The following is a 57,671-nucleotide window of genomic DNA, read 5'->3' as shown; positions in this document are numbered from 1 at the left end:
CGACCTTCCTCGACGCCGCCGGCCTCGGGAACCTCGAGGGCGCCGACGGGTCTTCATTCCTGCCCCTGCTCAAGGGCGGGGAGCAACCCGCCCGCAACAAGGTCTTCACCTTCCACCAGAAACCCTTTTCCGGAAAACGCCTGCCGATGCGCGCGGTCAACGACGGCGACTACCTCTACATCTGGAACGGCTGGTCGGACGGCGAGACGCAGTTCCGCAACGAATCGATGAGCGGGCTCACCTTCAAGGCGATGAACAACGCCGACGACCCGGCGATCCGCGCCCGCGCCGACTTCTACCTCCACCGCACCCGCGAGGAACTCTACGACATCCGCAAGGACCCCGACTGCCTGCACAACCTGCTCGATGAGCCGGGCGGCAAGTATTCCGGCCAAACCAGCGCCATGACCAAGGCCCTTTGGCACTGGATGAAGAAGGTCGACGATCCGGAGCTGGAGACCTTCGAGGATCAGGTCGAGCTGGCGTTGGATTGAGTTTGCGCCGTCCGGCCCGCGGGTCTAAACCACCGCCGCCATGGCCTCCATCAACGCGAACTTCCTCAAGCTCAAAGCCGGATACCTCTTTCCCGAAATCGGTCGCCGGGTCGGTGCCTTCACCGACGAAAACCCCGACCTCGCCGCCAGGATCATCCGCTGCGGCATCGGCGACGTGACCGAGCCGCTGCCCGAGGCCGTGCGCCGGGCGATGCACGAGGGGGTGGACGAGCAGGGAAATCGCGAGACCTTCAAGGGCTACGGCCCCGAGCAGGGCTACGCCTTCCTGCGCGAGGCCATCGTCGAGAACCAGTATGCCGACCTCGGCATCAATGCCGACGAGGTCTTCATCTCCGACGGCTCGAAGTGCGACTCCGGCAACATCCTCGACATCTTCGGCGCCGGCAACCGCATCGCGGTGACCGATCCGGTCTATCCCGTCTATGTCGACACCAACGTGATGGCCGGCAACACCGGTGAGGCCGACGAAAGCGGATCCTACGAAGGGCTGCTCTACCTCCCCTGCACCGCCGAAAACGGCTTCGTCGCCGACCTGCCGCAGGAAAAGGTCGACCTGATCTACCTCTGCTTCCCGAACAACCCGACCGGCACCGTCGCCACGAAGGAGCAGCTGAAGAGCTGGGTCGACTACGCCAAGGCCAACGACGCCATCATCCTCTTCGACGCCGCCTACGAGGCCTTCATCCAGGACCCCGCGATCCCCCACTCCATCTTCGAGATCGAGGGCGCGAGGGACTGCGCGATCGAGTTCCGCTCGTTCTCGAAGAACGGCGGCTTCACCGGCGTGCGCTGCGCCTACACGGTGATCCCGAAGACGGTCACTGGCAGCACCGCCGACGGCACCCGCGTGCCGCTCCATCAACTCTGGAGCCGCCGCCACTCGACCAAGTTCAACGGCGCCTCCTACCCGGTCCAGAAGGGCGCGGCCGCGGTCTTTTCTCCGGAGGGCAAGGCTCAGGTCGCCGCGTTGATCGAGCACTACATGGGGAATGCGGCGCTGTTGCGCGAGGCCTGCCGGAAGGCCGGGCTCAGCGTTTACGGCGGCGAAAACGCTCCCTACGTCTGGGTTGCCTGCCCCGAGGGCGTCGGCTCGTGGGACATGTTCGACAAGATGCTGCAGGAAGCGCAGGTCGTCATCACCCCCGGCGCCGGCTTCGGTGCGGCGGGCGAGGGCTACTTCCGCATCTCGGCCTTCAACTCGCGCGCGAACGTCGAAGAAGTCTGCCAACGCATCGCGACGGTGTTTGGATAGGAGGTCAGACACTCCTGTCTGACCGCGCAGCCAGAGCGCCATCGCCTCCCTCCTTGAACACCGAGACCATGCATGTCAGACAGGAGTGCCTGACCTCCCCTCCGCCGCCCGCACGTCCTGAATGATCATCTGCAGGCTGGTCCGGCCGCGGAAGTGGTTGCGGTCGATCGTGAAGGCGATGTCCCAGGGTGGGTCGGGAAGATCCTGCTCTCCCCCGCCGAAAAAGACGGCGTCGACCTCGTGGTAGCCCTGACGCAACTGCAGTCGCAGATGCTGGTTCTTCAGCCTCATGGGTGACCGGCACAGGTGCACGCCGCTGGCCATGAAGATCGGCTGCGGGTTGCCGTTGCCGAAAGGCTGGAGCAGTTCGTAGTCCTTCAGAAAGTCCAGCGACAGCTGGTCGAGCGGAATCTCGGCATCGAGATACAAGCGCGGAAGCCGGGCCTCCGGGTCGGTTTGCTCGATCACGTAGCGCGAAAAGCTCTCGCGGAAAGCGTCCATCTTCGACTCCTCAACGGAGATTCCGGCCGCCATTTCATGCCCCCCACCGGCCACCAGGTGCTCGCGGGAAACATCGATCGCCTCGACCAGCGACACGCCCTCGACACTGCGGCCACTGCCCTTGCCGACCCCGTCCTTGTCGATCGCCACGATGAAGGTCGGCTTGTGGAACTGCCGCATCAGGCGGGAGGCGACGATCCCGACCACGCCGGGGTGCCAGTCGCGCGATCCAAGCACGATCACCGGCTCGTCCGGGTCACGTTGCGCGAGCATCTCCAGCGCCTCCTTGCGGATCCTCGCCTCGTGCTGCTGGCGGCGCCGGTTGTAGCCCTCCAGGCGTTCGGCGAGCTCGAGCGCCCGCCGCCGGCAGTCCGTGAGCAGGATGCCGAGCGCATCCTCGGGCACGTCCATGCGGCCCGCCGCATTGAGCCGCGGGCCGATCCGGAACCCGATGTCCATCGACGTCGCGCGTCCATTCATGCCGACCATCTTCTGCAGCGCCTGCAGGCCGGGATTGAGGGTGCCCGGCAGCCGCTTGAGACCGTGGCGCACCATCAGCCGGTTTTCCCCGACCATCGGCACGATGTCGGCCACCGTGGCAAGGGTCACGAATTCGAGCAGCGACTTCAGGTCGAAGCCCTCGATCGGACGCGTCTTGAGCAGGGCGTGGCAGAGCTTGAAGCACACTCCGGCGGCGCACAGGTATTCGGGCCCGCCGCCGCACTTCGGGTTCACCAGCGCGACGACATCCGGTCGGCCGCGGGGACCGGGTTCGTGGTGGTCGACCACGATCACATCGATGCCATCGGCACGCAGGCCGGCGATTTCATCGACGGACACGGTTCCGCAGTCGACCGCGATCAGGAGATCCGGTTTCGCCCCCTCGCTCATGCAGCGCTCGAGCGCCGCCTTGCTGAGTCCATAGCCCTCGGAACTGCGGCGCGGGATGAAATGCCTCGGATCGAGCCCGTAGGCCTTGAGCATCCGGCGCATCACCGCCACCGAACTCACCCCGTCGACATCGTAGTCGCCGAAAATGCAGACCTGCTCGCCGGCATCGACGGCCCGCAGCACCCGCTCGACGGCCGGCTGCATGTCGACGATCTCGAAAGGGTCGCCGATGTCCCGGAGGCGCGGCCGCAGGAAGCCCTCCAGTTGGTCCCCTGCGGGCAGGCCGCGCTGCTCGATCAGATGCCCGAGGATCGCCGGGAATCCCGCCACCGAGCCGTTTCCATTCATCTGGAAAGGCTCGCCACGGAGAATCCATTGGCGGACTTCGTTTCTCATCTGTCCCTCCACTGTATGTACGCCCTTCCAGACCTTACAACCCTCAACCCCGCCCGACCGAAAGTCTCTCCTTGTGAGCCCGCCGGGGAAAGGCGAGCGTGCCCGCGATGGCTGCCACCGTTCGCGTCGAACCGATCGCCCTCATGCCCACGCCGGCGGGATGTGCGGTGTTTCTCGGCGATGGGAAGAAAGTGATCGTCTTCTACATCGACATCGCCATCGGATCGGCGATCAACGTCGTCCTGGCCGGACAGACCCCTCCGCGACCGCTCAGCCACGATCTTTTCGTCCACGCCCTCGAGGGCTTCGGGGCCAAGGTCTCGCGGGCCGTCATCGTCGCCGTCGAGGACGAGGTCTACTACGCGCGGCTGATCCTGGAGGCGGAAAACGAGATCATGGAGCGCAAGATTGTCGAGCTCGACGCCCGGCCATCCGATTGCCTGGCCCTCTGCGTACGCACGGGAGCTCCCGTACTTGTGGTCGCGGATCTTTGGGAAAGCCTCGAGGACATGAGCCCGCTGCTCGAAGAAATGCGCAAGAAAGGCCAAGGACCGGGCGGCGAATGATTGTCGGCGGAGGTTGACCGCAGGCCTTTTCCGGCCTAAGCATCCGCCCTCAATGAAGTTTCCGGAAATTCCCAAGCGTGTCGACTGGATCAACACGGTCTTCCTCCTGATGATCAGCCTGCTGGCCCTGGTGGCGGCCCCCATCTACCTCTGGCACCACGGCATGGACGGATTCCAGCTCGGCATGTTCATCTTCTACGTGCTCGCCACCGGCATGAGCATCACCCTCGGCTACCACCGCCTTTTCTCCCACCTGTCCTTCAAGGCCAAGTGGCCGGTCCGGCTGTTCACCCTGGTTTTTGGCGCCTGCGCCTTTGAGAACTCGGTGATCAACTGGGCTTCGGACCACCGCCGCCACCACAAGCACACCGACCACGACGACGACCCCTACGACATCTCGAAGGGCTTCTTCTGGGCCCACATCGGCTGGATTCTCTTCAAGACGCTCCCCGAGCCGCCGCTCGACAACGTCGCCGACCTGCGCCGTGACAAGCTGGTGGTGTGGCAGGCCAAGTGGGACAAGGTCATCGCGCTCACCGTCGGGCTCATGCTGCCGGCGGTGCTCGGCTACCTCCACAGCGGGCCGATCGGCGCGCTCGGCGGTTTCCTCATCGCCGGAGTCCTGCGGGTCTTCGTCGTCCAGCAGTGCACCTTCTTCATCAACTCGCTTTGCCACACCATCGGCAGCCAGCCCTACTCGACGAAATGCAGCGCCCGCGACAGCTTTGTGATGTCGCTCGTGACCTTCGGCGAGGGCTACCACAACTATCACCACGAGTTCCAGCACGACTATCGCAACGGCGTGAAGCCGTGGAACTTCGACCCGACCAAGTGGGCGATCTGGTGCCTGTCGAAGGTCGGGCTGGCGAGCAACCTGCGGCGCGTGCCCCACGAGAAGATCCTTCTTGCCGAACTGCAGGAAGCCCGCCGCCGTGCCGATGCGGAAATGGCCCGTGTCGCCGCCTCCGACGACGCGGCATGGAGGGAGTCGGCCACCAAGGCGCTTGAGGCCCTCAATGAAAGGCTGACCGCCAGCTACCAGGAACTCGAGCGGATCGTCGCCGAGAAGGTCCAGCTCTCCCGGGAGGCGATCGATCGCTGGAGTTCCGAGATCCGCGAGATCCTGAGCCACATCGCCGAGCTCAAGGCCCAGCGGCTTCCGGTGGCGGCCTGACGGCCTGACGGCCTTTCCAATCTGCGATCGGGTTTCCCATTCCCTTGAAGTGACTTCCGGGTCAGCCTTCGGGGGTCCATGAACGAAACCTTCGCCATCCTCGCGGGCATCGGACTCGCCGCCGCCTGCGGCTTCCGGATCTTCCTCCCGCTGTTCATCGCCAGCATGGCGGTCCGTGCCGGGATCGACGGCGTGGCGGGATTCGAACTCGCCTCGTTGCTCGGGGAGGACCTGGCCTGGGTCGGCAGCACGCCGGCCATCATCACCCTGGGCGTGGCCACCGTCCTCGAGATCGGTGGCTACTACGTTCCCTGGCTCGACAACGCCCTCGACACGATCGCCACGCCCGCCGCCCTGGTCGCCGGCACCCTGGTCGCGTTTGCGCTCTTCCCGGGGGGAAACCAGGCCATCGACTGGGCCCTGGCCGCCATCGCCGGAGGCGGTACCGCCGGTCTGATCCAGAGCGGCTCCGTCGCCCTCCGGGGAGCGTCGACCGCCACCACGGGTGGCCTCGGCAACTTCGCCGTCGCGACGCTGGAACTGCTCGGGTCGCTGCTCGGATCGGTGCTCACGATCTTCCTGCCGATGCTGGCGGGAGGCCTCGCCCTGCTGCTGGCCTTCTTCGTCCTGGTGAAGGTCGCCAAGCGCCTCGCCCGGCGCCGCGCGGAGGCCTGAAAATTTTCTCCATCGACCCACCCGTGGACTTGCGCCGGGCACGGCGGAAAATACCTTTCCGGACACCGCCATGCCCTACGCCCAGAGGCCGCGCCGCCCGGCCACGCGACACCTGATCACCTTGGAAAGCCTCGACGCCGCGAACCGTCGGGTGACCGGCGAAATGTTCCGCCTCGGAATGTGGGTCGAGCCGCTCGACCAGGTCGGCCTCTACCTCGGTCATCGCGACCGCAGTTTCTACGGCTGGCATAGTGGCACGCCCGGCAACATCCACATCTCGCGGCTCAGCCTGCGCGACCTCTGCGACCGCCGTGGCCGCCAGACCCTGCTCACCGACATCCTGCGCCACGAGTGGTCGCACGCGGTGGCGGCCTGCTTTCCCGATTTCACCGCATCGCTCCGCTTCCTGCGCGCCTTCGGAGGCGACTACCACGACCCCCGGCCCGCGCGCGCCTACGATCCATCGCACCACGTCACCGAATACGCCGCCGAGATGCCCGCCGAGGATTTCGCCGAAGTCTTCAACTTCTTCCTCCGTCACAAGGGCCGGATCCCCCTGCGCCTGGCCAACAAGCCGGTCATCGTTCGCAAGTGGCGCTTCGTCGCCGCCATGGCCCGGCGCATGGCTTCGGGCAGGACCGCCTTCTGATCCCCCTTGAATGTCCGGAAGTTCAGTTCGTAGTTCCCCCTTTGGGAGGTCTTCACCGAAGGACCCGGAAACCACGGCACCCGGGTTCTGGCGATCACGGTGAAATGCGGAGTCGAACACGCTGCCAGAAGACCCCGTGAACGGGGAACTACGAACGCTTGGAAAGCACCGTGTCCTCGTAGCTCCGGACCTCGTCCAGCCAGGCGGGGCCGACCGGGACGCTACGACGCTTGCAGTATTCGTCCCAGACCGCGCCGATGGGAAAGCTCTTCATCTCCTCCTGCAGGGCGAGGCGGGTCGTGTAGTCGCCCTCCAGCTCCGCGGCTCGCAGGCGGTCGGTCGGCTCGAGCAGTCCGATCAGCAACCCGCGTAGGGTGTTGCGCACGCCGATGGCCCAGGCGGCGACGCGGTTGATCGAGGCATCGAAGAAATCGAGTCCGATGTGCACGCGATCCTCCACCCGGTTGGCGACGATCTCACGGGTGATCGCCTGCAGTTCGTCCGAGAGCGTGACGACGTGATCCGAATCCCAGCGCACGCCGCGCGAGACGTGGAGCAGCAACTCCGGCACGTAGAGCAGGCACGAGCTGATCTTTTCCGAGATCATCTCCGTCGGGTGGAAATGGCCGGCATCGAGACACAGCACGATCTGCTTTTCGGCGGCATAGCCCAGGTAGAACTCGTGCGAGCCGACGACGAAGGCCTCCGAGCCGATGCCGAAGAGCTTGGATTCGACCGCATCGAGATTGTTCGGAGTCGGCGAGGCCAGCACCTCGTCGAGCGAGGCCTTCAGGCGCTGGCGCGGTGCCATCCGGTCGGCCGGGGTGTCCTTGTAGCCGTCCGGGATCCAGATGTTGGTGACCGTCTTGTCGCCGAGTTGGGCGCCCATGTCGTCGGCGATCACGCGGCAGGCCTTGCAGTGATCGATCCAGAACCGGCGGACCCCGTCATCCGGTGAGGCCAGGGTCAGGCCACTGTCGGCCAGCGGATGGGCGAAGCACGAGGGATTGAAGTCGAGGCCGAGATTCTGGCTCTTGCACCAGTCGATCCACCCCTGGAAATGGCGGGTCTCGATCGCGTCGCGCTCGACCTTGGTATCCGTCTCGAGATAGATCGCGTGGAGGTTGAGGCGGTGGTCGCCGGGAATCAGCGAAAGCGCCTTCTCCAGGTCGGAGCGAAGCTCGTCCGGCGTCCGCGCCTTGCCGGGATGGTTGCCGGTGACGGCAAGACCCGAGCCGAGTTGGCCGTCGGGATTTTCAAATCCCCCGACATCGTCGCCCTGCCAGCAATGGATGGAAACGGGGATCTTCGAGAGACGCTCGAGCGCGGCTTCGGTATCGACGCCAAGAGTGGCGTATTGTTCGCGGGCTTGATCGTACATGGACTGAAAATGGCAAAGGACTGATGCGGAGATCAGCGTTTCACTAGATCTGAACCTCTGTGTCGGTCGGCTCGAGCTTGCGGCGACCGAGCCACGGCGTGGCGGCGGCGAACCAGAGAACCATGCCCGCCGTCATCAGATGGAAGGTCGTCTTCACCGGCAGGTCGCCGAAGAGGTGGATGAGGGGCGGGGCGATGGTGAGCACAAGGCCCGCCAAGGCGATGAACGGAAGGAGCTTCTTCATGGGATCAGGCTGTCTTGTGGAAGATTTTGCTGAAGATGACGTGGAGGATGGCGGTGGCGATCCAGCAGGGCAGGATGCAGAACCACGAGTCGATGCGATCGCCCTCGGGCGCGAACTTGATGAAGTAGGTCGCAACCGCCACCGGGATCAGCCAGGCCAATGCCACCGAGATATTGAATCCCGAGCCCTTGTGCTCGGCCGCAAACTGCTGGAAGCCCGCCTTCTTCGAAAAATACCAATCCGCCACGATCACCGCACCCATCGGGGCCAGCACGGTGCCGTAGAAACCCACGAAGCCCAGAAGCTTCCAGGCGAAGGCCGGAAAGACCCCGGCAATCGTCGCCACCGCCCCGGCAACCAGCGTCATCGTCGTCCGGGACGAGTTGGGAATCATCGCCTGGAAGGCAAGACCCGCACGGTAGATCGTCGGGTTGGCGGTGGTCCAACCGGCGACCACGACGCAGACGATTCCGGCAAGCCCCGCGACATTGGCCGCCATCGGACCCGGAACCGGGTTAGCATCGCCCGTCGCCTGGATCTGCGCCGCGAGCATGAAGGCGGCGGCGATCCACGCCATGTAGTGGCCGACATACATGCCCCCCGCCGCGGCCCATCCGGACGAGGCCTTCCGCGCGTAGCGGAACACCGAGAGGTCGGCCATGCCGATGTGCATCGCGGAGTTGCAGAACCAGGCGAACAGTGCGATCGACCAGAAGCCCATCGTGCTCTTGGCCTCGCCTCCCTGGGCCGTGGTGATCGAGGCGTTCCACACCTTGTTCAGCCCTTCCCAGTCAGCCGCACCGATCTGCTTGAGGGCCACCAGGCCACAGCCGAGAAAGACCAGCACCATCCAGGGCGAGGCGACATTGGCAAACCGCGCGACGAGGTCGTAGCCCTTGGCCGCCACCAGCGCGATCACCGCGCCGACGAGCAGGACGATCACGACGAAGGCGGCGTTGTTCGGATAGACCGAGTCGATGGTCGGCATCTCGATGTTGAAGGGAATGCCCACCGCCGTGGCGGAGACCGTGATCATCGCCCCGGCGAGGAAGCAGAAGAGGACTCCGTTCGCCAGGTTGTAGAGCTTCACCAGATTGCCGCCGGCGATCTTCTCCAACTGGTAGTAGAGCGTCATCCGCGCCCGCACGGCGATTGGCGCGCACAGGTAGCGCCAGCTCAGCACCGCCAGCAGGTTGCCGACGAACAGTCCGAGAAACACATCCTTGAGTGCCACCCCGCTCAGCAGGAACAGCGGCCCGATCATGAACTCGGTGCCGGCGGCGTGCTCGCCGGAATACATGCCCCAGAATTTTCCGGGGCCCTTGAGGGCGGAATCCGGCACCGGGCGGCGCTCGAACTCCTCGGTGGCGGCGTGTTGCTCTTCGGCCATGGGTTGAATTGGGTCGTGCGAGCAATGGCCAGACGCCCGTTCCCCGTCAAGCCAATCATGAAACGATTCTTGAAGGCGATTTTTGGGCTTCCGCCCCACCCGCCTTGCGCTCAGGTTGATTCGGAAAGCATTCGATGAGCGGAAAGCCAACAGGTCCCGGCCCCGGCAAGCGCGTGCGTCTCAAGGACGTGGCCGAACGCGCCGGGGTGGCGGTCAACACCGCCTCGACCATCCTCAACCGGCGTCCCAACTCGTGGGCTTCGGAGGCCACCGTCGAGCGCGTCTTCGCGGCGGCCGAAGCCCTCGGCTACCGCCCCAACCGGGCGGCGGTGGCCCTGCAATCGGGCCGGTTCCAGAGCATCGGGCTGCTGGTCGCCGACCTCAACAACCCCTACTTCACCCACGTCGCCTCACTCTTCGGCGAGGCCGTGGAGACGCTCGGCTACGATCTCGTGATCGAGAGCTGGCGCACCGACCTCGAGCGGGAAAAGAAACTCCTTCAAGACTTTGCCGAGCGCAACGTGGACGGCGTGCTGGCCTTCGTCAGCGACGTCGGCGCCCATCACGAGATTTTCCGGAATCAGGCTGCCGCCGGCGTCCCCTTCGTCGCCCTCGGCATGCCCGGCGCCGGCGAGGTCCCGGTGGACCTGGTGATGCCCGACTTCGCGCCCGGCCTCGCCGAAGCCGCCGCGGCCCTGCATGCCGACGGCCATCGCCGCTTCGCCATGCTCGATGCCCGCTCCCGGGGGCAGCGGGCCGGCAGGCGACCCGCGATCTTCGAGGAGAACGTGAGCTCACTGGATGGCGCGACCCTCGAGACCCTCCACTGCGGTCCGGCGATCGACGAGGCCCGCCAGGCCATGGCGCCCGTGCTGGCACGGCCCGATCGCCCGACCGCGGTTGTCGCCCTCAACGACCTCACGGCGATCGGGGTGATGCGGGCCGCGATCGACGCCGGGCTGAAGGTGCCCGGAGACCTCTCGGTGGTGGGCATCGACGGAGTGCCGATGGCGGCGCATCTTCCGGTGTCGCTCTCGACCATCGCCCAGCCCCATGCCGGCATGGTCGCCCGGGCCGTGGAGTTTCTGATGTCGCGGATCGAAGGCATCGATGACGCCCCGCGTCGCGCCGAATTCCCGACCACCTTCATCGCCCGCGAGTCGAGCGGACCGGCTCCCGGAAACTAGCCTCGATTTCTCAATTTTCGTACCAACGGCATGCCTGGCATATCAGCCTTGTCGCTTGAGTACGACCCGGCGGGCCAACAAGTGCTCAACCCCACAGGACAGACAGAATGACCACGAATAGCAGTCTTTGCATCGAGTCCCCGGCAGGGGATCCGGAACACTGGATCCTCGATCGGTCCGTCGACTTCCTGAATCATGGCTCCTTCGGTGCCTGTCCAAGGCCGGTGCTCGAGGCGCAGTCCCGGTATCGCGAGGAAATGGAGCGCGAACCGGTCCGCTTCATGACCGCCCGCCGCGGCCCCTTGCAGGACGAAGCGCGGCAGGCGCTATGCGACTTCCTCGGCTCCCGCTTCGAGGACATCGTGCCGGTGCCGAACTCGACCAGCGCCGTCAGCGCGGTGGTCCGGTCGCTCGACTTCGAACCCGGCGACGAGTTGCTCACCACCAACCACGCCTACAACGCCTGCACCAACGCCCTGCGCTACGTCGCGGAACGCTGCGGTGCCCAACTCAGGGTCGCCGAGGTGCCCTTCCCTCTCAGTGACGCCGAACAGGTGGTCGAGGCGGTGCTGGGGGCACTGACCGACCGCACCCGCCTGGTGATGCTCGACCACGTCACCAGCCCCACGGCGCTGATCTTTCCCATCGACCGTCTGGTCTCCGAAATCCAGGGCCGGGGGATTGACGTGCTGGTCGATGGTTCCCATGCACCGGCGATGGTGCCGCTCGACCTCGATGCCCTCGGCGCGGCCTACTACACCGGCAACTGCCACAAGTGGATGTGCGCACCGAAGGGCGCGGGATTCCTGCACGTGCGCCGCGACCGGCAGGAGCCGATCGTGCCTGCGGTGATCAGCCACGGGATGAACATGCGGCGACCCGGCCGCTCCCGGTTCCACGATCTCTTCGACTGGATCGGCACGATCGATCCGACCCCGTGGATCTGCGTCAAGGACTCGATCGAGTTCCTAGAGTCTGCCTTCCCGGGCGGGGCGGCGGGGCTCGCCGCGCGCAACCGCCGGCTCGCCCTGGCCGCCCGCGACCTGCTGTGCCGGGCCCTGAGTGGCGATCCCCCGGCTCCCAATTCGATGCTCGGGACGATGGCCACCGTGGTGCTGCCCGACGAGTCACAGCCGGACCAGATGGATTTCACCACCAGCCCGTCCCCCAGCCTGCCGCTCTACTGCCACTTGCTTCGCGAACACAACATCGACGTTCCGGTCTCACCGTGGCCGGCACCACCACGCCAGACCCTGAGAATCAGCGCCCAGGCCTACAATCATCTGGCCCAGTTCGAGCGGCTGGCGGAGATCCTGAAACAGCAATTCACCCGGACTTCATGATGACCACTCCCGATCCAGGCACACTCAGCCGAACCCTGAGCGCAGCGGCCCTGTGCGCCCTGTTTACCGCCGCCCATGCCGAGGTCGAGGATATCGACTGGCCGGAGTTCATCGCCCGCCACGACATGCGCTTCGAGCAACTCCCGGCCGGCTGGACCGAGGCGCCGCACTTCGGCAACGCGATGCTCGGATCGATGCTCTATCAAGCCGACGACTCGCTGCGGCTTCAGGTCTTCCGCGCCGACGTTCACGACCACCGCGACAACAGCTGGGGCTGGACGGCCTACAGCCGTCCGCGTCTGCAAATCGGGCACTTCTCTCTCCACCCGGTCGGCAAGCTCACCGGCTGCCATTGGCGCAAGGACCTCTGGAATGCCGAACTCACCGGCACCATCACCACCACCGAGGGAGAAATCCGCATCCGCCACTACGTTCACGCGGAGGACATGGCGATCGTCACCGAGTTGACCCCCGACGACGGCGAGCGTGCCTGCCGCTGGACCTGGCACCCGGAGGAAGCCCGCACCACCCGACCCGGCTACCCGAAGAACGAGGCCGAACTCCAGCGCTTCGTCAAAAAATACGGCGAGCTCTACCAGGACATGCACGTCCCGTGGAAGCCGAACCCGGACGGGCGGCTGGAAACGCGCCGGGGCACCCAAGTCTGGATTCAAGACCTGCTGGCCGGCGGCGGCTACGCCACCGCCTGGGGCGAGCGGACCGAGGGCAACACCCGCACCCTCGTCGCTTCAATTGCCAACAGCTATCCCGAACAAACCGCTCCCGACACCGCGGTGGCCGAGGTCCGGCGGGTCCTCGCACTCGATCGCGATGCCCGGGTGCGCGGCCACCGGGCGTGGTGGCACGACTACTACCCTCGTAGTTTCGTCACCCTGCCGGACAAGGATCTCGAGTCGCTCTACTGGCAGACGATCTGCCGCTTCGGCTGCACCAGCCGGGCCGGGCGCTGCATGGTCGACACGCCGGGGATCTGGTTCCAGGGGAAGTCCTGGCCCTATTTCACCACCGACTGGAACATCCAGAGCGCCCACTGGCCGGTCTACACCGCCAACCGCCTCAAGCAGGGCCGGGCGCTCATCGACCGCCTGCACGAACAGCGGGATGAACTCATCAAAGCGGTACGCCCGGTCGAGTGGCAGCAGGACTCGGCCTACCTGCCGCTGGCCGTCGCCTGGGACATGCGCGGCCAACGCGACGGTGACAAACGCTACTTCCACCTCGTCGGCAACCTGCCCTGGGCAATGCACAACGCCTGGTGGCAATACCGCTACTCGATGGACGAGGACCTGCTGCGCGAGAAGGTCTTTCCGCTGCTCCGCCGGGCGGTCAACCTCTACCTCCACATGGTCGTCGAGGAAGACGACGGGACCCTGCGCCTGCCGCCGACCTACTCGCCGGAAACCGGCGTCTTCGAGGACTGCAACTTCGACCTCGCGCTGCTCAAATGGGGCTGCCTCACCCTGCTCAAGGCCAGCGAGCGCCTCGGCATCGACGACCCGCTGATCCCCCGCTGGAAACAAGTCGCCGAAAACCTGCCGGACTACCCGGCCGACGAGCACGGCTACCGCCTCGGCCGCGACCGGACCTCCTCGGCCAACCACCAGCACTTTTCCAACCTGCTGATGATCTATCCGCTGTTCCTGGTCAACATCGAGCAGGAGGGCACCCGCGACGTCCTCGAACGCTCCTTCGAGCGCGCGCTGGGAACCGCCGGCCCCGGCCAGCGGCAGGCCATGGTCCAGGCCCACGCCGGCCCGATCGGTGCCGCCCTCGGCCTCGGCGACCGGACATTGGTCAGCCTCGAGCGCCTGCAGGGCGACCTCTACCCGAACGGCCTCTGGTATGAGAGCCCCTGCATCGAATCGACACTCGCCGCCGCCAACATCATCCAGGACATGCTGCTGCAGAGCTGGAGCAACCCGGCGCGCGACGAACCGGGCCCGATCCGCATCTTCCCTGCCCTGCCCTCGGCATGGAAAGACGTCGAGTTCCGCGACCTTCGTGCAGAGGGGGCCTTCCTCGTCAGCGCCAAGCGCAGCAAGGGCAAGACCGAGTGGATCCGCATCCGCAGCCTGGCCGGCGAACCGTGCCGGGTGCGGCCCGGGATGGAGGGCGAGATCATGGCCGAAGGCCCCGGCAACCCGCAACCCGTCCAAGTCGCCCCCGGAGTCTATGAACTGCAACTCGAACGCGGCGAGGAAGTGATGCTGAAAAGCGCCCCATCCACTGTCCGTTAGACTGGAATCCATCATCCGACTTGCCACGCGGGACGTGCTGACTTGCCGCCCAAAAAAGCTCCAATCCGTTGAAACACCTCGTCCTGGCCCTCTGCCAAATGCTAGCAATCGCTGCGGGTAGCGCCGCGGAGGATGCGGCGAAGTTCGCCGATGCGCCACCGGCCCTGCCGCGTGAGCCGGTCGATTGGGTGGACTGCCTGATTGGAACCTCCTCGTCGCGGTGGATGTTGTATCCGGGGCCCTCGATGCCCTTCGGGATGGTGAAACTCAGCCCGGACAACCAGGGCGACGACCCGGCCCGGCGGCACTGGAAGGCGGGCTACGAATACACCATCGACAACATCATGGGCTTCAGCCACGTCCACTCGTGGACGATGGGCGGGCTGCTCACCATGCCGGCCACCGGCCCGCTGCAAACACAGCCGGGGCCGGAGGACGATCCCGACGCCGGCTACCGGAGCCGGTTCCGGCACGAGACGGAAACCGCCGAGCCTGGCTACTACGCCGTCACCCTCGACGACCACGGCATCCGCGCCGAGCTGACCTGCACCACCCGCGCGGGTTTCCAGCGCTACACCTTCCCCGAATCCCGGGAGGCACGCATCCTGTTCGATCTGTGGATCCCCACCGAATACGGCACGCAGGTCACCAAGGCCGTGGTGGAAAAAGTCAGCGACACGGAAATCGCCGGCTCCGTCGAGATGTCTGCCGGCCTCCACTACAAGGCCGTTCATTACCAGGATTACACGTTGCATTTCGTGGCGCGCACCAACAGGGCCTTCGACAGCATGGACCGTTGGCAGCGCGATGCGGTGTCACGGGATGTCAAGGCGCTGAACGGCCGGGGAGACAACGGCGTCTGCCTCAACTTCAGGACGGCGCGGGGCGAGCATATCCTGCTGCAAACCGGCATCTCGCTGGTGAGCATCGAGCAGGCCCGGCTGAACCTCGATACGGAGATGAAACCCTACGGATGGGATTTCGACGCCTGCCGCAAGGCCGCCCGCAAGACCTGGAACGACCTGCTCGGACGGGTCACGGTCGAGGGCGGCCGGGAGAGCGACCGCCTGAAATTCTACACCAACCTCTACCGGGCGTATTGCGCCCGGACCATCTGGTCGGACGTGAACGGGAAATACACGGACATGTATGAGCGGGTGCAACAGCTTCCCGATCCCGACTCCCCGGTGTATGGCAGCGATGCCCTCTGGAACACCTTCTGGAACCTCAACCCGCTGTGGAACCTCGTCACGCCGGACGTCTCGGAAAAATGGGTCCGCTCGTTGCTCGAAATCCACGACAAGGGCGGCTGGCTGCCGAAGGGGCCGACCGGCATCGAGTATTCATCCATCATGGAGGCCTCCCACGCGATTCCGCTCATCGTGGCGGCTTACCAGCACGGCATCCGTGGATACGATGTGGAGAAGGCCTTCGAGGCGATGCTGCATAGCCAGACGACACCGGCGCGCAACCACCCGGCCGGCGGACATGTCGGCAACAGGGATTTGCAACCCTACCTCGAGCACGGCTACGTCCCCATCGGCAAGGGCTTCGCGTCCAATACCCTGGAGTATGCCTACGACGATTGGTGCGTCGCGCAGATGGCCCTCGCAGTGGGCCGCGAACGGGAATACGAACAGTTCTCCAAACGTGCGGAAAACTGGCGGAACCTTTTCGACAAGGAAACCGGCTTCATGCGGGCACGTCACCCGGACGGGAGCTGGCAGAAGGACTTTAATCCCTACGGCAGGGAGGGCGGCTGGGTCGAGGGCAACCCCTGGCAATACACCTGGTTCGTGCCGCAGAACCTGCCCGCACTCATCGAACTCATGGGCCGCGAGCGTTTCGTGGAACGACTCAACGAGGGCCTCGAAACATCCTCCCGGCACGACTTCAACGCCCCGAATGACCGCATGTCCACGGTGCCGATCAACCACGGCAACCAGCCGAGCATGCAGGTCGCCTACCTGTTCAACCACGCCGGGGAGCCCTGGCTCACCCAGAAGTGGACGCGCTCGATCATGGACCGCTATTACGGCGACACTCCGCACGACGGCTGGCCCGGCGATGAGGATCAGGGTCAGGGCGGAGCCTGGTTCGCCATGAGTGCGCTGGGCCTGTTCCAAACCGACGGCGGGTGCCGCGTCGATCCCATCTACGAAATCGGCTCACCGCTCTTCGACCGCGCGGTGATCCGGCTGGATCCCGCCTACCATCCAGGCGGGCGGTTCGTCGTCGAGGCCCGCAACAATTCTCCGAAGAACATCTACATCCAATCCGCCACCCTGAACGGCAAACCGCTCGACCAACCATGGTTCTACGCCAGCGAGGCGCTGGCCGGCGGACATCTTGTGTTGACCATGGGTGCCCAACCCAACAAGGCCTGGGGCACCGGCACCGCCGGCGTCCCACCCCCACCCCGTCACGGCACGGAAAAATGATCTCCCGCTCACCCACCTGCTTCCTTCACAAAAGTCAGGAGCCTTGGGCAAGCGGCTTGCTGGTGATGAGGCCGATGCCGCGGCCCTCGTTGCCGACCGCGTTGTAGAACAGGTAGTAGGTCTCGTTGGCCGGGTCCCAGACCAAGGAGATCTTGTGGGCGTACTGCTTGTCGAGCCCGGACGGATTCCCGCCGGCCTTGTAGAGCGGCTCCGGATCGACGGTCCAGTGGAGCAGGTCGCGCGAGAAGGCGGCCATGATGTGCGCACCGCCCCGGCCAACCCCGAAGAAGAAGGCGGTCCAGTGGTCGCCGTCGCGGAACACCTTCGCGTCGGCGGAGAATTGTTGGTTGTAACTGCCCTTGGGACCGTGGGGGATCACCGGGTTTTGCGGGTGGCGCCGCCATTCAAGAAGGTCGTCCGAAAACGCCAGTCCGAGCTGCTCGATCTTGCCGTTGGCGGCGTTGTAGAAGTTGTGGTAGCGCCCGCCATGCTCGACCAGCCACGGCTGATAGATGCAATCCTGCTCCCATTCGCCGCAGTCATCCTGGTGGATCGACAGGATCGGCTCGTCCTTGGCGCGCCGCCAGCTCAGTCCGTCGTCGCTCACAGCGACGCCCTCGTATCCCGGCCGCAGCTCGTAGCCGCCCTGGCGCGGATAGGCGCCGTAGAGCGACCAGAATTTCCCGTCCTTTCTCTTCAGCGTGCGCGGGGCCCTGATATCGTATGACTCGTAGAGGTAGGCACCGAGCACGACTCCGCCGTGGTCGAATTCGCCCTCCGGCCCGTAGCCCATGGCGAGGCGCGGGTTGGTCCAGTTCACGAGATCCTCGCTTTCGGCCACGAACGACTGGTAGCCCCTGCCATCGAAACCGATGAACGACAGATACCATTTCGGATCACCGGGGAGCTGGAACACGGTGGGCACATCGGTCATCCTGACATCCCCGTAGCCCTCGATTCCGGGCTTGGCGGGAATGACATGATCCGGGTGGTAATGCCAGCCGCGGTAGGGTGCCGACCACTTCGCGAGTGTCGCCGCATCGATCTCCGGCAGCTCGGCGGCATGCAGGACGCCGGCGGCCAGGATGAGCACCAGGGATTTCATAATGCTCGATGAGTGGAGTGCTCTCAGGGCCCGGTCACGACGGCTTCGGGCGGCAGTTGATATTCGTATTCCGCCGCGAGGCGGTTGAGTTCGGCCCGCAGCGGCTTGGTGAACGCTGCATCCTTGGCGAGGTTGCGGGTCTCGTAGGGGTCCTTCGCCAGATCGAAGGCCTCGGTGAACTCGGGCTTGCCGTGGTAATGGACGAGCTTGGCGGTGGTGGTGCGCACGCCGACGCAGGTCGGGGTGTCGCCGAGGTCCTTGTAGTAGTAGGCGAGGAAGGACTGGCGCCAGTCGGCCGGCTTGTTGCCCGCGGCGAGCGGCTTCCAGCTGACACCGTGCATTTCCGGCCGGGCCGGCAGTCCGGCGAGGTCGAGCCAGGTCGGCGCGAGGTCGATGTTGAGGACCATTTCATCGACGACGAGCCCCTTCGGGAACTCGCGCGGATAGCGGACGAGGAACGGGATGAGCAAGGATTCCTCGTAGAGCGCGCGCTTGTCGCCGCAGCCGTGTTCGCCGAGGAAATAGCCGTTGTCGCTGGTGTAGACGACCACGGTGTCGTCGGCGATCTTGAGTTCGTCGAGCGTGTCGAGCAGGCGGCCGAGGTTCTCGTCGATGCCCTTGATATGCCGCAGGTAGTCGAGGTGGACGGCGTTGTCGGCGAGGCCGCGCGGGTATTCGCCGGTTTCCGGGTCCGGTTTGTGATAGATCGCCGGGACCTTGAGATTCGGCACGGGACGGCTGGTTTCGCCGGCGTAAAGTTCGCGCAGGCGCTCGGGCAGGTTGGCCCCGCCGCGGCGGTTGTGCGGGCTCTTGAAGCCGAGCACCATCGAGAACGGCTTGGCGGCATCCCGGTTCTGCTTGAGCCATTCGATGGCGAAGTCGGTGCTGACGTCATCGACCCAGCCCTTGGTCTGCACCATCTCGCCGTTGATCTGGAACGGGCAGTCCTGATAGATGCCCTGGTTGATGAAGCTGGCCGAGTGCTGGAACCCGGGGCGACCCTTCTGGTTGCCCATGTGCCACTTGCCGAAGTAGGCGGTGCGGTAGCCGGCGTCGCGCAGCAGCGTGGCATGAGTCACCGAGTCCTCGGGGAAGGGCGTGTGGTTGTTGGTGATGCCGTTGACATGGTTGTAGAGGCCGGTGAGGAAGGCCGCGCGGCCGGGCGAGCAGATCGAGTGCACGACGAAGGCCTGGCGGAAACGCACGCCTTCGGCCGCGAGGCGGTCCATCGCCGGCGACTCGAACCAAGGGAAGCGCGCCTTGTCGCCCTGCTCGCGCTGGACGACCCCCATCGCGTCCCAGCGGTGGTCGTCGGCGATCACGAAGATGAAGTTCGGCCTTGCCACCTCGGCGTGCGCGATGAGCGGGAGCGTCGTCACGGCGGACAGGAGCCGGCCGATGGCCGCAAGACGGCACCAGGCGGTGCGGAGCGAATCCGCGAGCCTGAAGACCATGGTTCCACGCGGACGGGACGTCGAAGGGAACAGGGAGTGACGGTAGTGCTTCATGTCTTTCACTGAAGGTTTTCTCACTTGATGAAGCCCTCCTCCGCGGTCCATGCCGCGTCCAGCGGAAGCCCATGGTAAGCCCGCGCGAGGGTGGCGATGTTGCGGTCGTCGCCCCTCAGTTCACGGACCGGACGGCTGAGGATGGGCTCCAGCGGAACCAGGCCGCTGCCATGCTTGCGAGGCTTGGTGAAGCCGTAGAGCCCGACACCCGCCGCCTGGGCCTCGGGAACCACCTTGGTGGCGTCCATGCGGTTCCAGAGCGCCAGGCAGGTGATGAGCCGGGTGTGTTCGCCGACCATGTTCTTCGCTCCCTGGATGCGTTTCATGTCGCCGGACTCGTTCATCAGCCAGTCGGCCTCCCTGTACATGTCGGAGTTGATGACATGCGGATGGTCCATGTGGTTGCTCGTCACCCAGATGATGCAGTCCGGGTTCGCCTCCTTGGCGGCCTTGCGAATGGCTTTCCAGCAACGGTCGATGGCCTTGCGGCTGTAGGCGAGGTCCTGCTCCTTCGTGAGTTTCCCCTCGCCGGGAAATGGCTCACCCATCAACTGCTGGTAGAGTTTCTTTTCGCAATCGAGCCACTTGCCCCCGGTGGAGAGCCGCTTCGGCTGCCACAGCCAGTCGATCATGAAGCCATCGATCCCGGTCTTGCTGACGGCGTCGGTGATCGACTTGGAAAGGTAGTCGAGATACTCGTCGGTGTAGGGGATGTGATAGTCGGCGGGCGCGCCGTAGCTGAGCTCGGGGTGGTCCGCGGCCCACTTCGGGTTGGCGGAAATGCAGAAGTATCCGAACACGAGCATGCCTTCCTGATGACCGAGACGGACCATCTCGGGCAGGAAGTCGTGCTTCAGTCCCGGTTGTTCCGGCACGAAGCCGTTCTTGTACCAGGCGTATCCGTTGCAGGACACCGCGAAGGTCTGGATGACATTGGCGCCGATGGCCTTGTACCAGGCGACATGCTGCGCGGGATCCGCCTGGCTCCACGATCCGGGAGCAGCGAACTGGCGCCTGCCACCCCAGTTGAAGTCCAGGCAGTAGGACTTGATGCTGTCAGGCACCGCAGGCTTGGCCGCCCGGACGGTGTCGGGGCAGACGTGGCAGGCGATGGCAAGGGCGGCGGCGATGCGGAGGTGGCGGAAGTTCATGGTTCTGGGAGTTGAGTGGGGATTCTTGTCCGTGGTTGCTTTCATGATGGTGCGCCAGGGGGGCGAATCTGCATTCCTGGATAACCTACTTCTCGAGTTCGATCATCGCCCGGCCGAGGGCGTCACCGGTGAGCAGGTAGGTCTCGGCGTTGTGATTGTAGTGGAAGCCCTGGCCCTTCGGTGACACGGACTCATCGCGCCAGTAGCCAGTGGTATCGACCGAGCCCACCGTGCCCGCGAGGTCCGGATGGCGCTCGGGATCGCTCACCGCTAGCTGCGCCTTGAAAATGACGTCGGCGCTGCTGCCCGGGTCCCAGCCACCGCCGCCGAAGCCGACCGTGGCCACCGTGAAGGGCGCATCCTTGACGGTGTTCCCGGGATAACGGTCCTCATAGTAGTTGCGCAGGCTTTCGATCAGGTTGACGAGGTTCTGCTCGTATCGCAACGCCGCGGCACCGGCCTCGCCGGAACCCTGCTCGCCGCCGTCCTTGTGACCCTGCCACCAGACGAAGCCGGCGATCTCGAACCCCTGGTCCGCCCACTGCGGATACTCAGTGGCGAAGTGGTCTAGGATGTCGGTGACGTTGAAGACCGAGTAAACCTCCCAGTTCTTCTTCCAGTCCGCGCCGGACCCGGGTTCGTTGGTCTTGCTGGATCGATGCTCCGCCGTGGCGAGGTAAACCACGCCGCCATGGCGGACCTGCGAGCCTTTCGGGTAGGAAAGGTCGGCCGCCCAAGCGGGCGCACCCATATCGGCCCCGTCGAGAAAGCAGTCGTCGTATTGCTTCCCGGCATACCACACGAAGGGACTCGCCCCCCCGTCCGCCGGCCAGCGGTTGGGCGACTGGCCGTAGCCGGCATAGGTGAAGGTTTCGCCGTCCTCGGTGCGGTCGAAAGACCCGCTGCCGGGGGGCAGGAAATCCCAGCTCAGGCTGCGGTTGCCGATGCAGCTCTTGATAAGGAGGACCGGCGCGTCGTGGTGGTATCCCATCACATGGCCAAACCCGAGTTCGGGCCCGAAGCTGTCGCCCGCCACGTCAGGCTTGAGCGGTCCGGCACCGATGTCGGAGACCACGCCGCGGTAAAAGACATCGTTGCGCACCGTCCAGCCTCCGGACGCTTCGTCGAGCATGTTCGGAAAGCGGTTCTGGACCTTGGTCACGGTTTCCAGCGTCCCCGGGCCCTCGCCGTAAACTCGCCCGAAGCCGACCATGTTCGACTGCCCGGAGAGGATGTAAACCTTCACCGGCTTGCCGGTGGCACCCTGGTCCGCGGGGTCGGGATCGGGCAGCGGCAGCGGGATGCCGGGCTGGTCCTGCGGGTCGGTCGGGTCGGTGAACGAAGCCGCCACCTCATACCAGTCGCCCGCCCGGTCCCCATCACTGTTAGACAGGTTCGGGTCAGTGCCGGTGTTGGTGGCGTCGACGAACTTCCCGGTGTTCGTTTCCACCGTATCGGAAAGGCCGTCGCCATCGCTGTCGACTACGGCGGGGTTGGTCCCGGTGTTGGAGGAATCGATCCACTTGCCGGTGTGCGTTTCCGCCCGGTCGCTCAAGCCATCGGCGTCGGTGTCGGCCAGGGTCGGATCGGTCGCCGGACGCCCCCCGGCACCCGCAACTTCCGCGCCATCTTCGAGTTGGTCGCCGTCGCTGTCCGGGTTGTTGGGATCGGTGCCGTGGAGATACTCGCCGAGGTTGTCGAGACCGTCGTCATCCGGGTCGTCGCCGGGCTTGAGCGCGGTCGCGGAGGCCGGGCGGGTGTGCGCCAGCTCGAAGGGATCGGGAATCCCGTCGCCGTCGGCGTCGGTGGCCCATTCGAGGCGCTTGCCGTTGATCTGCAAGGCGCCGTTCAGGCCGCCGATGGTGCCGAGGCGGTCGTCGGGATCAAGGGTGCCGGTGATGCCCCCGGTGGCGCTGACGAGCACGTAGGCTCCCGCCTCGACGCCACCCAGATCGGTGAAGGTGAAATCGCTGAAACCGAGCGCCCCATCGCCGATGTCGACCGTGCCGGTGACCTCGATCCGGTCGCTCGGCCGGCCCGCGGCGTCGAGCTGGAGTTCGATCGTGCCTTCGCCCGCGGCCAGCGCGGAAAGGTCAAGCGTTCCCACGATGCCGAGCGGACCGGTCGGCGCTCCCGGAGCGAGCTTTCCACCGGCGGGCACCACAAGATCGTTCTTGATCGGACCGGTGCCGGCCAGCGTGCCTCCGGTGAATTGGAAGCCCGAGTAGACGCACTCGACCGGTCCGTGCAGGGCGAGGGTGCCTTCCGCGAGCTTGATGGTGCCGATCCGCGTGCCGCCCTCGACCGTCCAGGTGCCCGGCCCCTCCTTGCGGAAATCGGCGTAGCGGTTGCCGCCCTCGAAATCGACCTCGCCGATGGTGTTGCCGGTGGTGGAGCCCGCGAAGGTGATCCCGCCTTTGTCGCCCTTGCCGCTTTCATAGGGCAGCATCACGCCGCCGAGCGCCATGCTGCCTTCGGTGGGCGCAAAGGTGAGGCCGAGATAGATTCCGCCGGAGTTGTCGGCGATCCGCACGGCCGGCTTGCCGGTGATCGCCGAGGTGATGGTGTGGTCCACGTTCGGAACCGCATTCGTGATCGTGCCGCCGGGCCCGAACTTCAGGGTGTGTCCCTCGATCCGGAATCCGGAGCTGGCCGCGGTGAACTCGAGCGCCTTGAGACTCACGTCGCCGCCCAGCGTCACCGTGCCCGGTGTGCCCTCGAAGACAGCCTTGCCGCCGTCAACCCACGCCGCGTCATACGGGCCACCGGAAACGGGGCTCCAGGATTTCGTTGTCGCGTCCCACTTGCCGCCACCCGAGCGGTAAAGGACGGTTTCGGCCTGCGTCGCCGGGATGACGAGCACAGCGGCGATCAGGAGTTTGAAGGAACAGCTCTTGGTAAATGGTCTCATCGAGAGTTTCGGTTTTGATTCGTTGGAAATGCCCGGTGCCCGGCATCCCGTCCGGGCCCTCCCATTGCTACAGGACCGGGACGCGGGATCTTCATGAAATCCTCCGGACAAGCTCACCCAAAGCGGGCAGGCCGGGGATCCTCCGCCAGCGGCACGCCTTCCTTCACGACATCAACGGCACACCGGCTCTCAGACCGGATCGAGGCGGAGGGTGAAAGAGTGGTCGACTCCACGGCGCCAAGGGTCCCTGCCGGTGGCGAGGAAGTGGGGCGAGAACGTCCTGACATCGAGCGTGTGACCATCGGGTCGCAGGGTGAGAAGGCGCAGCCAGCCGTCGCCGCCGTTTCCCCGCTCGTCGGAGCCGCCGCCGAGGCCCTGGGCATTGAAGAGCATCTGGTGGACGCTCCGTCCGTGGTCGTTGGGATCGCTGCGATAGCCGACGTGGCGTCCCATGACGTGCCCGCAAAAGACGAGATCGATCTGCCTGGCAGGCTTGACGAGGGCTCTCCAAAGATCCTCGCCGTCGTGGGTGTCGCCGGATTTCCCGGTGGGATACCAATGGGCATTTCCGGGGCGCGAGTGGTCGCCACAGCGGCGGTTGTCATCGTTCAGGTAGGAGTGGACAAGCAGGAGGCCGCGGTGCGAGGCGAACTCCGGGCGGGCCATAAGCTGCGAGGCCCATTCCACCGCCGCCTTCCGCGGGCCCCATTCGAGGGCGACCACGACCCACGGCGGGCCGTGCGGCGGAGTGATCACATAGGCCGCGTTCTCAAGCGTCCGCGCGCCGAACGAGTTGGGCGCGGATTCAATCCAGATCCCCCGGCCGCGGCCGTCGGCGACCAGGGGGTTGTCGGTGAGGGAAAAATGGTTGTTGAAGCGGGTGCGGCGGTCTTCGGCGTTGCGTTCGCCGTAGTCATGATTGCCGGTCGCGATGATCACGGGCACCCGGTCGTCGAGGATCGACAGAGCCCGTTTCGCCGATGCCCACTGCTCGGCACCATTCCGGTCGCCCCAGCCCCGGCCGCCGCCCACGGCGATGTCGTTCTGTTCGACGAGGTCGCCGACGTGCAGGGCGAGCCCAATGTTCCAGGGTTTCGCGTGATCCGCGACCCAGCGCGTCATCGACTCGAAGATCGGCTGGTTCTTGGCGAACTTGGCGTAGTTCTGGGTGTCGGGAAACACCACCGTCGTCCATCCCGCGCCCGGACCGGATGCCGCATCGGGAAAGTCCTTGATCGCCAGTGGCCGGGCGGCCCGGGCGGAGCGGAATCCGGCGACCGACGCGCCGGTGCCAGTGGCCATCGCCATGAATTTTCTGCGGGACAGGGACATGAGGGAGTTGCGCTGGGTGGAACTCATTCGCCCAACGGGACGGGTGGACTACGGGAAAAAAAGGCGGATTCCTGCACCGGTTTGGCTTCCACCTCCTCAGGCCTGATGCCCAGTCGCACCCGGCGCGGCTCCTCCGCTCCGGGGTTGCCGTTCGGAGAATCGGGGAACGAAAGGTGTGGATCCGGATTTCATTCCCGGGTTGTTCATTCGGCTTCTTCAAACACGTCCTGGATCGCCTCCAGCATCATAGTTTTATTGCCTTGGGTCGGCGCGACGATGCCTCCCTCTCCGAATTCATTCCATGCATAGATCGTGAAGGCCTTGCGCATGGTGCCGTCCTTGCGCGGCAACCCGAGTGACGGGTGTTCCGCCAGCGCATCCCTCATTGCCCGGAGTTCCCCGGCCCATTCGTCACGGGTCGGAAAGCTGAAAAAGCGTTGGTAGTGCGGTGGTGCCTTGGGATACGTCCACGGGCGCGGGTTCCAGCCGGCGGCGAGGTAGGGCATCCAGGGAAGCGGATCGTCGACGCGGTTCGCAAGCGTCCCGCGGGCCTGGGCGGCAAGCGTTGCGTAGGAGTGCTCGGCGGCTCGTTCCTCGACCTCCGGGACGCACATGTAGGTGCCAGTGAAATCGAAGAGTGCGGCCGGCGGCCACTTGGCACCCAGCGGCGGCGTTTGGCCGGAAATCCCGACCCCGATGATCATCTCGCCCAGGCCGGCATCGCGCACCGCGGCCCGCAGGGTGTCGAGACGCTGCCGGCAGAGGTCGAGGTCGTTGTCATTCGCCCGCAGGAACTCGGTGATGCCGTGGATCTTGAACACCAGACGACCGTCAACCCGCAGGTAGCTCGGGTGCTTCATCGCTTCCACCCAAGGAGTAATGCAGGCGGCCCACTCTTCCTCACCCACCGCCGAAAAATTGGGCGAGTTGCAGTATTCGATGCAGAAACGCATCTTCCCGGCCTCGGGTGAGGTGAGGAAGGTTTCGAGGCCCCGGTTTAGCCGCGGCGCGTGTTGGGTCTCCCGGCCGCCGGGCTTCGGGAAGTACCAGAGGATGGCGAAGAAATCGACGCCGTGGCCGGCGGCCGCCACGATCTCGCGATCCATGGTGGCCTGGTCATTGTATTCGCCGAGCAGCGGCACGCGCTCCGGATAATCGGGACGCCAGTCCGGCTGATCGATACTCCAGCCCTGTCCGTGCCACTTGTTTGGCAGCTCCTTCCACCAGCCGGCGAAGTAGTTGACACCCACCAGCACGCCATTGTCGGGCTCTCCGAAGTCACCCATCTTGCGGACGAACAGGGGCCAATCCGTGGCCGCATGATGAAGCCGCGGCTGTTCGAAGCAGTCGTAGGTCCAGAACAACATGCCACTAACGCCGGCATCCAGCGCGAGGTCGCGCACCCGCACCATGCTGTCGACGGCCTCCCCGAAGGTCTCCTCGACATGGTCGAAGGCTCCGAGTTCGCCCATGATGACGGGTTTTCGCCTGAGGATCCCAGCCATCTCCGGCGTGAAGAACCCCGTCGATGCCAGATTCAGGCGGAAGGCCTCGTCCACCGACTCGTTCCGGTTGTTCCGGTAAAAATGCACATCGAGGAAATCGAGCGGCCCGGCGCCAAGCGACGTCAAAGTGGGTGGGTAGCGTTCGTCCTTGGTCTTGCCGGGCCACACCCCGGCGTGAACCGCCGGGTCCTTGCCGACGGCCCGCGGGACGAAGACCCCCTCGGCCACCAGCATCTCCGGATCGATCGCTTTCACGGCCGCCAACATGCGTTCATGATAGTGAAGGTACCCCTCGTCCATCAGCGCCTGCCGCTGGTCGGTGGAAGCCATGTCATAGGTCCTGCCGTTGGCCGCGGTGAACGCTCCCTCCTTCATGGTGAAGGGCCACTGGTCGGCACGCAGATAGGCTTCGTTCTGGCATTGCAAGCCCAGCAAGGTGGGCAGGAGGCGCGGCTCCTTCTCCTTCACGTAGGTCAGGAACGAAGTGACATGTTCGACGCGGGCATCGATCCCCTCCCTGGTGAGAATCAGGGCGTTTTTGTTGTGACCGTTGCCGTGAATATTCCGGTGTCGATAGTAAGCATTGAGCGGAATGCCACCGTCGCCGAAGGTCGGAAACACGCGGATCCCATGGCGCGTCGCCCGGCGCAGGAAATCCAGCACGTTCTCCATGTAGGGTTCGTAGAGCGCCCCGGTGGTCCCGAAGTCCCCCGCGATGCCGGGATTGACCTTGGTGCGGCCGATGATGAACACCCGCACCGTGTTGTAGCCCGCCTGGCTCAAGGCACCGAACATCGCCTCGGCCTGCTCGGGATCGTAGTGCGCCCTGGTGTTCTCGGTATCGGCATTGAAGGTGGCGTGGTCACCCCGCAGGCGCACGTAGTTGAAGCCCTTCACGAAGAAAGGCGCCTTGGAGCCGGCGTGAACAAACCGCGCCCTGTCGCCGCCCGGTTGAATACCGATGCGTTCAAGCGGCTGGAACGGCTCCTGCCCTGCCGCAAGCAGGGAAGAGGCGAGAAGAACGGGGAAGAGAATGCGTGCGGTCATTTGGCGGGGCTGGATATCTTGTCGGAACGATTCACCCGCTCCATGACCAGCACCCAGTCCTGCGGTGATGGCACGTTCGGTGACTTCCACTCGCCGGAGAGCTTGTGGACGCCCAGATCGTAGCGTCGTCCGGAAACCGGGTCGAAATAGAAGGCCGACCAGGATCCGGGCTGGATTCCCTTCATCGCAATGCCGCCCCACTGGTAAACGCCGCGGATCGGCTGATAGATCACCCGCACCCTGCCTGGGATCCCGGCGGCAAAGGCATCTTTCCCGACCCATTCGGGATGCTCCGCGAACTGCTGCCACGGCAGGCTTTCGAGCAGTGCCTTGCCCCGACCGAGCTGGGCGGAGCCCGGGAAGTGCATGCCCTCGTTCCAGGTCGTCAGGTCGTAGGGTTGATGATCCCAGCCTCCCCAGTTGCCGTGCTCTTCCGGCGTGCCCATGTGCCAGATGCCGGCGGCTCCGTAGGTGTGACCGGCCGCGCCGGCCAGCATCAGGGCCCAGAACTGATACCGCTGCAGGTAGTCGGGGTTTTGCTGCATGTGGAGCTCATAGCACGACTCACCGCTGACAAATGGTTTCAGCGGGCTGTCGTCCGCCGATTTCCTGAGCTTGGCGAGCACCTGACTCACCGTCTTCCACGAGTCATGACCGGTCGCGTCCATGTCGAAGTCGAAGACCGCATGCCCCTCCAGCGCGCCTCGCAGATGGGAACTGTGATTCGTCAGCAAGCGGCCAAAGGGATCGATGGCATCGACATATTCCGCCAGCTCATGCCATGCCCCCTGCTTCTTCTCCGTCTCACCGCCGAGGATCCAGATCACCGGGTAGGCGCCGTAGCGCGCGGTAACGGTATTCCCCTTCCTCCGGAGCGGCGAAACGGACCTTCCACGTCTTGCCGCCATCCCAGAAGGCGGGAACCTTCCACTCCCTTCCGTCCTTGCTGAAAAACACATCGACTTCGACTTCCAGGAAGGGATTGCCGCGGACCTTCGACGACTCGAAGGCGGCCTCGAAAACGGTATTCACTTCCGCCGCCGTCGCCGGAAGCGCCGCCAGCATGACCGTCAATGCGAACTTCCTCATTGGTCTCATGGTTCAGCGATCACGAACGGCTTGCGGATTTCCACATCGCCGCGACGCGATTCGGGATGCACCTTCAGAGCCACGACTTTGCCGTCCTTGACCCGCGCTTGGACAGTCGTCTGCCGGGGCGCATGGAGTTTGAAATGGACGTCCCATTCCTCCGGCCAGGCAGGGAGCAGCAGGATGCGATCGCCCTCGCATTGCATCAGCATCCGCTGAAGCGCGATCTGGAACACGCCGATCTGGTCCTGGTCCGGCGTCCAGTCGTAGTTGGGCCCGTAGAAGCCCGGAAAACGGTATCCTTTGGCCTTGTCCCGCGCCCGTTCGACCACCATCGCCCGCGCCTCATCGGTCAGCCCGAGCATGGCCGCCCAGATGGGGCCCTGCTGCCAGCCCATGTTGACCTTGTGGCGACGGGCGTGGAAACTGCGGATGGCGGTCCGCAACCCGTCCTCCGAGGCGGTGGCCAGGGTGAAGAGATGAAACGGGAAAACAGCATATAACTCGGGATTCTCGAAGTTGCGCATCCTGCTCTTGATCTCCCTGGCCGCGGCGATCCGGGTCTCCCCGCCCTCCCCGGTCATCGGGATCTCCGGTTGGTCGGCCAGTTGTCGTTCCCACTCCGCCCGGACGGCGCCGGGCACCGGCAGGGTCAGCAGGCGGGGGATCAGATACCGCATGGCCGCGACGTCGGGCGTCGGGTCGACCACATCCCAATAGGTTTCGAGCGATTGGGCAGGATCATAGCGGATCCTGCCCTCTTGGTCCCGCTGCCAATGCTGGTCGTAGAAGCGGAAGGTTTCCACCGCCATGGGAATGAGCGTGTCGTCGCGAAATGCGGTGTCCCCGGTTGCCTCGTAGTAATCCAGCATCATGCCGACGATTTCAATGATGCCCACCCAATGGCGGCGGATGAATTGGTTCTGGGTGGTCCCGTGGGGCAGGTCCCCGCGCTCGAACCCGTAATTGCCATCCGCGTAGTTGCCCCAGAAATGCGCGGTCTCCGGAAACTGGGCGCCGCCATGGCCGAAGTAGGTCTTGGTGGCCGCCACCCTCAAGGGAAGCTGGTCCCGGTACATCCGGAACAGGGGCCGCATCAGCTCGTAATCGCCCGAATACAGCATGGACCAGTAGGGCAGCCGGGTGTTCTGCAACCAATACGGGCCGCCCCAGCGCCGGTAGTCGGGATCGAACACCTCATCCACCGTGAACAAGGACCCGTTGAACTTGATCGGCAGCTTGCCGCGTCCGGCGCAGGCATTGATGTAACGTTGCAGGGCGTAGGCCTGGCTGACTACCTGCGGGTCAGAACGCTCAGTCCCGCTTGAGTCGTCGCCGATGCCTATCCAGCTTCGATCCCAGAACGCATGCCACCATTCACGGTGCGCGTCAAAGCGGGCCGCGTGGTCGGCGGGTATCCGCGCGGCCAGGGCGTCCGCCTGCTTCCGCCATTCGGCGGGCGAGTCCGCGAAGTCGGTGAGCACCGTGATCTGGATGCGCTGGTCGGTGGAGGGTTCCGCGCTTGCCAGCACCAGGTCGGATTCCGCCCGCATGCCCTCGCCCCGGATCACCGCACCGAAGGTTCGTTGCAGCAACGGGTCGCGATGCTTGGAGATCTCCTCCTCCAGCCCCGTGTGCCGCATGTTGCGCTCCCAGATCGACTCGGTGTTGTGATGGCACCACGCGATGCCCAAGCCGTCATGTGGCAGGACGGTGTCGGGGTGCACCTTGCACAGGTCGGAAAAATTCTCATAGCTGCTGTGCGATTCCTTCTCGCGCCCCTCGACCCGGTCAAGCATCCGCGTTTCCGTGCGCCAGATTTCAACGGAAGTCTTGGCCGAGACCGGCTGCGGACTATGCAGGTCCACCTGCACCACCGGATGGTGGGCATCGATCCAGACCCGGACGATCACCTCGCCGGCCGCGATCTCGATGTGCCCGTCGCGCAGCTTCAGGCTTTTCTTGAATGGCACGCCGGGAAGAACCAAGGGCGGGTCGGTCTGGATCCGGACGCGCCCGATCTTGAGCAGGCGGGCGAAGTCGTCGTAGGCATCGGTCTTGGAGAGCAGCAGCACGAGGTCGCCGGTGGGCTCGACCCAGACGTTGGCGGCGACATCGCCGTTGCCGAGCGGCATCGAGCCGAGGGAATCGTCGCTCGGCGAATCCCAGATGACATCATCGATCCCGGGTGCCGTTCGATCGACCCGTTCATCCGCCAGGCAAGACGCCGCAAAGGTCGCGCTGATGATTCCTGTGATGATTGGTTTCGCATTCATGGGATTCGGATTTCAGGATTCGGAAACTTGGGACTCCTTGGGAATCTGGTGCTCCGTCATTTGGAAATTTTCGGCCCTGCAAAAGCACGGTTGCTCCGGGTTGGGAGCGCGACTCACTCCGATCGTTTCCAGCCCTTTGGCAGGGGCGGCCGGACGGTGCCGATGGCGTTCTCGGCATGATAGATTTCGATCAACTCGGCGAATGCCTCGTTGCAGAGGTCGTTCGGGCTGCCGCCATTGGTTTTCAGTTCGGAATCGAGCAAGGCGCGCAGGTAGAGCTGCCGCCAGCGCCATGACTTCCTCGCCTGGGGCGTCATGGCGGCGTCCACCTTCCGCATCGTGGCGTAAGCCTCCTCGGCGCCTGGATCGTCCCTCGGTTCTGCGCCCCGTGACGGGAACCAGTTCATGAGCAGCGGTACTCCTTCCAGTTTCCCCGGCCACCAGCGCATCCGGTGGTTCCGCTCGAGCGTCCGGATGACCTCCGCCACCTCGGCCACCACATCCGGCGAGAACTCGAAGGCGATGTATTCCTCCACCGTTTCCGCCGCCGGGCGGTCGCTCCAGTATAACTGGCTGTAGACGAGATAGTTATGGAAATGGGTGGCGAAGTAGATGCCGCGATGGGGTTTTTGCGGGACCGAGGTGCCGCGCCATGTACCGGCGGTGAAGCCGCCCTGGTCGTAGCGCGAGGTGCGGAGGAATTTCCCGGTGCCTGCGACCACGCCGCGCACGTCGTTGCCGACGATGCGCACTCCCCCGCCCCGCCGGTCCTTGATGAGGTATCCCTCCGTGCCGAACCCCGGCGCGACCGCCAACTCCACGGTGAGCGCTGCTTCCCCTTCACGATTCACCCTGGCCTCGCAGCGTTGTCCGAGCTGCCGTTCGAACACCTCGCCGAGCCTTCCCAGCACCTTGTCCGCCTGCGGGCGAAGGATCAGCCGGACCGAGTCCCCCGCCGCGCCCGCGGGCTGGAAACAAAGCACGGCCAAGGCCACTCCGATCAGGCCACGCAGGGCGAAGGGGAAACGGTGGGCGATGGATGGAGGGTGGTTCTTGCCGTTCATTTCTTCTCGAGTCGCCCGGATCCCATCATCGGCTCTTCGTGGCGCAGGCGGTGACGATTTCCTGCCAGCGCCAGTCGTGTTTGACCCATTCGGGGGCGGTGCGTTCGAGAGTGGCGAGCGTGGCTTGGATCTTCTGTTTGCGTTCCGGATCGGCGTTGCCGTCGTCAAGCAGATCGAGCAGCTTCCTGCCGGTCTCCGTGGCGGGGCCGAAGTAGGTCGCGGCGTATTCGTTCAGAATCGCATCCACGGACTGGGAAGGATCCCGGAACCATGACAGGAACATCACGGAGGCGATGTCGGTGTTCCAGCGCTCGGCGTAGGGCCAGCCGCCTTTCATCAGCGCGGCATCGTAGCTGTTGAACTCGTCCTGCAGTTGTTTCCAGTAGTCCTTCTTGACCAACATGCCGCGGTGGTTCCGATACATCAAGATCTCCGGAAACACCATCAAGGGGCGCTTGGCGTCGTTGTAAAGCTGGCGGTCGACCGGATCCTTCCTCCGAGAAGGCTCCTGTCGGGTTTGTCGGCCGTCTCAGGTGCCTGAAACCGGCTTCAAGGTGAAGGAACTGACGGAGATGCCCTGTTGCGGCGGGTTGTCGCGCCAGAAGCGCAGGGTGTTCACGCCCTCCTTCAGCGTGACCGTGACCGGCTCGGAATCCTGCCACTTGCCGAGCGTGAAGGGCAGCGTCAGCGTGGTCGCGGAGCCGCTGTCATTGACGGCGACGTTGAGCCGCTGGTCGTAGTTGGCGGTGACCACCTTGGCCGTCAGCGAATAGGTGCCGGCACGGGGCGCGTTGACCTGGTATTCGAAACGCGAACTGTCGCCCTGGCTCGGCCCGGTCGGATCGACCTTCGGGCCCTTGGCATAGTAGTCCTTGGCATAAGTGTCCGAGATCCGCTCGCAGACGTTGCCGTAGATGTCGTGGAGCCCCCACGGATTCGGTTTCTTCTGGCCGACCGGATGCGACTTGCCGCCCGAGTTTTCCTTGAACCAGGCATAGTCGCCGAGCGCCGAGGGGTCGTCGCCGAAGAACCACTTGGTGTCCGTGCCCGCGCGGGCGGCATACTCCCACTCCGCCTCGGTCGGCAGGCGCACTTCCTGACCGGTTTTCTCGGCGAGTTTCTCGCAGAATTCGCGGGCGTCCTGCTCGCCGACATTGTCAACCGGATGGTCCGGGCCCTTGGTGGAACGGCTGGGATTGGAACCCATGATCGCTTCATACTGGGCCTGGGTCACCTCGTACTTGCCGAGGTAATATCCCTTGGTGAGCTTGACCTCGTGCTTCGGCACCTCGACGCATTCGAAGCGGCCATCGGTCGTGCGCTCGCCGCCCATGGTGAAGGTGCCGGGTTTGATGTACACCAGTTCCATTTTCACCCCGTTGGCGAGGTCGAGGCTCAATTCCTTCGGCGGTGCGCCGTCAGCAGGCGTCACCGCGGCCCGAAATCCCCAATCGTTGTATCGACCGTAGCCACCGCTGAGCAGGCGCGCCCCGGGAGAGCAGCGCTCGATGCCGTCCTTCCAGGTGCCGCCGCGCAGGATCGTCAGACCCTGGCGGGCGAAACGCGGCAGATAAATCTGCTGGCCGCCGGCGAAGCTGCGCATCACCAGCACGTCCCGCGTGCTGCCGGCGGGCTTGCTGAAGGCGGCGCTGGGAATCGAGATGGTGCCGTCCGCGCCGTAGGCGATCTGCTTGTCCTCAGGCTTGATTTCGGTGGCGAGAAGTTCCTCGGCGACCGACAGCGGCGAGTTGGATTCGCCAAGTTCGGTGCCGAGTGCGGCCAGCGTCTTGGTGCCGGCCTTCTCGATGATCGCGCGCTGGGTGCGGAACGAGAGGGTATACCAGGGGCCGGCCGTGCCCTGGTCGTTCTCGCCGTAGAGCCGCGGTTCCCCCGCAACGTCGCCGGCCCATTGCGCCCGCTTGACCTTCAGGAAGGCGTCGCGGTGGGGACGGGCCTGGGTGGTGGCGACGAAATCGTGGTCGTTCTTATAGCGGGTGCCCGTCCAGCCGCCGCCCCAATTCGGGCCGAGGTTGACGACCCAGCCATCGGGCGTCCAGCGCGCCAGCGCGCCGTGGCCGCGACTGGGCTTGGCAATGGTCGGGATGCCGTGGGCGCGGAGGATAAAGCGCCCGATGAACGCGCGGCGGCCGCAGACTCCGCCATTCATGAGGATGTTCTGGTAGCGCTGCAACTCGGGCCGGTCATATTTCACGTCGCCGGAGCCGTAGCGGACGTCGCTGCCGACAAGGCCGGTGTAGCGCCAGCCGTGGTTCGAGGTGTAGATGTGATCGGGCCGGAAATTGCGCAGCATTTCACGTCCCCACGTCAGGGTCTCGTCGGGTTCGTCGCCATCGACGACCATGCGCAGGCTCCAGACATCCAGCGTGTCGAAGGCCGGGTCGAGTTCGCCGGCGAGATAGGCCTTCTCGTAGTGCAGGTAGCGCTTCACCGGATCGACGGTGTCCGGCGCGTCGGTGAGCGCCGGCGGGTTGTCCTGCTTGACCGGCACCGCGTGTTCCAGGGCGATCGCGAGCGCCAGCCGCTCGAGCACGCCACTTGAGGCCTTCCCGCTGGCCTTGCGGATGTCGGTGTAGATCTCCATCGCGCGACCGTAGTTGCCGTCCTTGGCGCCATCGGCGACCAGCATGCGTTTCATGAGCTGCGGGTCCGAGAGCAACTTGTCGATGAGCGCCGCCTGTTCCTTGCCCTGCTGCGCAAATTCCGCCAAGCCCTTGGGCGTGGCCTCGTGCAGGACGACAAACTTCGCCAACTTCGGGTCGAGCTTGTCACTGGACAGGAACGCGTTCACCTGATCGGTCTTCGCGGTATCCGGCAGCTTGGCGGTGAGTTCCGTGCGCAACTGCTCGAGCATGCGCGCATACTCGGCCTCGTCGGCGGCCCAGGCATTTGCGGCTCCGACCGCGAGGGTGAGGAATGTCAGGAAGAGATTCTTGATCATGTTCATGGTTGGTGGGTTGCCCTCACCGATTGACCATCCTGCCGGGGGCAGCGGGGTTCAAGGCTGGCGAAGGTTACCAACTTCATACACCGCTCAAGAACCGACTTTCCCAAAAAATTTCCGAAGTTTCCTACCCCTGTTTGGGCAGGGTGGGCCTCATCTCCCCTACCCCAGGAAGGAAATCGTCGGGGCGGTCGCGGCAGGTGCGCAGTCCGACACTTGAAGCTCAGGGCGTCGCGCCGATACAACCGGCGCCGGCGCCGGTGCCGATGTCGTAGCCGCTGACCGGCCTGCCCTGCCAGCTTTGGATCTCGCTTGCCCGGCCGTTGCTGGCGGGGTGAAGAAACCCGCCAACTCCCCCGAAATCAGGGAGCGGAACCGATCCGCCGGGCCCGGATGCCGCTGCCACCGATCTTCGTGAAGGTGTCCACCGGACCCACGTTGCCGACGACGACCCAGTAGTTGATGTCGCCGGTTCCGAGGCTGGCGGGGTCGTTGACGTCGCTGACCAGCTTTTGCCACGCGTTCCGCTCATTCGTCTGACGCGGCCCCGGTTGTTCGGTGTTCATCTGCTGGATCAGGAATCCGTGCCGGCCCGCGACCGTGACATGGTGGGTGTTGCGGTAGGTGCCAATCCGGCCGAAACGCGAGGCGTGGTTGGCGGTATTGAACTTGATGCCATGAATGTTGCTGGCGACCACGATGTTGTCGGCGTCGGTGTGCTCGTTGACCACGATGCCGGTGTCGTAGCCGGTGACCAGGACGTTGCGCAGGATGGTCAGTGCGGCGTTGTTGTTGGCCGGCGTCACAAGGCCGGCTTTGCCGTGCGTCGGCTGGGAGGCCTGCACGTTGTACACGCCGGTGGAAACCACCACGTTTTCCAGCCGACATTGCGCGGCGTGGTTGAGGTCGATGCCGCTGATACGAGGATTGTCGTAGGTCCGGACATTCAGGTTACGGATCACCACGTAAACCCCGGAGAAGCCCATGTAGAGATTCCCCGGGGGTGCCGAGATTACTGCGGCGCCGGAAGTCTCCAGGCTTTTGACGATGGTGCCGCCGTTCTGAGGGGGAAACGACCCGATGGTACCGAAGACCGGCGTCGGTTCGCTCTCGCCGACGATCTCGATCGTGATCCAGCCCGGTCCGCCCTGCGGCGGGATGATGATCCGGCCGCGGTAGACGCCGTCGGGAAAATACATCCTCCCGCCGCCCGCCGCGATGACCTTTTCGATGCATTTCGCAAACGCGGCGGTGTTGTCGGTGCTGTCATCACCCACCGCGCCGTAGTCGGTGACGTTGAAGGTGGCGGCGTGGACGGGGACGAGTGGCACGAAGAGCCATGCGACAATCAAGGTAAGAACAAATCCGGAATTCATCGGCTTGGATGGCTGGGTGGAGATTCGGGCACTTCGCGGCGCGTGTGGTTCGGCTCCGGGATCATTTGCGGCCAACATCCGTATTCTCCGCACGGGGCACGATGTTGAAGGTCATGATCCGGACCTGGTCCGCCGCGGTCCGGGCCGCGCAAGGGAGGGCCGGCAGGATAAGCGCGGCCAGGAAACCGGTGCCCCGCGCCGGATGCTCCGCGCGTTCTCTCGTGAGAAACTCCCCGCAGCCGCCCTCCCGAGCGGCGCGGGAAGCTTCATATTCCAGTGCCATGAAATCTTGTGGCATTCCCCCGGCGGAACGGCAAGGGGTCACTCGGCCCCGAGCAACCCGACCATCGCCGCGCCCATGGCCTCGCCGACGTTCATGTAGGTTTCGGCGTTGCCGTTGTAGTGGCCGTTCGAGCTGCCGCCCATGCTCAGCGGGTGGCTGTACACGGTGGCGACGTGACCCTTGAACTCGGGATGCTTCTCCGCATCGCTGATCGCGAACATGGCATTGAGGATCTTCCCGTCGTTGCCTTCGGCACCCTTCTCGGTCTGGCCGAGGGTGGCGCAGACGAACTTCGCCTGCGGCGCGTCGAACTCCTTGCGAAGCGCCTTGATCAGCTGGACGAGGTTGGCCTCGTAGCGGTCTGCCCAGACATCGCGGTAGCGGTCCTTGTCGCCCTGCCACCAGAAGAAACCGGCGACCTCGTATCCCTTGGCATCCGGGTAGTATTTGTCGAGCTGCTTGAGCACCCGTTTGGCGGCATCCACATCGGCGTCGTACTGGGTGCCGGCATACCAGCCGCTGGTCGGCGGCTCGGTGCCCTTTTCCCAGATTCCGAATCCCTTGTAGCCGGCGTGGACCATCGTCTTGCCCTTTTCCTCGAACTCGAAGGGCTCGCTGCCGGGCGGCAGCAGGTCGAAGCCGAGGCAGCGGTTGCCGATGCAGCTCTTGAGGATCAGCACCGGGGCGTCGATGGCGTGGCCGAGCTGGTGGCCGATGCCGAACTCGGGGCCGATCTTGCCGTCGCCCTCGATGCTCAGCCACTCGTTGTTGAAGTGGCGGTTGTTCATGACGCGCGCGTAGCGGACGTCCTTGCGCTCGGTCCACTTGCCCTGGTCATCGACGAGATAGGGATACCTGCCCTTCTCCTTCACGGCATGCGCGAGAGTGCCGTCCTTGTCGCCATTGACGTTGCCGGCGCCGACCATGTTCGACTGGCCCATCAGGATGTAAACCTGGACCGGCTTGGTCATGTCGGCCGGCTTGCCGTCCGGATCGGGGAGCTGGTTCTCAGCCGCGGTGGCGGCGGTGATGGCGAGGCTCATCGCGGCAACGATGCCGCAAGTTCTCAGGATGTGATGCTGTTTCATGGTGGACGGTGAATGGATGATGTGGTTCTCGATCGAGCCAAACCACATTACCCGGACCGACCGTCGGATTTTCCAAGAATTCTGACGACCGCCTACCCAAGTGCGGGCAGGCGTCGGCGTCGGCACGTATCCATGGAAAGGGCCCGGCCATGCGCTCGAAATGCGGTGCCTGTTTCCGCGTGGACCAGGTCATTCGAAGCCGGCTTCTTTCGTCAATCATCAACCTTGCGGCGACGGCGCACCGCCGTTTCACGGCCATGCTTCCCTCGGCGGGCAATGGAGACCATCAGAACGCCTTCGGCCACCTCGGCGCCGGCCTCCCCGATGACAGTCGGCTCGGTTATGGGTTGAGCGGCGGATTGGGGGTAGGATCACCCCAGTGCTCAACCCGGCGGCGGAATCCCGACGAGCGCCTCGCGCAGCCGCGGGCGGGTGCCGTGTTGCGAGAACCCGTTTTCGATGTAGGCGGTGTCGAAGGTTTCCGGGCCCCGAACGGAGTGCACGTCGCGGGCGTCATCGAGGTCCTTGTTGCGGCACTCCCGCAATCTTCATTTGCATCGACACTTTCCCATCATTGGGCAGGTTTGGCACATGTCCGAGCTGACGATTCTCTCGCCCTCCGAACAAGTGGCGGCGCATCTGCGCGAGGAGCTGTTGCGGGGGCGCTGGGGAGAAACCATGCCGGGGGGGCCGTCGCTGGCGGCGGCCCTGGGAATCGACAAGAAGACGGTCGAGGCGGCGTTGGGCCTGCTGGAAGAAGAGCGCCTGTTGGTTCGGCAAGGGCCGGGCCGGCGGCGGCGCATCGAACTGCCGGCGAACGTCGCACCGCCGTCCCTGCGGCTGGCGATCCTGAACTATGAACCGCTGGCGCAGGTCGAAGCCAAGGTTTTCCTGCTGAAGCAGAAACTGATCGATGAGGGGCACACCGCGTTCTTCGCCGAGAGATCCCAGATGGAGCTCAGATTCGACGTGCCCAGGATTGCCCGGCTTGTGGCGCAGACTCCGGCCGATGCCTGGATCGTCCACAGCGGATCGCGGGACGTCCTGGCGTGGTTCGCGGAGCGGGAGACTCCGGTCTTCGCGATGTTCGGGCGCCGCAGAACACTGCCCATCGCCGGTGCCGGCCCGGACCATCCTGCCGCATGCCGCGAGGCGGTCCGGCGGTTGATCGAACTGGGACATCGCCGCATCGTCGTTCTCGCCCGCGAAAGCCAGCGGGCGGGAGGGCCGGGGGCCGCCGAACGCGCCATCTTCGAGGAAATGGAGTCCCACGGAGTGCCGACAGGCTCGTACAACCTGCCGGACTGGGAGGATTCTGCGGAAGACTTGCGCCGGGTGCTTGACGAACTGTTCCGGGTCACCCCGCCCACCGCCTTGATCATCGACGAACCCTTTCTCTTCCATGCGGTCAAGGAGCACCTCGAACGCCGTGGAGTCGGCATCCCGGAGCAGGTTTCCGTGATCTGTTCGGAGCCCGATCCGACCTTCGCCTGGCTCACCCCCTCGGTGGCCCACATATCCCACGATGGCGACCTCATCGAGCGTCGCATTCTGCGCTGGGCCAACAGCATAGCCCGTGGAAGGGACGACCGGCGCCAGACGCTGACCAAGGCCGAGTTCGTCGATGGAGGAACGATTGGCCCGGCCAATCCGCGACAGGTTTGATCCGGCATTTCGGACGGATTTCGGACAATCTCACGTCAAACGGTGCGCCACCATGCGTCACCGCCCAAACCACGACCCGCAAGAATCCCCATGAACACGAAAAAAGACGCACAGAGCCCCATTATGGGACCAGATGGCGGAGAGAGTGGGATTCGAACCCACGGTGACATCACTGCCACGCTCGATTTCGAGTCGAGTGCCTTCGACCGGACTCAGCCATCTCTCCGTTTCACTCCGTGCTGCCTTTCGTCCGGTTCCCGGATTGTCTCGCCTTCGGCAAGACCACACCAGACAGCGCTTCGCGAATATGTGGAAAGCCGCTGAACGCGGCAAGCGTGTTCAGCCATCTCTCCGTTGTCCCGTTGGACGGGGCGCGGGTTTTAGCAACCCCTCGCCTCTTGTAAAGCCCCCGATTGGGTCGATGGTTCTCCAAACCGGAAACCCTCATGCCCCGGCAGCCGTCCATTCAGGAAATCGAGCACGGCGGCGACATCCATCTCGCCACGCTGGAGGCCCGTAACCGGATCCTGCGACAGCCGCTCGGATTGCGGCTCACCGAGGAAGACACCCGGGGCGAGCAATCCCAGCGCCACTTTGTGATTCTGGACCATGGCCGTCCCCTGGCCGGGGTCGTGGCCAGGGCCACGGAGCCGGGGGAAGTGCGGTTGCGCCAGATGTGGGTGGAACCCGATCTCGCCGGGATGGGACTCGGCAGGGCCCTGCTTGAGGGGGTCCTGGCCAGACTTGCCTCCGAAGGAATCGGGCAGGTGGTGCTGCACGCCCGGAAACCGGTGCTCGGCTTCTACCAAAAGTGCGGCTTCCGGGAAGAAGGCCCCGAATTCACCGAAGTCGGCATTCCCCACCGCCGGATGCGGCGACAGCTCAATCCGGAAAGACAATCGCCCGGTTGCCATCGATGATCGTGCGGTCGTTCACGTGGTAGCGGATGCCACGCGCCAGGGCCGCACGCTCGCAATCGCGCCCGAGGCGCACCAGGTCCTGCGGCGAGTGGAAGTGCTGCACGTGCTCGACCTGCTGCTCGACGATCGGACCCGCATCGAGATCGCTGGTGACGTAGTGGCAGGTGGCCCCGATGAGCTTCACGCCGCGTTCGTAGGCCTGGCGGTAGGGATTGGCCCCGATGAAGGCCGGCAGGAAGCTGTGGTGGATGTTGAGGATGCGGCCCTCGTAGTCGCGGCAGAAATCCTCCGGGAGGATCTGCATGAAGCGGGCGAGCACGACCAGTTCGACATCTTCGTCGGCAAGAATCGCCCGGATCCTCTCGAAGCCCGCGGCCTTGGCTTCACCCGCCATTTCGATGTGGTGAAAGGGCAGCCCCGATTGCTCGGCGACCGGGCGGCAGTCGTCACGGTTGCCGATCACCGAGGTGATCTCGACCGGCATTTCGCCGAGTTCGGTGCGCCACAGGATCTCGCGCAGGCAGTGGTCGGTCTTGGTCACCAGCACCGCCGTGCGCATCTTGTAGGGCAGGCGGCGGAAATGCCACTGGGCATCCAGCGCCCGGCCCAGGGTGCCGAAACCATCGATGAAGTCGCCGACCTCGACTTCGAGGCCGCTGGTCTCGATCTCCAGGCGCGCAAAGAATCGCGAGCTCAGCTTGTCGGAGAACTGCGCGAACTCGACGAGGTTGCCCGAATAGCTCGCGACGTAGTTCGAGACTTTGGCGACAATGCCGGGCTGATCGGGGCAGCTCAGCTTGAGGATCAGTCCGGGTCGGGCCATGGCGGGCGGCATTCAGACCCACCTACCGGCGATTGCCAAGCCTCAGGGCAGTGTCGAATGCGCCGATACCAGCGCCGGACCGGCTTCTTCGGGCGACGGGGCCTGCAGCGCGGTGGGCACCACGGGAGCCGGCGGATCTTTTGCAATCGGATTCTGCAGCGCGAAAATCACGTTACCCACGAAGAAACCCACCATCAGCATGGCGGCGGAGATCACCCAGGGGCGGGTCGAGGGCGCGGCGTCGAGCGGCTCGCGGCGGCGTGGCCTCGGCGGCGCGGCCCGCCGCGCTGTCCGGGGCTCGCCGGCCGGGGCCCCAAAGGCTTTGGCGGGCTCCTCCTCATGCAACTCGGCGATCGCCAGCGAGACGAAGGGCGATTCCTCCACCGTTCCGGCAAACTCCCCGTCCCGGCCGCGGTAGCAGTTGGTCGCATGGCCCACCGTCAGCGGCCCAACGAGCAGATGGCGCACCGCGGACTCGTTCACGAACCCTTGGGGAGCACGATCCACATGGGAATCCAACTCGTCGGAGGAGACCGGGAGCGGATGAAGATCATTGGGGAGAATCATCGCCTGTCTGATTGCTTCAAAAATACGAACAAACATACGGCAGGGTCAATGATCAATTTATCTTAAACATTGGCTCCGCTCCCGATTTCTTTCGGGAAAAGACCTGACGCGGACCGACGGGCGATGCTTGATGGGGCTGATGAATGCTTGCGTCGTATTGACCGTCCTCGCTCCGGATCGCCCGGGGATCGTGAAGGCCCTGTCCGAAACCGTCGCCGCCCATGACGGCAACTGGCTCGAAAGCCGGATGGCCCGCCTCGCGGGGCACTTCGCCGGCATCCTCCGGGTCGAATGCCCGGACGACCGTGCCGATGCCCTGATCAAGGCGCTCGAGTCCCTCGAAGGGGTCTCGATCCAGGCGACCCGCGAAGAACCCGCATCCACCCCCGAGGTCGAGTTGGTGAAGCTCGAGGTCGTCGGCAACGACCGACCCGGCATTGTCCGCGAGCTTTCGGCGGCGATCGCCGCGACCGGGGCGAATCTCGAGGAACTCCAGACGACCCTCGAGAGCGCACCCATGGCCGGACACCCCATCTTCCAGGCCCGGGGCACCGTCGCCTTGCCCGAGGGGCTGTCATCCAGCGACCTGATCGCCGCCATCGAAAATCTCGGCGCCGATCTCTCGGTGACGGTGGAGTAGGTAGCCTCGTTAGTGTAACTGGTAGTTTTAGAAACCGCAGATTAGGGGGATTGCGCAGATTAACCAGAGACCAGAAAATCTGCGCAATCCGTTTAACCCCCCCAATCCGTGGTAGGTTGCAGGATCCAGCTCTGGTAGATCATAGCTCCTCTGTAAGGTAGCCCACTCTAGAACCTCAGAAAGTTCTCCAGCATCTTCTTCCCCTGCTCGGTGAGGATGGACTCGGGGTGGAACTGGACGCCGTGGACCGGATCCTGCTTGTGGCGCAGGCCCATGATCTCCCCCTCCCCGGTCCAGGCCGTGATCTCGAGGCAATCCGGCAGCGTGTCCCGCTTCACGATCAGCGAGTGGTAGCGCGTCGCCTCGAAGGGGCTCGGCAGCCCGGCGAAGACACTGCCGCCCTGGTGCAGGATGGGCGAGGTTTTGCCGTGCATCAACCGGTCGGCCCGCACCACGTCGCCGCCATACACCTGGCCGATCGACTGGTGGCCGAGGCAAACTCCGAGGATCGGCGTACTTGCACCCAGTTCACGGATCACGTCGCAGGAGATGCCGGCTTCGTTCGGCGTGCACGGGCCGGGCGAAATGCAGATCCGCTCGGGACCCAGCGCCTTGACCCCTTCGACGTCGAGCGCGTCGTTGCGCACCACCTTCATCTCCACCCCCAACTCGCCGAAATACTGGACGAGGTTGTAGGTGAAGGAGTCGTAGTTGTCGATGATCAGCAACATGGTCGCGGGAGTTCGGCGCTCTGAGTTTGGAACTTGGAACTTCTTACTTGGAACTTCAGTCGAGGGTTTCGGCGAGGGCGATGGCGCGGAGCATGCCCTTCGCCTTGTTGACCGTCTCGTTGTACTCGTAGGTCGGGTCGGAGTCGGCCACCACGCCGGCACCGGCCTGGACGTAGGCCTTGCCGTCCTTGAGCAGGCAGGTGCGCAGGGTGATGCAGGAATCGTGGGAACCGTCGAAGCCGAAGTAGCCGACCGCCCCGGCATAGGCGCCCCGCTTGGACTTCTCGAGCTCGTTGATGATCTGCATGGCCCGGATTTTCGGGGCACCCGAGACGGTGCCCGCCGGGAAGGTCGCGCGCAGCACGTCGTAGGCGCTGTGGCCGGGTGCCAGCGTGCCATGCACGTTCGACACGATGTGCATCACGTGGCTGTAGCGCTCGACGATCATGAAATCATCCACGACCACGCTGCCGTGGGCGGCGATGCGGCCGACGTCGTTGCGGGCAAGATCCACCAGCATCAGGTGCTCGGCCCGCTCCTTCGGGTCGGCGAGCAGGTCGGCGGCCAGCGCATCATCCTCCTCCGGGGTTTTCCCGCGCCAGCGCGTGCCGGCGATCGGGCGGATGTCGATGCGGCCCTCGATCGAGCGCACGTGGACCTCGGGCGAGCTGCCGACCAGCGAGAAGCCCTCGAGTTCGAGGATGAACATGTAGGGCGAGGGATTGACGTGGCGCAGCGAGCGGTAGAGGTCGACCGCCGACCGGGTGAACGGCGTCTCAAACCTCTGGCTCGGCACGAACTGGAAGACGTCGCCGGCCGCGATGTATTCCTTTCCGCGGAGCACCATGGCCTCGTATTCGGCCTGGGTCGTGTTGCTGGCGGCCTCGCCCGGCTCGACCGCGGCGAGACCGTTCAGGGCCGGCACGTGGAGCGGACGGTTGAGCATCTCGACCATGGCCGCGATCCGCTCGCGGGCGGCGACGTAGGCGTGCTCGGGGTCCTCGTGCTCATCGAGGATCGCATTGGCGATGACCTGGACGCGGCGCAGCTTCTGGTCGAAGACCACCAGGGTGTCGGCCAGCATGAAGACGGCGTCCGGCACGCCGAGCTGATCCGCCGGCGGCTCGGAAATGGTCGGCTCGAACTGGCGGACCGCATCGTAGGCGAGGTAGCCGACGAGTCCGCCGCAGAAGGGTGGCAGGTTGCCATGGACGACCGGCTTGTAGGGTGCCATGTGGCGCTCGAGGGCGGCCAGCACGTCGTCGCCGACCGTCTCGGTGGTCGCCTCCCCATCCTCACGGACCGTGATTTCCTTGCCGCGGGCCTCGATGATGCGGCGCGGGCCGCTGCCGAGGATGGACCATCGCCCGCTCTTGTCGGTGCTCTCGGCACTTTCCAGCAGGAAGGACGCCCGCCCGTCGCGCACCTTGAGGTACGCGGACAGGGGCGTCTCGAAGTCCGCGGCGAGCTGCGTGTAGAGCGGGACGACATTGCCCTGCTTCGACAGCTCGGCGAACTCCTCGAGCGACGGTTCGATCGGGATCGGCTTCACCTGCGGCGGAGTGTGCCCGGGAAGGCTCCGGGTGCAAGCCTCGGGGAAGAGGAGCGCCGATTATGAAATCGGCATGCGCAGGGAAATCGATGGAGAATGCGGGTGCGGTGCGCCCCTCCCGGACGGCGCGGGGCCGGGTGACCGGGCGGTGCCGATTTCATCATCGCCCCCCTACCTCTCCTCGCCACCGACCAGGGTCTTCCAGACGCCGAAGTCCGGATCAAGCAGCACGATGTCCGCATGGAATCCCGGCTCGAGTTTCCCGAAACCCTCCAGACCCAGCGAGCGGGCCTGGTTCCACGAGGTCGCCTTGACGAGCTGGTGCAGCGGCATGCCGGTGATTTCCGCCACGTGCCGCAGGCCGTGGTTGAAACGCAGCGCCGAGCCGGCGAGCGCCCCGCCCTGCTTGAGGCGGGCGGCCCCGTCCTTCACCACGACTTCCAGGCCACCGAGCATCACCTCGCCGTGATCGATCCACGACGCGGCCATCGAGTCGGTGATGATCATCAAGCGGTCGATGTCCACCCGCTCGAAAAGCATCTTCAGCATGTCCGGGCAGAGGTGGATGGTGTCACAGATCAGCTCGATCATCAGGGAGTCGTCGAGCAGACCGGCACCGACGACGCCGATCTCCCGGTGGTGCAGCGGGGTCATCGCGTTGCCGAAATGGGTCAGGTGCCGCAGTCCGGCGTCCTTGGCCTCCATCACCTGGGCGCAGGTCGCCGCGGTGTGGGCGGCCGAGCAGGTGATCCCGGCACCGGCAGCCTGGCGGATGAAATCCACGGCACCGGGAACGTCGGGCGCGACCGAGACGATCAGGGCCGGCGCGATCGCGTGGAGCGCCGCCAGCTCCTCGAAATCCGGCTCGCGCACGAACTCGGGATTCTGTGCCCCGGCCTTCTCGACGTTGATGAAGGGTCCCTCGACATGCAGCCCCGGACACCGCGTGAAGCTCGGGTCGGCGATGTACTCCGCCACCGTGCCCACGATGCTCTGCAGCTTTTCCTTCGGCTGGGTCAGCGTGGTCGGCAGCCAGGTCGTCACGCCCTCGCGCAGCTTGCGCTCGGCGATGTGGCGGATGCCCTGCAGGTCGTCGTCGCAGACATCGTGGCGATCGGCGCCGTGCGAGTGGATGTCGAAAAAGCCGGGCATCGCCATCCGGCCGGCGGCATCGATCACGCGATCCGCCGGCGGTGCCGAACCATCCTCGATCACCGCCGAAATCCGGCCGTCCTCGATCATCAATGAAGCCTGTTCGATTTCCCGATCAGGAGAAATCAGGTGGGTGTTCTGAATCAACGTCTTCATGGTTTTGGAGAAAAGTTTCAGTCCGTCCGCAGCAGGTTCCGTCCGCTCCAGAGGTAGTTGGCGCCGGAAATCACCGTAAGCGCCAGGGCCAGCCACAAGGAGGTGGGGATCAGCCAGCCCGAAGGGTCGGCGAGCTTCCAGAGGAACTCCGCCACCGGCCCGCGCTCCGTGATTTCCGAAAAGGCCATCCAGACCAGTGCGGTGATGATGAAGATCAGCTGGAAGGTCGTCTTCCATTTCCCGAGATTGTCCGCCGCGAGGACCTGACCCGCCTCGATCGCGATCTGGCGCAGGCCGGTCACCAGAAACTCGCGGCCGATGATCACCGCTGTCACCCACACCGGGGCGAAGCCCTCCACCGACATGAAGACGAAGGCGGCGCAGACCAGAATCTTGTCGGCCAGCGGGTCGAGGAGCTTTCCGAGAGGCGTGACCAGCCCCATTTTCCGCGCCAGGTAGCCGTCGAGCCAGTCGGTGGCGGCGGCCACCGAGAAACTGACCAGGGCCGTCATTTTCCCGCCGAGGCCCTCGAAACCCATCGCCACGACGAACACCGCGGTGAGGACCAACCGGGACAAAGTGATGGCATTCGGCAGGTTCACGGCCCGGACTGTGGGAAATGCACGCCCCGATGGCAACAAGGGGTTGCGCCCGGCCCGCCCGTCCCCTAAACCCCGCGAGCTGTCATACAGCTTTTCGACCTATGAGTAACAGTGACTTCGGCCTCATCGGCCTGGCCGTGATGGGCCAAAACCTCGTCCTCAATGTGGAATCCCGCGGCTTCAAGGTCTCGGTGTACAACCGCACCACCGAGACGATGGAAAAATTCGTCTCCGACCACCCGGACAAGCAGATCGTCGGCCTGAAAACCCTCGAGGAGTTCGTCCAGTCCCTCGCCAAGCCGCGCAAGGTGATGATCATGGTCAAGGCCGGGGGACCGGTCGACAAGGTGATCGAGTCGCTGATCCCGCTGCTCGACGACGACGACATCATCATCGACGGCGGCAACTCGCTCTACACCGACACCGAGCGCCGCGACGCGTGGTGCTCGAAGGAGAACCTCCGCTTCATCGGCGCCGGCGTGTCCGGTGGCGAGGAAGGCGCGCGCAAGGGTCCGTCCATCATGCCCGGAGGCCCGCCCTCCACCTGGGAGGTGATGAAGCCGATCTTCGAGAGCATCGCCGCCAAGGTCGACGGAGTCCCCTGCGTGACCCACATCGGCCCCGGCGGCGCGGGCCACTTCGTCAAGATGGTCCACAACGGCATCGAGTACGGCGACATGCAACTGATCTGCGAGGCCTACAACATCTTCAAGGCCGCCGGCTTCTCGAACGAGGAACTCGCCGACATCTTCGCCGACTGGAATGCCGGCGACCTCGAGTCGTTCCTGATCGAGATCACCGCCAACATCTTCAAGCAAAAGGACCCGGAGACCGGAAAGGACATCGTCGACCTGATCGTCGACAAGGCCGGTCAGAAGGGTACCGGCCGCTGGACGATGATGGCGGCCGTCGAGCAGGCGGTGCCGCTCTCGTGCATCGGCGGCTCGGTCGAGGCCCGCATCCTCTCGTCGATGCGCGACCAGCGGATCGCCGCCTCGAAGATCCTCACCGGCCCCAGCAACGCCCAGTTCGACCTCGACTCGGTGTCGAAGGAAAAGCTGGTCGGCATGGTGCGCGACGCGCTCTACGCCTCGAAGATCGTTTCCTACGCCCAGGGCCTCGACCTGATCACCAAGGTCGGCGCCGACAAGAAGTGGGGCCTCGACCTCGGCGCGATCGCCCGCATCTGGCGCGGCGGCTGCATCATCCGGGCCCGCTTCCTCAACCGCATCACCGAGGCCTACGAGGCCGATCCCGGGCTGACCAACCTGATGCTCGCGCCCTTCTTCACCGACATCCTCACCCAGACGCAGGCGAACTGGCGCGAGGTCGTCGCCCTCGCGGTGCGCAGCGGGATTCCGACGCCGTCGTTTTCCGGCTCGCTGGCCTACTACGACAGTTACCGTAGCGAGCGTCTGCCGGCCAACCTGCTCCAGGCCCAGCGCGACTTCTTCGGCGCCCACACCTACGAGCGCCTCGACAAGCCCGAGGGTGAGTTCTTCCACACCGAAGACTGGCCCGAACTGATCGATTGACCGGCCGCAGGGCTGCTTCAGAAAACCCACGAACGGCCGGGCCTCGCCCCGGCCGTTTGCGTGTCGATCCACCCCGCATTGACAGTGGCGGGCGATGCGGGAAGATGGGTCCATGAGCCGGAAATCCGTCGGGATCACCCTTCTCGCCATCGGCAGCCTCAGCATGATGGGCGGCATCACCTCGATCGGCTGGGGGATCTCGAAGATGGTCTCGTCCTTTCAGACCATCGCCACCTTTGAAGCGCCGGGCTCGACCCTCTTTGAGGTGACCGAGCCGGGCACCGTCACGCTGTGGCATGATTTCGAAACGATCCACAACGGCACGACCGTCAACCACCCCTCCTCGCTTCCGGGAGGCTTCACCTTCGAACTCATCGACCCGGTGCGCGGCCCCCAGTCATTGAGTTACCACTCGAGCGCAACCATGTCCTCGGGTTCGGTCCAGCGCATGGCCGTGGGATCCTTTCAAACCCCGGAGGCCCAAAGCTACGAAATCCGCATTGACGGTCCGGAGCCACGCATCTTCTCGGTGACGGAAGGAGGGACCATGGCGGGCGTGGGTGGATTCCTTGGAGGCATGGGCATCGGCATGGTTTGCGGCTTCGTCGGACTCGGACTAGTCATCGCCGGGGTCGTCATCCTGATCACCAGCAAACGGCCGAGCCCACCGGAACAACCCCAACGGGGCGACGGTTGACAGCCCCGGGCGCGAGCCCGCCCGCTCCTCTCCCGCCTGCGGATCACTTCGCGCTCGTCGGCCCGCCGAGATGGCGCTGGAAGAACTCGACCCGCTTGCGCTTGGCGTATCCCGACTCGCCCACACCGTGCCCGGCGCCGGGAAAGCGCAGGTACTCGAAGTCCTTGTCGGCCTTGATCAGCGCATCGACCACCTGTTCGGTCGACGAGGGATCGACGTTGGTGTCGAGTTCGCCGACGGTCAGCAGCAGCGCGCCCTCGAGCTTTCCGGCGTGAGTCACGTTCGAGTTGTCGGCGTAGTGCGGCCCGACCGGCCAGTCCATCCACTGCTCGTTCCACCAGATCTTGTCCATGCGGTTGTCGTGGCAGCCGCAGTCCGCCGCCGCCGCCCGGTAGAACCCCCCGTGGAAGAGCAGCGCCGCCAACGCGCTTTGGCCACCCGCCGAGCCACCGAAGATCCCGACCCGCGACAGGTCCATCTGCGGGTATTTCTCCGCCGCCGCCTTCATCCACCCGATGCGGTCGGGAAAGCCGGAGTCCTTCAGGTTCTTGTAGCAGAAATGGGAGAACTCCCGGCTGCGGTGGTTGGTTCCCCGGCCATCGATCATCACCACGATGAAGCCGTAGGCCGCGACCTCGTGCATCGGCCGCATCCACGGCCGCCAAGACTTCGGCACGAAGGCATCGTGCGGTCCGGCGTAGATGTGCTCGACCACCGGATAGCGCTTGCCCGGATCGAAGTCCGGCGGCTTCACGATGATGCCGTGAATGTCGAACTTCCCCTCGCGGTCCTTGGCGACGAACGGCTCGGGCATTTCCCAGCCGGCCTCGCGCAGTGCCGCGTCGTCCGCCTCTGCCAGAACCATGACGAGTCCGCCGTCCGACCACCGCCGGAGTTCCGTCACCGGCGGGTGGTCGATCCGCGACCAGCGGCAGGTGAAAAACCGCCCGTCCGGTGAACGCTCGAAGCGGTCGTGGGTGCCGTCGGCCCCGGTCAGCACCGTCAGTTTCCCGTCATCGATCCCGACCCGCGCATAGTGGAGATAGTAGGGATCCTGCCCCTCATGGTAGCCGCCGATGATGATGAGCAATTCACGGGCCTCCTCGTCCACGTCCACGACCTCCCGGACCACCCACTCGCCCTTGGTGAGTTGGCGCTTCACCGAGCCGTCTGCCCCGTCCAGCAGGTAGAGATGCCGCCAGCCGTCGCGTTCGGACATCCAGATCACCTCGGCCCCGTCATCGAGGTCGTGGCGGAAGCTGCCACCGAAGACGAAGACGTAGGTCTCGCTCTCCTCGTCGACCGCGATCCGCTGCCCGCCCGTTTCGCTGTCGACCTCGATCACCCGGAACGTGCCGAAGCCGCGCTCGATGAATTCGAAGCTCAGGCGCTTCCCGTCGGCCCGCCAGGCGAGATGCCGGCAGCTGAATGGATCCGCGATCAGGGAGGGATCCGGCGCGATGGGTTCCCGCCCGTCGGTGAAGCCGATCCACGGCGCCCGGGTGTCGATCTCGTCGCCCGGCTTCGGGTAGCTGCGGGTGAAATGCTTCGGCTGGAGCTGGTCGTCCGGTGCCGAATCGACGTAGTGGACCTGCCGGTCATCGAAGTCGCGGGTGCGCCAGATTGCGAACCGCGACGAATCGGGCGTCCACAGCGGTTCGTCGCGGAACACGAAGCCCTCCTCGGCGGCGATCACCTCCACGCGATCGCCGCCGCTGATCCGGACCAGCGCCCCCTTCTCGACCTTCAGCTCATGTGTGCCGTCCGGCGACTTCCAGCCGGGTCGACCGGTCTTTGCACGCGGCTCTTGGCTGGCCGGCTTCGGCGGTGCCTCGGCCTCAGCCAGTTTCCCCTCGCTCCAGCGCCTCCAGCCATCCTTCGTCTCGAGCAGCAGTGAGCCTCCCGGTTCCAGCCGAAACGACTTCCACGGAATGCCCGGGTCAATGACCTCACCCTGCCTGCCCTGCAGCGGATCGACCGGCACCAGCACCCGTCCTTCCGGCGTTTCCCGCTCGATGACCAGGTCACTCCCGCCCGGAGCCCACGCCACTTCGACCTGCGCGTTGGGAACTTTTGTCTCCGAAATGCGAAACCAGTCCCCGGTTTTGCGATTGAAGGCTTCGGTGCCGCCGTGTTCCGCCAGGACCGGGGCCGCCAGCAACAGTGCAAGAATCCAGTCTGGACGCATTGTTTCAGAAAAGCTAATCATACTCCGCCATGAAGACACCCTTCTACGCCCTGGTCGCCGCCATCTTTGCCTTGGGCAGCATTTCCTGCAAAACCTACACCGAGAATGCCTACGTGGCCTCCGGCTACGACGCCCGCGACGCCTACAAGCTCGGCTTCCGCGATGGCAGCGCCGACCGGGCCGCCGGTCGGGCTCACAATCCGCACATCAACGAGCCTCACGAAACGCCCGCCGCCTTCCGCAAGGACTACCTCTGGGGCTACACCGAGGGCTACAAGCAGGGCTACGCCGGCAGCAAGTAAGCGCGGTCAATCCCGGCGGGTGAGCAGCAGCGCCCCGCGGATGCCGGCCTGCTGGCCGTGCATCGGCGGCACGACGAAGGGACGATTCTCCGCCAGCGCCGGGAAGTAGTCGGCCGTGCGTTCCCGCACGATTTCCTCGACACGCCGGTGGAATCCCTCCGCCTGGGACACCCCACCGCCGATCACCACCCGCGCCGGGTTCACCGTCGCGAGCAGCACCTGCACCGCCTGGGCCAGGTAGTCGCACTCGAAATCCCAGGCCTGATGGTCGGCCGGCAGGTCCTTGGCTTCCTTTCCCCAGCGCTTGGCAATCGCCGGACCGCTCACCAGTCCCTCCAGGCAGTCGCCGTGGAAGGGACACACGCCCTCGAAGTCATCGCCGGGCGATTTTCTCGGCAACCAATGGCCGAACTCCGAGTGCAGCACGCCATGAATCAGGCGCCCGCCGCTCAGGATCCCGGCCCCGAGCCCGGTGCCGATCGTGATGTAAACGACATCCTCCAACCCATCCGCCTCCGCCAGCACGGCGGCATTCACATCCGTCTCGATCGTCACCCGCGCTTCCGGAAAGGCCTTGCCCAGAGCCCCGGTGATCGAAAACCCGGCCCAGCCCGGCTTCGGCGTCGCCAGCATCGAACCGTAGTCCGGCCGGTTTTTCGTCACGCTCACCGGCCCGAAGGCCGCGACCCCGATCGCCCCGGGCACCCCCCGCTCCCGCAGCCAATCGATCGCGGTCGCGAAGGTTTCCGGACCGTCGGTCGTCGGGTAGCGGTTTTCCTCCAAAACGGTCCCGTCGGACTCCCCGACGGCGACCACGGTCTTGGTCCCTCCCATTTCAATGCCTGCGATCATGCCGATGACCGAACCACAGCCCGCCGGAGTCCGCAATCCCCGGCAGCCACCGCGCATTCCTTACTGAACCCTAGACAATCACCGCCCTGGTCGCTAACTCGCCCCCGTCATGCCAGTCGCTACTCCAGAACAATACGCTGCAATGCTCGATGCCGCCCAGAAGGGTGGCTACGCCTACCCGGCCATCAACGTCACTTCGCTGCCCACCATCAATGGTGCCCTCAAGGCCTTCGCCGAGGCGAAATCCGACGGCATCATCCAGGTTTCCACCGGTGGCGGTGAATTCGCCTCCGGCACCGCCGTCAAGGACGCCGCCTTCGGTGCCATCGTGCTCGCCGAGGCCTGCCACATGCTCGCCGAGAAATACGACGTCCTCATCGGCCTCCACACCGACCACTGCCACCCGGCCAAGGTCGACGGTTTCCTCAAGCCGCTGCTTGAGTATTCCCGCAAGCGCATCGCCGAAGGAAAGGGCCCGCTGTTCCAGTCGCACATGTTCGACGGCTCGGTCGTCCCGCTTGAGGAAAACCTCGAGATCTCCAAGGGGCTGCTCAAGGAGTGCGCCGAACTCGGCATCATCCTCGAGGTCGAAGCCGGCTGCGTCGGCGGCGAGGAAGACGGCCACGACACCTCGGGCCTGCCGATCGACAAGCTCTACACGACTCCCGGCGACATGCTCGAGGTCTACGAGGCCTTGCAGCCGATCGGCCGCTTCATGTTTGCCGCGACCTTCGGCAACGTCCACGGTGCCTACAAGCCCGGTGCGGTGAAGCTCAAGCCGACCATTCTCCGCGACGGCCAGAAGGTGGTCATGGACAAGCACGGTGCCGAAGCTGAGATGGACCTCGTCTTCCACGGCGGTTCCGGAACTTCCAGCGAGGACCTCCAGGAGACCCTCGACTACGGCGTGGTGAAGATGAACATCGACACCGACACCCAGTACGCTTTCACCCGCCCGATCGTCACCCACATGTGCGAGAACATCGAGGGTGTCCTCAAGATCGACGGCGAAGTCGGCATCAAGAAGGTCTACGACCCCCGCTCCTACATCAAGAAGGGCGAACAGGGCGTCTGCGACCGCCTCAAGCAGGCCTGCGACGAACTCAAGTCCACCGGCCACACCATCTGCGGGAAGGTCTGAGGAGCGCGGCTTCTTGTCCTCCAGAGCTCGCAGAGCGACGGAGGATGCAAGCCGCTTCCACAGCCTGCGGCAGCGGGTTACCTCCTCCGCCAAGGCTACGGCAGGCCAGGTCAAACCCGCTCTCCCCTCTTTCAAAGGCCCGGCACCCGCCGGGCCTTTCTCCGTACGGACCGCGAACTTCCCTGGCCCCCGTAGCCTTGGCTTGGATGTTCGCCCCGACCTTCGGCACGGTGGCCGGCACGTTGAAGGCGCTTGAGACCCTGGAAAAAAGTGCCCGGCGGGACGAGTTCTGAGAACACCCGAAAACGAAGCTTGATTCACCATCCCGAATACCCGGAATAGGCGGTCGAGCCGTGAAAATCACCACCCTCGGAGAGCCGCGCTTTCCCTCACCCCTCCGCCGCTCGGTCCGCGACGACCTGCGTCTGCCGGCCGACATCGTTCTCGACCCGAAGAATCCTTCGAAGGCGTCGCTTTCCTTCGAAATCGCAGGGCCGCGCGAGAAACTGTTCTTCGATCCCGCGAAGACGCGCGCCGGCATCGTGACCTGCGGGGGCCTGTGTCCCGGACTGAACAACGTCATCCGCTCGCTCTACCTCGAACTCCATCACGCCTATGGCGTGAAGGAAGTGCTCGGATTCCGCGGCGGCTACCAGGGACTGGATCCGGACCTCGGCCTCGAACCCTATGTACTCGACACCGACTTCGTCGACTCGATCCACACCGAGGGCGGCACCGCGCTCGGCACTTCGCGCGGGCCGGTCGACATCGGCAAGGCCGTGGAAAACCTGATCCGCCTCGGCGTCGACATCCTGTTCACGATCGGTGGCGACGGCACCCAGCGCGGCGGCAACGCCCTCTACCAGGAAGCCCGCCGACGCGGCCATCCGCTGGCAGTGGTCGGCATTCCCAAGACCATCGACAACGACGTCGCCTTCGTCGCCCGGACCTTCGGCTACCTCACTGCCGTCGAGGAGGCGGAGAAGGTGCTCAACTGCGCGCACGTCGAAGCCCGCAGCGTGCGCTTCGGGGTCTCGCTGGTGAAGCTGATGGGACGCAACGCCGGCTTCATCACCGCCGGTGCCACCGTGGCTTCGCAGGACGTGAATTTCGCACTGGTGCCGGAGGTCCCCTTCAAACTCGAGGGCGAGCGCGGATTTCTCGCGGCCCTCGAGGACCGGCTGCTGCGTCGCGAACACGCGCTCATCGCGGTGGCCGAGGGCGCCGGCCAGGACCTCCTCGAACAGGAGGCCACCGAGCGGGATGCCTCCGGCAACCTCAAGCTCGGCGACATCGGACCGTTCCTGCGCGACCGCATCAAGGAGCACTTCCGCCAGCGCGGCATCCCGGTGGTGCTGCGCTACATCGATCCCAGCTACATCATCCGCAGCACGCCCGCCGACGCCGAGGACTCGATCCTCTGCGACCGCTTCGCCCGCAACGCGGCCCACGCCGCGATGGCCGGCAAGACCGGACTGGTGGTGGGTTGCCTGCACGACCGCTTCATCCATGTCCCGATCGAAATGCTGGCGACCGAGAAGAAGCAACTCGACCCCGACGGCCTGAGCTGGGCCGCCGTTCTGGCCGCCACTGGACAACCGGCGAAATTCGGCTGACGGCGAGCCGGCCCGCCTCCTTGCCAAGACCGCATCGAGCGGATTGGATCAGGCATGCGCGAATACGCCTACAACCACGAGAAGGGCAAGCTCCCGCCGACGCTGGCCCGGATCGATTTCCTCAACGAGGTCGACCGCAAGGCGCTCGACGCGATTCTCAACAACAGCGCGCTGGTCGAGTTCGAGTTCGGCGAAACCATCGTCCGCGAGGGTGACGACTCCCGGGAATTCTACATCCTCCTCAAGGGCGAGGTGCAGGTGGCCAAGGACGGCAGGCCGGTTGCCCTGGTCAGCCGGCAGGGAGAGCTTCTCGGCGAGCAGGCCGCGCTCAAGGGCGGCAACCGCTCGGCATCGCTCACCGCCGCCACCCATTGCTTCCTGCTGAAGGTGAAGCCGGAGTTCCTCGACGACCTCTCCGGCCGCCAGCGCACCGCCTACGAACTGGTTCTCTACCGTTTCCTGAGCGAACTGCTCGCCCGCCGCCTCGACAAGACCTCCGAACGGGTCGCCGAACTCGAGGCCAAGCTGGGCGACCAGCCGGGCACGGGACGCTGACCGGGGCGCCAAGCACCGCCCTGCCGCCACCCCTTTTCCTTGCCACGGACACCGCCGTCCCCTTGCCTGCCGCCCGAGGCCATGCACGACCCCAAGACCCACCAGGAGCATCCGCTCGCCAACATCCTCATCAACGTCCTGATCCCGGTGCTCGTGCTGAGCTACCTGAGCAAGGACCCGGCGCTGCAGGAGCAGCTTGGCAAGGACGCCAAGCCGTGGCACATCGGCCCGCTCAAGGCGATGCTCGTCGCGATCGCGCTGCCCTTCGGCTACGGCGTCTGGCACTTCATCAAGACCCGCAAGGCGAACTTCTTCTCCGGCCTCGGCTTGTTCTCCGTCCTGCTGACCGGCGGGCTCACGCTTTACCTCTGGAACAAGGACGGCAGCGTGAAGGAACACGCCGGCCTGCTCTTCGGACTCAAGGAGGCGATGATCCCGCTGGTGCTCGGTGTCGCGATCTTCCTCTCACGCCGCAGCGCGACGCCCCTGCTCAACGTCTTCCTCTACAACGACTCGCTTTTCGACATCCCGAAAATCGAGAAACGCGTCGAGGAGCACGACAATCAGCCGGGCTACGAAAAGCTGCTCGACCAGGCCAACGCGATGTTCGCCGGATCGTTCTTCCTGAGCTCCGCGCTGAACCTGGTGATGGCGCTCTGGTTCTTCAAGGGCTTCGACCGCTCCGCAACCGATGCCCTCGAGGTTTACAACGGCATCATCGGCAAGCTCACCGGCTGGGGCTTCGCGATCATCGGCATCCCGCTGCTCGCGATCATGTTCCTCATCCTCAAGCGCCTGATGGGCGGACTGTCCGCACTCACCGGCCTCAAGGACGACGAGATCCTGCTGCCGAGGTGATAGGGAGAAGGGGTTTCCAACCCCTTACTTGATGCGCCCTCGACCGTTGCAAAGGGGCAGGAAGCCCCTTCTCCCTATTTGCGCTTCCGGTCCCACGGATTCGCCGCGCGGGGTTCGTAGCGGGGCCGCGCATCCTTTTCCGGCAGGGAGGCCACCACCTTGCGGAACTTCTCCAGTGCCGCCCGGTGCGCGGCTTGGTCGCTGTCGATCAGGTTGGTCTCTTCAAAGGGATCCTCATTGAGGTCGTGGAGCCGGATGATCTTTCGTTCGCTCGACACCCAGACCTTGTGGCACTTGTCACGGATGACGCGGGTCGCGAAATCCACCTTCCCCCGTACTCCCTCCGCGTCGAGCACCGCCGGACCATGCCCGAGGGCCATGATCCACTCGCGGCCGCTGTCCTTCGCCTTGCCGAGAATCACCGGCGCGATCGAGACGCCGTCGATGTCCAACTCCTCCGGCACCTTGCCTCCTCCGAGTTCGACAAAGGTCGGCAGCAGGTCCGAGAAATCCGTCAACGCATCGGTCTCCACCCCGGCCGGAACCCGGCCCGGTGCATTCACGATGAAGGGCGCACACACGCCGGCCTCGTTCTCCTTTGCCTTCCCGCCCTTGACCTTGCGGCCGTTCCGCGTGCCGGTCACGCCGCTGCCCGAGCCATTGTCGGTGGTGAAGATGACGACCGTCCGGTCCCGGAGCCCGAGTTCGTCCAATGCGGCGACCAGCCGGCCGACGAGCTTGTCGACGTGCCTTACCATCGCCTTGTGCTTGGGGAGATTGCCCTCCGCATCGGGTTCATCGGGCGTCGTGGTGAAGGGCCCGTGAGGCAGGACCATGGGAAAATACAGGCACATCGGCTCGTCCCGATGATCCTTCATGAAGGAAATCAACCGGTCGGCAAAGACGTCCGGACCGAACTCGCCCTCCAGGGTCCGGCTCCCCTCGGGCGTGTGGACGTAGGGATCAAAGTAGCGATCGGCACTCGCCTTCACACCGGTCTCGTAGCCGGTCCACATCGCCCAGTCGTCGAAGCCGTGCTTCTTCATCGCCTGGGGCTCGATCCGGAAGTCGTTGATCTGCCACTTGCCCGCCGCGCAGGTGGCGTAGCCGAGATCCTTCATCAGCCGGGCAAAGGTCATGTTCTCCGGCTGCTTCCAATCGAAGTAGCCGACTCCCCATCGCGGCACGTCCCAGTGGTTCACCCAGCCGTTGCGCCAGGGGTAGGTGCCAGTCAGCAGGCTTGCCCGCGACGGCGTGCACTGCGGCATCGACCAGGCGTTGTGAAATTTCATGCCACCCGCCGCCAGGGTGTCGATGTGGGGCGTCTCGATGTCTTCGGCACCGTAGCAGCTGATCCATTCCTTCCCCAGATCATCGGCCATGATGAAGAGGATGTTGGGTTTTGGAGAGGAAACGTCTGCCTGAACTTGCGATAGCAAGAGCAGCCCCATAGCGGGAAGGACGCGAACCAGGTTGCGGAGAATCATGATCGGTCCCTTACGGAGTGGGCAGATGGCAACTTCCATCGCCGTGGAGGACCGCCGATGATGAAATCGGCC

47 protein-coding genes and 1 tRNA gene (1 of these 48 running past the window's edge) are annotated in these 57,671 nt (G+C 65.0%); 20 read left to right on the top strand and 28 right to left on the bottom strand.

Going from position 1 to position 57,671, the window contains the following annotated elements:
* Together ACG2LG_RS08280 and ACG2LG_RS08275 are read left to right on the top strand one after the other, a co-directional pair.
* Positions 1-494, top strand: the end of a protein-coding gene (locus ACG2LG_RS08280) for a sulfatase (protein ID WP_396258014.1). The gene continues 898 nt to the left of window position 1, outside the view; 494 of the gene's 1,392 nt are visible here — the last part of the coding sequence; the start codon falls outside the window, past its left edge; its stop codon occupies positions 492-494.
* A 40-nt stretch (positions 495-534) separates the two neighbouring features.
* Positions 535-1,767: an LL-diaminopimelate aminotransferase gene (locus tag ACG2LG_RS08275; RefSeq protein WP_396258012.1), complete on the top strand. Its 1,233-nt coding sequence runs from the start codon at positions 535-537 to the stop codon at positions 1,765-1,767.
* A 75-nt stretch (positions 1,768-1,842) separates the two neighbouring features.
* Here ACG2LG_RS08275 and recJ read toward each other — a convergent pair whose 3' ends face one another.
* A complete protein-coding gene (gene recJ, locus ACG2LG_RS08270) occupies positions 1,843-3,555 on the bottom strand; it encodes a single-stranded-DNA-specific exonuclease RecJ (protein WP_396258010.1) in 1,713 nt (570 codons plus the stop codon).
* Positions 3,556-3,662: 107 nt separating this feature from the next.
* On the opposite strand from recJ, the gene ACG2LG_RS08265 reads away from it, so the two are divergent.
* The 4 genes from ACG2LG_RS08265 (at position 3,663) to ACG2LG_RS08250 (ending at position 6,619) form a co-directional block, all read left to right on the top strand.
* Complete coding sequence (locus tag ACG2LG_RS08265; RefSeq protein WP_396258008.1) at positions 3,663-4,121, top strand: bifunctional nuclease family protein; 459 nt, start codon at positions 3,663-3,665, stop codon at positions 4,119-4,121.
* Positions 4,122-4,173: 52 nt separating this feature from the next.
* Entirely contained in the window at positions 4,174-5,295 is a 1,122-nt protein-coding gene (locus ACG2LG_RS08260; protein WP_396258006.1) for a fatty acid desaturase, read from the top strand.
* A gap of 78 nt (positions 5,296-5,373) precedes the next feature.
* On the top strand, positions 5,374-5,970 hold the full coding sequence (locus ACG2LG_RS08255) for a DUF4126 domain-containing protein (protein WP_396258005.1): 597 nt from the start codon (positions 5,374-5,376) through the stop codon (positions 5,968-5,970).
* A 70-nt stretch (positions 5,971-6,040) separates the two neighbouring features.
* A complete protein-coding gene (locus ACG2LG_RS08250; RefSeq protein ID WP_396258003.1) occupies positions 6,041-6,619 on the top strand; it encodes a hypothetical protein in 579 nt (192 codons plus the stop codon).
* A 148-nt stretch (positions 6,620-6,767) separates the two neighbouring features.
* Here ACG2LG_RS08250 and ACG2LG_RS08245 read toward each other — a convergent pair whose 3' ends face one another.
* From ACG2LG_RS08245 to ACG2LG_RS08235, 3 genes are read right to left on the bottom strand one after another with little or no spacing between them, the layout of a single operon-like run.
* On the bottom strand, positions 6,768-8,000 hold the full coding sequence (locus tag ACG2LG_RS08245; RefSeq protein ID WP_396258001.1) for an L-rhamnose isomerase: 1,233 nt from the start codon (positions 7,998-8,000) through the stop codon (positions 6,768-6,770).
* 43 nt (positions 8,001-8,043) lie between these two features.
* Positions 8,044-8,244, bottom strand: coding sequence for a hypothetical protein (locus ACG2LG_RS08240; protein ID WP_396257999.1), 201 nt, complete (start codon positions 8,242-8,244; stop codon positions 8,044-8,046).
* A gap of 4 nt (positions 8,245-8,248) precedes the next feature.
* Positions 8,249-9,634: a purine-cytosine permease family protein gene (locus tag ACG2LG_RS08235; protein ID WP_396257997.1), complete on the bottom strand. Its 1,386-nt coding sequence runs from the start codon at positions 9,632-9,634 to the stop codon at positions 8,249-8,251.
* 134 nt (positions 9,635-9,768) lie between these two features.
* Here ACG2LG_RS08235 and ACG2LG_RS08230 point away from each other — a divergent pair, with 134 nt between their 5' ends.
* The 4 genes from ACG2LG_RS08230 (at position 9,769) to ACG2LG_RS08215 (ending at position 16,863) form a co-directional block, all read left to right on the top strand.
* Positions 9,769-10,821: a LacI family DNA-binding transcriptional regulator gene (locus ACG2LG_RS08230; protein WP_396257995.1), complete on the top strand. Its 1,053-nt coding sequence runs from the start codon at positions 9,769-9,771 to the stop codon at positions 10,819-10,821.
* Between the two features lie 107 nt (positions 10,822-10,928).
* Positions 10,929-12,164: an aminotransferase class V-fold PLP-dependent enzyme gene (locus tag ACG2LG_RS08225; protein WP_396257993.1), complete on the top strand. Its 1,236-nt coding sequence runs from the start codon at positions 10,929-10,931 to the stop codon at positions 12,162-12,164.
* A complete protein-coding gene (locus ACG2LG_RS08220; protein WP_396257991.1) occupies positions 12,161-14,422 on the top strand; it encodes a glycosyl hydrolase family 95 catalytic domain-containing protein in 2,262 nt (753 codons plus the stop codon). Before ACG2LG_RS08225 ends, ACG2LG_RS08220 begins: the two co-directional genes overlap by 4 nt.
* Before the next feature lie 98 nt (positions 14,423-14,520).
* A complete protein-coding gene (locus ACG2LG_RS08215; protein ID WP_396257989.1) occupies positions 14,521-16,863 on the top strand; it encodes a GH92 family glycosyl hydrolase in 2,343 nt (780 codons plus the stop codon).
* A 34-nt stretch (positions 16,864-16,897) separates the two neighbouring features.
* On the opposite strand, the gene ACG2LG_RS08210 is transcribed toward ACG2LG_RS08215, so the two are convergent.
* The 14 genes from ACG2LG_RS08210 to ACG2LG_RS08145 form a co-directional block, all read right to left on the bottom strand.
* Positions 16,898-17,968, bottom strand: coding sequence for a hypothetical protein (locus tag ACG2LG_RS08210; protein WP_396257987.1), 1,071 nt, complete (start codon positions 17,966-17,968; stop codon positions 16,898-16,900).
* A gap of 23 nt (positions 17,969-17,991) precedes the next feature.
* The gene (locus ACG2LG_RS08205) at positions 17,992-19,476 is read right to left on the bottom strand and encodes a sulfatase (RefSeq protein ID WP_396257985.1); all 1,485 of its coding nucleotides are present in this window, start codon (positions 19,474-19,476) and stop codon (positions 17,992-17,994) included.
* 20 nt (positions 19,477-19,496) lie between these two features.
* The gene (locus ACG2LG_RS08200; protein WP_396257983.1) at positions 19,497-20,672 is read right to left on the bottom strand and encodes a hypothetical protein; all 1,176 of its coding nucleotides are present in this window, start codon (positions 20,670-20,672) and stop codon (positions 19,497-19,499) included.
* Positions 20,673-20,712: 40 nt separating this feature from the next.
* The gene (locus tag ACG2LG_RS08195; protein ID WP_396257981.1) at positions 20,713-23,538 is read right to left on the bottom strand and encodes a hypothetical protein; all 2,826 of its coding nucleotides are present in this window, start codon (positions 23,536-23,538) and stop codon (positions 20,713-20,715) included.
* A 189-nt stretch (positions 23,539-23,727) separates the two neighbouring features.
* Positions 23,728-24,846: a metallophosphoesterase gene (locus tag ACG2LG_RS08190; protein ID WP_396257980.1), complete on the bottom strand. Its 1,119-nt coding sequence runs from the start codon at positions 24,844-24,846 to the stop codon at positions 23,728-23,730.
* 227 nt (positions 24,847-25,073) lie between these two features.
* On the bottom strand, positions 25,074-27,422 hold the full coding sequence (locus ACG2LG_RS08185) for a hypothetical protein (RefSeq protein ID WP_396257978.1): 2,349 nt from the start codon (positions 27,420-27,422) through the stop codon (positions 25,074-25,076).
* Positions 27,419-28,249, bottom strand: a complete 831-nt coding sequence (locus ACG2LG_RS08180) for a DUF4038 domain-containing protein (RefSeq protein ID WP_396257977.1) — start codon at positions 28,247-28,249, stop codon at positions 27,419-27,421. Before ACG2LG_RS08180 ends, ACG2LG_RS08185 begins: the two co-directional genes overlap by 4 nt.
* Positions 28,227-28,511, bottom strand: a complete 285-nt coding sequence (locus ACG2LG_RS08175; RefSeq protein WP_396257975.1) for a DUF5060 domain-containing protein — start codon at positions 28,509-28,511, stop codon at positions 28,227-28,229. Before ACG2LG_RS08175 ends, ACG2LG_RS08180 begins: the two co-directional genes overlap by 23 nt.
* 5 nt (positions 28,512-28,516) lie before the next feature.
* On the bottom strand, positions 28,517-30,787 hold the full coding sequence (locus ACG2LG_RS08170; RefSeq protein WP_396257973.1) for a DUF5703 domain-containing protein: 2,271 nt from the start codon (positions 30,785-30,787) through the stop codon (positions 28,517-28,519).
* A 113-nt stretch (positions 30,788-30,900) separates the two neighbouring features.
* Positions 30,901-31,851 (bottom strand): hypothetical protein, encoded by a 951-nt coding sequence (locus ACG2LG_RS08165; protein ID WP_396257971.1) that lies wholly within the window; start codon positions 31,849-31,851, stop codon positions 30,901-30,903.
* A 25-nt stretch (positions 31,852-31,876) separates the two neighbouring features.
* Positions 31,877-32,254 carry a hypothetical protein gene (locus tag ACG2LG_RS08160; RefSeq protein ID WP_396257970.1) on the bottom strand — a complete coding sequence of 126 codons (378 nt, stop codon included), beginning with the start codon at positions 32,252-32,254 and terminating at the stop codon, positions 31,877-31,879.
* A 126-nt stretch (positions 32,255-32,380) separates the two neighbouring features.
* Positions 32,381-34,816, bottom strand: coding sequence for an SUMF1/EgtB/PvdO family nonheme iron enzyme (locus ACG2LG_RS08155; protein WP_396257968.1), 2,436 nt, complete (start codon positions 34,814-34,816; stop codon positions 32,381-32,383).
* A gap of 359 nt (positions 34,817-35,175) precedes the next feature.
* Positions 35,176-36,189 carry a glycosyl hydrolase family 28-related protein gene (locus ACG2LG_RS08150; RefSeq protein WP_396257966.1) on the bottom strand — a complete coding sequence of 338 codons (1,014 nt, stop codon included), beginning with the start codon at positions 36,187-36,189 and terminating at the stop codon, positions 35,176-35,178.
* A 321-nt stretch (positions 36,190-36,510) separates the two neighbouring features.
* Positions 36,511-37,560 carry a sialate O-acetylesterase gene (locus tag ACG2LG_RS08145; protein ID WP_396257964.1) on the bottom strand — a complete coding sequence of 350 codons (1,050 nt, stop codon included), beginning with the start codon at positions 37,558-37,560 and terminating at the stop codon, positions 36,511-36,513.
* Positions 37,561-38,151: 591 nt separating this feature from the next.
* Between ACG2LG_RS08145 and ACG2LG_RS08140 the strand changes: the two genes are divergently transcribed.
* Positions 38,152-39,225, top strand: coding sequence for a substrate-binding domain-containing protein (locus ACG2LG_RS08140; RefSeq protein WP_396257962.1), 1,074 nt, complete (start codon positions 38,152-38,154; stop codon positions 39,223-39,225).
* 134 nt (positions 39,226-39,359) lie between these two features.
* Here ACG2LG_RS08140 and ACG2LG_RS08135 read toward each other — a convergent pair.
* A tRNA-Ser gene (locus tag ACG2LG_RS08135) sits at positions 39,360-39,451 on the bottom strand.
* Between the two features lie 220 nt (positions 39,452-39,671).
* Here ACG2LG_RS08135 and ACG2LG_RS08130 point away from each other — a divergent pair.
* Entirely contained in the window at positions 39,672-40,145 is a 474-nt protein-coding gene (locus ACG2LG_RS08130) for a GNAT family N-acetyltransferase (RefSeq protein ID WP_396257961.1), read from the top strand.
* Here the strand turns inward: ACG2LG_RS08130 and purU are convergent.
* Both purU and ACG2LG_RS08120 read right to left on the bottom strand, forming a co-directional pair.
* Entirely contained in the window at positions 40,108-40,968 is an 861-nt protein-coding gene (gene purU, locus ACG2LG_RS08125; protein ID WP_396257959.1) for a formyltetrahydrofolate deformylase, read from the bottom strand. The genes ACG2LG_RS08130 and purU overlap by 38 nt on opposite strands.
* A gap of 42 nt (positions 40,969-41,010) precedes the next feature.
* Complete coding sequence (locus tag ACG2LG_RS08120) at positions 41,011-41,571, bottom strand: hypothetical protein (protein ID WP_396257957.1); 561 nt, start codon at positions 41,569-41,571, stop codon at positions 41,011-41,013.
* 103 nt (positions 41,572-41,674) lie between these two features.
* Here ACG2LG_RS08120 and ACG2LG_RS08115 point away from each other — a divergent pair, with 103 nt between their 5' ends.
* Positions 41,675-42,175, top strand: a complete 501-nt coding sequence (locus tag ACG2LG_RS08115; protein ID WP_396257956.1) for a glycine cleavage system protein R — start codon at positions 41,675-41,677, stop codon at positions 42,173-42,175.
* 167 nt (positions 42,176-42,342) lie between these two features.
* Here the strand turns inward: ACG2LG_RS08115 and ACG2LG_RS08110 are convergent, their stop codons facing one another.
* The 4 genes from ACG2LG_RS08110 to pgsA form a co-directional block, all read right to left on the bottom strand.
* Positions 42,343-42,906, bottom strand: coding sequence for an anthranilate synthase component II (locus ACG2LG_RS08110; RefSeq protein ID WP_396257954.1), 564 nt, complete (start codon positions 42,904-42,906; stop codon positions 42,343-42,345).
* Positions 42,907-42,961: 55 nt separating this feature from the next.
* Positions 42,962-44,458, bottom strand: a complete 1,497-nt coding sequence (trpE, locus tag ACG2LG_RS08105; RefSeq protein WP_396257952.1) for an anthranilate synthase component I — start codon at positions 44,456-44,458, stop codon at positions 42,962-42,964.
* A gap of 171 nt (positions 44,459-44,629) precedes the next feature.
* Positions 44,630-45,766, bottom strand: coding sequence for an N-acetylglucosamine-6-phosphate deacetylase (nagA, locus tag ACG2LG_RS08100; protein WP_396257950.1), 1,137 nt, complete (start codon positions 45,764-45,766; stop codon positions 44,630-44,632).
* 17 nt (positions 45,767-45,783) lie between these two features.
* On the bottom strand, positions 45,784-46,368 hold the full coding sequence (gene pgsA, locus ACG2LG_RS08095) for a CDP-diacylglycerol--glycerol-3-phosphate 3-phosphatidyltransferase (RefSeq protein WP_396257948.1): 585 nt from the start codon (positions 46,366-46,368) through the stop codon (positions 45,784-45,786).
* 101 nt (positions 46,369-46,469) lie between these two features.
* Between pgsA and gnd the strand changes: the two genes are divergently transcribed.
* Together gnd and ACG2LG_RS08085 are read left to right on the top strand one after the other, a co-directional pair.
* Entirely contained in the window at positions 46,470-47,903 is a 1,434-nt protein-coding gene (gene gnd, locus ACG2LG_RS08090) for a decarboxylating NADP(+)-dependent phosphogluconate dehydrogenase (RefSeq protein WP_396257946.1), read from the top strand.
* A 112-nt stretch (positions 47,904-48,015) separates the two neighbouring features.
* Positions 48,016-48,600, top strand: coding sequence for a hypothetical protein (locus ACG2LG_RS08085; protein WP_396257945.1), 585 nt, complete (start codon positions 48,016-48,018; stop codon positions 48,598-48,600).
* 43 nt (positions 48,601-48,643) lie between these two features.
* On the opposite strand, the gene ACG2LG_RS08080 is transcribed toward ACG2LG_RS08085, so the two are convergent.
* A complete protein-coding gene (locus tag ACG2LG_RS08080; RefSeq protein ID WP_396257944.1) occupies positions 48,644-50,788 on the bottom strand; it encodes a prolyl oligopeptidase family serine peptidase in 2,145 nt (714 codons plus the stop codon).
* Positions 50,789-50,817: 29 nt separating this feature from the next.
* On the opposite strand from ACG2LG_RS08080, the gene ACG2LG_RS08075 reads away from it, so the two are divergent.
* Positions 50,818-51,090, top strand: a complete 273-nt coding sequence (locus ACG2LG_RS08075; protein ID WP_396257942.1) for a hypothetical protein — start codon at positions 50,818-50,820, stop codon at positions 51,088-51,090.
* A 6-nt stretch (positions 51,091-51,096) separates the two neighbouring features.
* Here the strand turns inward: ACG2LG_RS08075 and ACG2LG_RS08070 are convergent, their stop codons facing one another.
* Positions 51,097-51,942, bottom strand: coding sequence for an ROK family protein (locus ACG2LG_RS08070; protein ID WP_396257941.1), 846 nt, complete (start codon positions 51,940-51,942; stop codon positions 51,097-51,099).
* Positions 51,943-52,051: 109 nt separating this feature from the next.
* On the opposite strand from ACG2LG_RS08070, the gene fbaA reads away from it, so the two are divergent.
* The 4 genes from fbaA (at position 52,052) to ACG2LG_RS08050 (ending at position 56,112) form a co-directional block, all read left to right on the top strand.
* On the top strand, positions 52,052-53,083 hold the full coding sequence (gene fbaA / locus ACG2LG_RS08065) for a class II fructose-bisphosphate aldolase (protein WP_396257939.1): 1,032 nt from the start codon (positions 52,052-52,054) through the stop codon (positions 53,081-53,083).
* 353 nt (positions 53,084-53,436) lie between these two features.
* On the top strand, positions 53,437-54,699 hold the full coding sequence (locus tag ACG2LG_RS08060) for an ATP-dependent 6-phosphofructokinase (RefSeq protein ID WP_396257937.1): 1,263 nt from the start codon (positions 53,437-53,439) through the stop codon (positions 54,697-54,699).
* A gap of 54 nt (positions 54,700-54,753) precedes the next feature.
* Positions 54,754-55,254 carry a Crp/Fnr family transcriptional regulator gene (locus ACG2LG_RS08055; RefSeq protein ID WP_396257936.1) on the top strand — a complete coding sequence of 167 codons (501 nt, stop codon included), beginning with the start codon at positions 54,754-54,756 and terminating at the stop codon, positions 55,252-55,254.
* Between the two features lie 81 nt (positions 55,255-55,335).
* A complete protein-coding gene (locus ACG2LG_RS08050; RefSeq protein WP_396257934.1) occupies positions 55,336-56,112 on the top strand; it encodes a VC0807 family protein in 777 nt (258 codons plus the stop codon).
* 74 nt (positions 56,113-56,186) lie between these two features.
* Here the strand turns inward: ACG2LG_RS08050 and ACG2LG_RS08045 are convergent, their stop codons facing one another.
* The gene (locus ACG2LG_RS08045) at positions 56,187-57,563 is read right to left on the bottom strand and encodes a sulfatase-like hydrolase/transferase (RefSeq protein ID WP_396258129.1); all 1,377 of its coding nucleotides are present in this window, start codon (positions 57,561-57,563) and stop codon (positions 56,187-56,189) included.
* Between the last annotated feature and the right edge of the window lie 108 nt (positions 57,564-57,671).

The organism is Haloferula sp. A504 (assembly GCF_044385805.1).
Taxonomy (GTDB): domain Bacteria; phylum Verrucomicrobiota; class Verrucomicrobiia; order Verrucomicrobiales; family Akkermansiaceae; genus Haloferula.
Note: the sequence above shows the minus strand (reverse complement) of the source record. Positions and strands in the feature narration are given on the sequence as shown.

Coding starts and splice junctions, on each gene's coding strand:
- ACG2LG_RS08240 (WP_396257999.1), bottom strand. CDS start 8,244: ATGAAGAAGCTCCTTCCGTTCATCGCCTTGGCGGGCCTTGTGCTCACC.
- ACG2LG_RS08145 (WP_396257964.1), bottom strand. CDS start 37,560: ATGAAACAGCATCACATCCTGAGAACTTGCGGCATCGTTGCCGCGATG.
- fbaA (WP_396257939.1), top strand. CDS start 52,052: ATGCCAGTCGCTACTCCAGAACAATACGCTGCAATGCTCGATGCCGCC.
- ACG2LG_RS08115 (WP_396257956.1), top strand. CDS start 41,675: ATGAATGCTTGCGTCGTATTGACCGTCCTCGCTCCGGATCGCCCGGGG.
- ACG2LG_RS08225 (WP_396257993.1), top strand. CDS start 10,929: ATGACCACGAATAGCAGTCTTTGCATCGAGTCCCCGGCAGGGGATCCG.
- ACG2LG_RS08150 (WP_396257966.1), bottom strand. CDS start 36,189: ATGAATTCCGGATTTGTTCTTACCTTGATTGTCGCATGGCTCTTCGTG.
- ACG2LG_RS08205 (WP_396257985.1), bottom strand. CDS start 19,476: ATGAAGCACTACCGTCACTCCCTGTTCCCTTCGACGTCCCGTCCGCGT.
- ACG2LG_RS08155 (WP_396257968.1), bottom strand. CDS start 34,816: ATGAACATGATCAAGAATCTCTTCCTGACATTCCTCACCCTCGCGGTC.
- ACG2LG_RS08210 (WP_396257987.1), bottom strand. CDS start 17,968: ATGAAATCCCTGGTGCTCATCCTGGCCGCCGGCGTCCTGCATGCCGCC.
- ACG2LG_RS08255 (WP_396258005.1), top strand. CDS start 5,374: ATGAACGAAACCTTCGCCATCCTCGCGGGCATCGGACTCGCCGCCGCC.
- ACG2LG_RS08260 (WP_396258006.1), top strand. CDS start 4,174: ATGAAGTTTCCGGAAATTCCCAAGCGTGTCGACTGGATCAACACGGTC.
- ACG2LG_RS08055 (WP_396257936.1), top strand. CDS start 54,754: ATGCGCGAATACGCCTACAACCACGAGAAGGGCAAGCTCCCGCCGACG.
- ACG2LG_RS08275 (WP_396258012.1), top strand. CDS start 535: ATGGCCTCCATCAACGCGAACTTCCTCAAGCTCAAAGCCGGATACCTC.
- gnd (WP_396257946.1), top strand. CDS start 46,470: ATGAGTAACAGTGACTTCGGCCTCATCGGCCTGGCCGTGATGGGCCAA.
- ACG2LG_RS08085 (WP_396257945.1), top strand. CDS start 48,016: ATGAGCCGGAAATCCGTCGGGATCACCCTTCTCGCCATCGGCAGCCTC.
- ACG2LG_RS08120 (WP_396257957.1), bottom strand. CDS start 41,571: ATGTTTGTTCGTATTTTTGAAGCAATCAGACAGGCGATGATTCTCCCC.
- ACG2LG_RS08075 (WP_396257942.1), top strand. CDS start 50,818: ATGAAGACACCCTTCTACGCCCTGGTCGCCGCCATCTTTGCCTTGGGC.
- ACG2LG_RS08245 (WP_396258001.1), bottom strand. CDS start 8,000: ATGTACGATCAAGCCCGCGAACAATACGCCACTCTTGGCGTCGATACC.
- ACG2LG_RS08170 (WP_396257973.1), bottom strand. CDS start 30,787: ATGAATGCGAAACCAATCATCACAGGAATCATCAGCGCGACCTTTGCG.
- ACG2LG_RS08175 (WP_396257975.1), bottom strand. CDS start 28,511: ATGAGGAAGTTCGCATTGACGGTCATGCTGGCGGCGCTTCCGGCGACG.
- ACG2LG_RS08165 (WP_396257971.1), bottom strand. CDS start 31,851: ATGAACGGCAAGAACCACCCTCCATCCATCGCCCACCGTTTCCCCTTC.
- purU (WP_396257959.1), bottom strand. CDS start 40,968: ATGGCCCGACCCGGACTGATCCTCAAGCTGAGCTGCCCCGATCAGCCC.
- ACG2LG_RS08185 (WP_396257978.1), bottom strand. CDS start 27,422: ATGACCGCACGCATTCTCTTCCCCGTTCTTCTCGCCTCTTCCCTGCTT.
- ACG2LG_RS08070 (WP_396257941.1), bottom strand. CDS start 51,942: ATGATCGCAGGCATTGAAATGGGAGGGACCAAGACCGTGGTCGCCGTC.
- nagA (WP_396257950.1), bottom strand. CDS start 45,766: ATGAAGACGTTGATTCAGAACACCCACCTGATTTCTCCTGATCGGGAA.
- ACG2LG_RS08250 (WP_396258003.1), top strand. CDS start 6,041: ATGCCCTACGCCCAGAGGCCGCGCCGCCCGGCCACGCGACACCTGATC.
- ACG2LG_RS08110 (WP_396257954.1), bottom strand. CDS start 42,906: ATGTTGCTGATCATCGACAACTACGACTCCTTCACCTACAACCTCGTC.
- ACG2LG_RS08235 (WP_396257997.1), bottom strand. CDS start 9,634: ATGGCCGAAGAGCAACACGCCGCCACCGAGGAGTTCGAGCGCCGCCCG.
- ACG2LG_RS08160 (WP_396257970.1), bottom strand. CDS start 32,254: ATGTTGGTCAAGAAGGACTACTGGAAACAACTGCAGGACGAGTTCAAC.
- ACG2LG_RS08265 (WP_396258008.1), top strand. CDS start 3,663: ATGGCTGCCACCGTTCGCGTCGAACCGATCGCCCTCATGCCCACGCCG.
- ACG2LG_RS08215 (WP_396257989.1), top strand. CDS start 14,521: ATGCTAGCAATCGCTGCGGGTAGCGCCGCGGAGGATGCGGCGAAGTTC.
- recJ (WP_396258010.1), bottom strand. CDS start 3,555: ATGAGAAACGAAGTCCGCCAATGGATTCTCCGTGGCGAGCCTTTCCAG.
- ACG2LG_RS08140 (WP_396257962.1), top strand. CDS start 38,152: ATGTCCGAGCTGACGATTCTCTCGCCCTCCGAACAAGTGGCGGCGCAT.
- ACG2LG_RS08220 (WP_396257991.1), top strand. CDS start 12,161: ATGATGACCACTCCCGATCCAGGCACACTCAGCCGAACCCTGAGCGCA.
- ACG2LG_RS08050 (WP_396257934.1), top strand. CDS start 55,336: ATGCACGACCCCAAGACCCACCAGGAGCATCCGCTCGCCAACATCCTC.
- ACG2LG_RS08130 (WP_396257961.1), top strand. CDS start 39,672: ATGCCCCGGCAGCCGTCCATTCAGGAAATCGAGCACGGCGGCGACATC.
- ACG2LG_RS08190 (WP_396257980.1), bottom strand. CDS start 24,846: ATGGCGATGGCCACTGGCACCGGCGCGTCGGTCGCCGGATTCCGCTCC.
- ACG2LG_RS08045 (WP_396258129.1), bottom strand. CDS start 57,563: ATGGGGCTGCTCTTGCTATCGCAAGTTCAGGCAGACGTTTCCTCTCCA.
- ACG2LG_RS08230 (WP_396257995.1), top strand. CDS start 9,769: ATGAGCGGAAAGCCAACAGGTCCCGGCCCCGGCAAGCGCGTGCGTCTC.
- ACG2LG_RS08200 (WP_396257983.1), bottom strand. CDS start 20,672: ATGAAAGCAACCACGGACAAGAATCCCCACTCAACTCCCAGAACCATG.
- ACG2LG_RS08080 (WP_396257944.1), bottom strand. CDS start 50,788: ATGCGTCCAGACTGGATTCTTGCACTGTTGCTGGCGGCCCCGGTCCTG.
- ACG2LG_RS08195 (WP_396257981.1), bottom strand. CDS start 23,538: ATGAGACCATTTACCAAGAGCTGTTCCTTCAAACTCCTGATCGCCGCT.